Annotated in this window: 47 protein-coding genes and 1 tRNA gene (2 of these 48 running past the window's edge); 26 read left to right on the forward strand and 22 right to left on the reverse strand. The window is 71.2% G+C overall.

From position 1 onward, the window contains the following. On the forward strand, positions 1-547 hold the 3' portion of the coding sequence (locus tag OHA17_RS31360) for a cytochrome b/b6 domain-containing protein (protein WP_406509322.1). 119 nt of this gene lie to the left of the window's left edge; only the last 547 of its 666 coding nucleotides appear in the window; its start codon lies off the left edge, out of view; the stop codon is at positions 545-547. Here the strand turns inward: OHA17_RS31360 and OHA17_RS31365 are convergent. Continuing rightward, entirely contained in the window at positions 533-1,939 is a 1,407-nt protein-coding gene (locus OHA17_RS31365; protein WP_053723453.1) for a gluconate:H+ symporter, read from the reverse strand. The genes OHA17_RS31360 and OHA17_RS31365 overlap by 15 nt on opposite strands. A 12-nt stretch (positions 1,940-1,951) precedes the next feature. Continuing rightward, positions 1,952-2,461 carry a gluconokinase gene (locus tag OHA17_RS31370; protein ID WP_406509323.1) on the reverse strand — a complete coding sequence of 170 codons (510 nt, stop codon included), beginning with the start codon at positions 2,459-2,461 and terminating at the stop codon, positions 1,952-1,954. Between the two features lie 160 nt (positions 2,462-2,621). Here OHA17_RS31370 and OHA17_RS31375 point away from each other — a divergent pair, with 160 nt between their 5' ends. Continuing rightward, a complete protein-coding gene (locus OHA17_RS31375; RefSeq protein ID WP_406509324.1) occupies positions 2,622-3,323 on the forward strand; it encodes a FadR/GntR family transcriptional regulator in 702 nt (233 codons plus the stop codon). A gap of 230 nt (positions 3,324-3,553) precedes the next feature. Continuing rightward, entirely contained in the window at positions 3,554-5,011 is a 1,458-nt protein-coding gene (locus OHA17_RS31380) for an amino acid permease (RefSeq protein ID WP_406509325.1), read from the forward strand. Between the two features lie 58 nt (positions 5,012-5,069). On the opposite strand, the gene OHA17_RS31385 is transcribed toward OHA17_RS31380, so the two are convergent. Next, positions 5,070-5,777 carry a TetR/AcrR family transcriptional regulator gene (locus OHA17_RS31385; protein ID WP_406509326.1) on the reverse strand — a complete coding sequence of 236 codons (708 nt, stop codon included), beginning with the start codon at positions 5,775-5,777 and terminating at the stop codon, positions 5,070-5,072. A gap of 117 nt (positions 5,778-5,894) precedes the next feature. Here OHA17_RS31385 and OHA17_RS31390 point away from each other — a divergent pair, with 117 nt between their 5' ends. From OHA17_RS31390 to OHA17_RS31405, 4 genes are all read left to right on the forward strand, one after another. Further along, on the forward strand, positions 5,895-7,388 hold the full coding sequence (locus OHA17_RS31390) for an APC family permease (RefSeq protein ID WP_406509327.1): 1,494 nt from the start codon (positions 5,895-5,897) through the stop codon (positions 7,386-7,388). A 61-nt stretch (positions 7,389-7,449) separates the two neighbouring features. After that, positions 7,450-9,093: an amidohydrolase gene (locus tag OHA17_RS31395; RefSeq protein ID WP_406509328.1), complete on the forward strand. Its 1,644-nt coding sequence runs from the start codon at positions 7,450-7,452 to the stop codon at positions 9,091-9,093. Positions 9,094-9,159: 66 nt separating this feature from the next. Beyond that, positions 9,160-10,245 carry an S-(hydroxymethyl)mycothiol dehydrogenase gene (locus tag OHA17_RS31400; protein WP_406509329.1) on the forward strand — a complete coding sequence of 362 codons (1,086 nt, stop codon included), beginning with the start codon at positions 9,160-9,162 and terminating at the stop codon, positions 10,243-10,245. Further along, complete coding sequence (locus OHA17_RS31405) at positions 10,245-10,880, forward strand: MBL fold metallo-hydrolase (protein ID WP_406509330.1); 636 nt, start codon at positions 10,245-10,247, stop codon at positions 10,878-10,880. Before OHA17_RS31400 ends, OHA17_RS31405 begins: the two co-directional genes overlap by 1 nt. Positions 10,881-11,285: 405 nt before the next feature. On the opposite strand, the gene OHA17_RS31410 is transcribed toward OHA17_RS31405, so the two are convergent. From OHA17_RS31410 to OHA17_RS31425, 4 genes are all read right to left on the reverse strand, one after another. Beyond that, entirely contained in the window at positions 11,286-12,155 is an 870-nt protein-coding gene (locus OHA17_RS31410) for an amidohydrolase family protein (RefSeq protein WP_406509331.1), read from the reverse strand. After that, the gene (locus OHA17_RS31415) at positions 12,152-12,466 is read right to left on the reverse strand and encodes an L-rhamnose mutarotase (protein ID WP_406509332.1); all 315 of its coding nucleotides are present in this window, start codon (positions 12,464-12,466) and stop codon (positions 12,152-12,154) included. Before OHA17_RS31415 ends, OHA17_RS31410 begins: the two co-directional genes overlap by 4 nt. Continuing rightward, positions 12,463-13,407: an aldo/keto reductase gene (locus OHA17_RS31420; protein WP_406509333.1), complete on the reverse strand. Its 945-nt coding sequence runs from the start codon at positions 13,405-13,407 to the stop codon at positions 12,463-12,465. Before OHA17_RS31420 ends, OHA17_RS31415 begins: the two co-directional genes overlap by 4 nt. A gap of 91 nt (positions 13,408-13,498) precedes the next feature. Continuing rightward, complete coding sequence (locus OHA17_RS31425; protein WP_406509334.1) at positions 13,499-14,449, reverse strand: pseudouridine synthase; 951 nt, start codon at positions 14,447-14,449, stop codon at positions 13,499-13,501. Between the two features lie 194 nt (positions 14,450-14,643). Between OHA17_RS31425 and OHA17_RS31430 the strand changes: the two genes are divergently transcribed. Then, entirely contained in the window at positions 14,644-16,170 is a 1,527-nt protein-coding gene (locus OHA17_RS31430; protein WP_406509335.1) for a beta-ketoacyl-[acyl-carrier-protein] synthase family protein, read from the forward strand. A gap of 80 nt (positions 16,171-16,250) precedes the next feature. On the opposite strand, the gene OHA17_RS31435 is transcribed toward OHA17_RS31430, so the two are convergent. Beyond that, a tRNA-Leu gene (locus OHA17_RS31435) sits at positions 16,251-16,338 on the reverse strand. 187 nt (positions 16,339-16,525) lie between these two features. Here OHA17_RS31435 and OHA17_RS31440 point away from each other — a divergent pair. The 3 genes from OHA17_RS31440 (at position 16,526) to OHA17_RS31450 (ending at position 19,215) form a co-directional block, all read left to right on the forward strand. Then, a complete protein-coding gene (locus tag OHA17_RS31440) occupies positions 16,526-17,857 on the forward strand; it encodes a M20/M25/M40 family metallo-hydrolase (RefSeq protein ID WP_398879543.1) in 1,332 nt (443 codons plus the stop codon). Positions 17,858-18,040: 183 nt separating this feature from the next. Next, complete coding sequence (gene chpH / locus OHA17_RS31445) at positions 18,041-18,274, forward strand: chaplin ChpH (RefSeq protein WP_398879541.1); 234 nt, start codon at positions 18,041-18,043, stop codon at positions 18,272-18,274. A gap of 137 nt (positions 18,275-18,411) precedes the next feature. Beyond that, positions 18,412-19,215 carry a chaplin gene (locus OHA17_RS31450; protein WP_406509336.1) on the forward strand — a complete coding sequence of 268 codons (804 nt, stop codon included), beginning with the start codon at positions 18,412-18,414 and terminating at the stop codon, positions 19,213-19,215. 78 nt (positions 19,216-19,293) lie between these two features. On the opposite strand, the gene OHA17_RS31455 is transcribed toward OHA17_RS31450, so the two are convergent. Next, a complete protein-coding gene (locus tag OHA17_RS31455; RefSeq protein ID WP_018535088.1) occupies positions 19,294-19,482 on the reverse strand; it encodes a DUF5703 family protein in 189 nt (62 codons plus the stop codon). A 47-nt stretch (positions 19,483-19,529) separates the two neighbouring features. Between OHA17_RS31455 and OHA17_RS31460 the strand changes: the two genes are divergently transcribed. Continuing rightward, positions 19,530-20,204, forward strand: a complete 675-nt coding sequence (locus OHA17_RS31460; RefSeq protein ID WP_406509337.1) for a hypothetical protein — start codon at positions 19,530-19,532, stop codon at positions 20,202-20,204. 69 nt (positions 20,205-20,273) lie between these two features. Here the strand turns inward: OHA17_RS31460 and OHA17_RS31465 are convergent, their stop codons facing one another. Together OHA17_RS31465 and OHA17_RS31470 are read right to left on the reverse strand one after the other, a co-directional pair. Beyond that, positions 20,274-22,586 (reverse strand): helix-hairpin-helix domain-containing protein, encoded by a 2,313-nt coding sequence (locus OHA17_RS31465; RefSeq protein ID WP_406509338.1) that lies wholly within the window; start codon positions 22,584-22,586, stop codon positions 20,274-20,276. Beyond that, positions 22,583-23,566: an aldo/keto reductase gene (locus OHA17_RS31470; protein ID WP_406509339.1), complete on the reverse strand. Its 984-nt coding sequence runs from the start codon at positions 23,564-23,566 to the stop codon at positions 22,583-22,585. The genes OHA17_RS31465 and OHA17_RS31470 overlap by 4 nt, the downstream gene beginning before the upstream one ends. 171 nt (positions 23,567-23,737) lie before the next feature. Between OHA17_RS31470 and OHA17_RS31475 the strand changes: the two genes are divergently transcribed. Then, positions 23,738-24,793: an LLM class F420-dependent oxidoreductase gene (locus OHA17_RS31475; protein WP_406509340.1), complete on the forward strand. Its 1,056-nt coding sequence runs from the start codon at positions 23,738-23,740 to the stop codon at positions 24,791-24,793. A 230-nt stretch (positions 24,794-25,023) separates the two neighbouring features. Next, a complete protein-coding gene (locus OHA17_RS31480; RefSeq protein ID WP_406509341.1) occupies positions 25,024-25,812 on the forward strand; it encodes a ferritin-like domain-containing protein in 789 nt (262 codons plus the stop codon). Here OHA17_RS31480 and corA read toward each other — a convergent pair whose 3' ends face one another. Beyond that, the gene (gene corA, locus OHA17_RS31485; protein WP_406509342.1) at positions 25,813-26,808 is read right to left on the reverse strand and encodes a magnesium/cobalt transporter CorA; all 996 of its coding nucleotides are present in this window, start codon (positions 26,806-26,808) and stop codon (positions 25,813-25,815) included. A 59-nt stretch (positions 26,809-26,867) separates the two neighbouring features. Between corA and OHA17_RS31490 the strand changes: the two genes are divergently transcribed. The 5 genes from OHA17_RS31490 to OHA17_RS31510 all read left to right on the forward strand — a co-directional run bounded on the left by OHA17_RS31490 (position 26,868) and on the right by OHA17_RS31510 (position 33,838). Continuing rightward, a complete protein-coding gene (locus OHA17_RS31490; protein ID WP_406509343.1) occupies positions 26,868-27,554 on the forward strand; it encodes a histidine phosphatase family protein in 687 nt (228 codons plus the stop codon). Between the two features lie 68 nt (positions 27,555-27,622). Next, positions 27,623-28,213: a DUF3090 domain-containing protein gene (locus tag OHA17_RS31495; protein WP_406509344.1), complete on the forward strand. Its 591-nt coding sequence runs from the start codon at positions 27,623-27,625 to the stop codon at positions 28,211-28,213. Beyond that, complete coding sequence (locus tag OHA17_RS31500; RefSeq protein ID WP_406509345.1) at positions 28,177-28,998, forward strand: SCO1664 family protein; 822 nt, start codon at positions 28,177-28,179, stop codon at positions 28,996-28,998. Before OHA17_RS31495 ends, OHA17_RS31500 begins: the two co-directional genes overlap by 37 nt. Before the next feature lie 437 nt (positions 28,999-29,435). Further along, positions 29,436-30,665, forward strand: coding sequence for a cysteine--1-D-myo-inosityl 2-amino-2-deoxy-alpha-D-glucopyranoside ligase (mshC, locus tag OHA17_RS31505; protein ID WP_406509346.1), 1,230 nt, complete (start codon positions 29,436-29,438; stop codon positions 30,663-30,665). Positions 30,666-30,790: 125 nt separating this feature from the next. Continuing rightward, a complete protein-coding gene (locus OHA17_RS31510) occupies positions 30,791-33,838 on the forward strand; it encodes an NPCBM/NEW2 domain-containing protein (protein WP_406509347.1) in 3,048 nt (1,015 codons plus the stop codon). Positions 33,839-33,902: 64 nt separating this feature from the next. Here OHA17_RS31510 and OHA17_RS31515 read toward each other — a convergent pair whose 3' ends face one another. The 4 genes from OHA17_RS31515 to OHA17_RS31530 all read right to left on the reverse strand — a co-directional run bounded on the left by OHA17_RS31515 (position 33,903) and on the right by OHA17_RS31530 (position 39,106). Then, positions 33,903-34,460, reverse strand: a complete 558-nt coding sequence (locus tag OHA17_RS31515) for a hypothetical protein (protein ID WP_406509348.1) — start codon at positions 34,458-34,460, stop codon at positions 33,903-33,905. 55 nt (positions 34,461-34,515) lie between these two features. Continuing rightward, positions 34,516-36,252 carry a S8 family peptidase gene (locus OHA17_RS31520; RefSeq protein ID WP_406509349.1) on the reverse strand — a complete coding sequence of 579 codons (1,737 nt, stop codon included), beginning with the start codon at positions 36,250-36,252 and terminating at the stop codon, positions 34,516-34,518. 374 nt (positions 36,253-36,626) lie between these two features. Next, positions 36,627-38,033 carry an NADP-dependent succinic semialdehyde dehydrogenase gene (locus tag OHA17_RS31525; RefSeq protein ID WP_406509350.1) on the reverse strand — a complete coding sequence of 469 codons (1,407 nt, stop codon included), beginning with the start codon at positions 38,031-38,033 and terminating at the stop codon, positions 36,627-36,629. Between the two features lie 89 nt (positions 38,034-38,122). Next, complete coding sequence (locus OHA17_RS31530) at positions 38,123-39,106, reverse strand: PAC2 family protein (RefSeq protein ID WP_406509351.1); 984 nt, start codon at positions 39,104-39,106, stop codon at positions 38,123-38,125. A 367-nt stretch (positions 39,107-39,473) separates the two neighbouring features. Between OHA17_RS31530 and OHA17_RS31535 the strand changes: the two genes are divergently transcribed. The 6 genes from OHA17_RS31535 (at position 39,474) to OHA17_RS31560 (ending at position 47,263) form a co-directional block, all read left to right on the forward strand. Further along, the gene (locus OHA17_RS31535; protein WP_406509352.1) at positions 39,474-40,793 is read left to right on the forward strand and encodes an enolase C-terminal domain-like protein; all 1,320 of its coding nucleotides are present in this window, start codon (positions 39,474-39,476) and stop codon (positions 40,791-40,793) included. Beyond that, on the forward strand, positions 40,790-41,566 hold the full coding sequence (locus OHA17_RS31540) for an SDR family NAD(P)-dependent oxidoreductase (RefSeq protein ID WP_406509353.1): 777 nt from the start codon (positions 40,790-40,792) through the stop codon (positions 41,564-41,566). The genes OHA17_RS31535 and OHA17_RS31540 overlap by 4 nt, the downstream gene beginning before the upstream one ends. A 24-nt stretch (positions 41,567-41,590) precedes the next feature. Next, the gene (locus OHA17_RS31545) at positions 41,591-42,628 is read left to right on the forward strand and encodes a sugar ABC transporter substrate-binding protein (RefSeq protein WP_406509354.1); all 1,038 of its coding nucleotides are present in this window, start codon (positions 41,591-41,593) and stop codon (positions 42,626-42,628) included. Between the two features lie 2 nt (positions 42,629-42,630). Beyond that, positions 42,631-44,199, forward strand: coding sequence for a sugar ABC transporter ATP-binding protein (locus tag OHA17_RS31550; protein ID WP_406509355.1), 1,569 nt, complete (start codon positions 42,631-42,633; stop codon positions 44,197-44,199). Beyond that, on the forward strand, positions 44,196-45,227 hold the full coding sequence (locus tag OHA17_RS31555; protein ID WP_053723487.1) for an ABC transporter permease: 1,032 nt from the start codon (positions 44,196-44,198) through the stop codon (positions 45,225-45,227). Before OHA17_RS31550 ends, OHA17_RS31555 begins: the two co-directional genes overlap by 4 nt. Before the next feature lie 176 nt (positions 45,228-45,403). Next, entirely contained in the window at positions 45,404-47,263 is a 1,860-nt protein-coding gene (locus tag OHA17_RS31560; protein WP_406509356.1) for a serine/threonine-protein kinase, read from the forward strand. Between the two features lie 61 nt (positions 47,264-47,324). Here the strand turns inward: OHA17_RS31560 and OHA17_RS31565 are convergent, their stop codons facing one another. From OHA17_RS31565 to OHA17_RS31590, 6 genes are all read right to left on the reverse strand, one after another. Next, positions 47,325-47,996 (reverse strand): FadR/GntR family transcriptional regulator, encoded by a 672-nt coding sequence (locus OHA17_RS31565; RefSeq protein WP_406509357.1) that lies wholly within the window; start codon positions 47,994-47,996, stop codon positions 47,325-47,327. Positions 47,997-48,060: 64 nt separating this feature from the next. Then, positions 48,061-49,137: an LLM class flavin-dependent oxidoreductase gene (locus OHA17_RS31570; RefSeq protein ID WP_406509358.1), complete on the reverse strand. Its 1,077-nt coding sequence runs from the start codon at positions 49,135-49,137 to the stop codon at positions 48,061-48,063. Between the two features lie 126 nt (positions 49,138-49,263). Continuing rightward, positions 49,264-50,874, reverse strand: coding sequence for an FAD-dependent oxidoreductase (locus OHA17_RS31575; protein WP_406509359.1), 1,611 nt, complete (start codon positions 50,872-50,874; stop codon positions 49,264-49,266). Between the two features lie 5 nt (positions 50,875-50,879). Next, positions 50,880-52,406: a glycerol kinase GlpK gene (gene glpK, locus OHA17_RS31580; protein ID WP_406509360.1), complete on the reverse strand. Its 1,527-nt coding sequence runs from the start codon at positions 52,404-52,406 to the stop codon at positions 50,880-50,882. Between the two features lie 40 nt (positions 52,407-52,446). Further along, positions 52,447-53,223: an MIP/aquaporin family protein gene (locus OHA17_RS31585; RefSeq protein ID WP_398879493.1), complete on the reverse strand. Its 777-nt coding sequence runs from the start codon at positions 53,221-53,223 to the stop codon at positions 52,447-52,449. A 353-nt stretch (positions 53,224-53,576) separates the two neighbouring features. Then, positions 53,577-54,341: an IclR family transcriptional regulator gene (locus OHA17_RS31590; RefSeq protein WP_189962076.1), complete on the reverse strand. Its 765-nt coding sequence runs from the start codon at positions 54,339-54,341 to the stop codon at positions 53,577-53,579. Positions 54,342-54,632: 291 nt separating this feature from the next. Between OHA17_RS31590 and metH the strand changes: the two genes are divergently transcribed. Next, on the forward strand, positions 54,633-57,146 hold the 5' portion of the coding sequence (gene metH, locus OHA17_RS31595; protein ID WP_406509361.1) for a methionine synthase. It continues 996 nt past the right edge of the window; only the first 2,514 of its 3,510 coding nucleotides appear in the window; its start codon is at positions 54,633-54,635; its stop codon lies off the right edge, out of view.

Here is a 57,146-nt window from a genome sequence, read left to right on the forward strand (position 1 = left end):
CGCTCTGATGGGCGCCTGTGTGGTCACCGCGGCGATTCTCTACGTCCCGCAGTTCGCCGAGGCCGTCGGCCGCCGGGAGCTGGTGGTGCGGGTGCACGAGATCTGCGGGGTGCTGCTGCCCGCGCCGGTCCTGCTCGGCCTCGCCTCGCGGGCCTTGCGGGCGGACCTCGGTCGCCTCAACCGTTTCCTGCCGTACGACAGGACCTGGCTGCGCACCGTGCTGCGCCGGGAGCGGGAGCCGCGGCCGGCCGGGAAGTTCAACGCGGGGCAGAAGGTGTACGCGGGCTGGATCGCGGGGGCCGCCCTGGTGATGCTGGGCACGGGGCTGCTGATGTGGTTCACGCACCTGGCGCCGATCGAGGTGCGGATCGGGTCCACGTTCGTGCACGACTGGCTGTCGCTCGCCGTCGGCATCGTCGTCATCGGGCATGTGTGGATGGCGATCGGCGACCCGGAGGCACGCCGTGGCATGCGCACCGGGTCGGTCGAGCGGCCCTGGGCGAAACGCGAACACCCGTTGTGGGAGCCGGAACTAGACGACGAGTGACAGGAGCAGCACGAAGCCGAGCGACACCACGGAGATGATCGTCTCCATCACCGACCAGGTCTTGACCGTCTGGCCGACGTTCATCCCGAAGTACTCCTTGACCAGCCAGAACCCGGCGTCGTTGACGTGGCTGAAGAAGAGCGAACCGGCGCCGACGGCGAGCACGAGCAGGGCGGCGTGCGCGGTCGACATGTCGGCTGCGAGCGGTGCCACCAGGCCCGCCGCGGAGATCGTCGCCACAGTCGCGGACCCCGTCGCGAGCCGGATCGCCACCGCGATCAGCCAGGCGAGCAGCAGCGAGGGAATCGCCCAGTCCTTGGAGAAGTCCAGGATCATCCGGCCGACACCCACGTCGATCAGCGTCTGCTTGAAGCCGCCGCCCGCGCCCACGATGAGCAGGATGCCCGCGATCGGCGCGAGGGACTTCTCGACGGTCGTCGAGATCCGCTCCTTGGTGAACCCGGCCGCCCGCCCCAGCGTGAAGATGCCGACCAGGACGGCCGCGAGCAGCGCGATCAGCGGCGAGCCGACGACGTCGGTGACCCGCTGGACGTGGTTCTTCGGGTCGTCGACCACGATGTCGACCAGCGCCTTGGCCAGCATCAGGACGACCGGCAGAAGCACGGTCGTGATGGTCGCGCCGAAGCTCGGCCGCTTCTCCAGGTCCTCGGAGGGCCGGGTCGGCACCATCTTGTCCGGGGCCGGGATGTCGACCCAGCGGGCGGCGTACTTCGAGAACAGCGGGCCCGCGATGATCACCGTCGGCACGGCGACGACCACGCCGAGCGCCAGCGTCACGCCCAGGTTGGCGCCGATCGCGTCGATGGCGACGAGCGGCCCCGGGTGCGGCGGGATCAGGCCGTGCATCACGGAGAGACCCGCGAGCGCCGGGATGCCGATCCGCATGAGCGAGTAGTTGCCGCGCTTGGCGACCAGCAGCACCACGGGGATCAGCAGCACGATGCCGACCTCGAAGAACAGCGGAAGCCCGATGATCGAGGCGATGGCCACCATCGCCCAGGGCATCGCCCGCCCGCCGGACTTCCCGGCCCTGGCCAGGATGGTGTCGACGATCTGGTCCGCGCCGCCGGAGTCGGCGAGCAGCTTGCCGAGGATGGCGCCGAGCGCGATCAGCACCCCGACGCCCGCGACCGTGCTGCCGAGGCCGCCGCTGAAGCTGGCGATGGCCTTGTCGAGCGGGGCGCCCGCGAAGGCGCCGAGCGCCAGCGAGCCGATGGTCAGGGCCAGGAAGGCGTGCAGCTTGAACCTGGTGATGAGCAGGACGATGACGGCGATGCCCGCGAGTACGGCAATGCCCAGCTGGGTGTTGCCGGCCGAGGTGATCGGCTGCGTGGCGTCCGCTGCCAGGAACTCGACGCTGAGTCTGGTCACGGTGGGGATTCCTTAGTCGGTGAGCGGTCGCAGCGCGGCGGCGGCCCGCTCCGCGATGTCCTCGGGGGTGCCGGACACGTCGACGGCGACGCCCGCCTCGTCCGGGCCGAGCGGCTGGAGGGTGGCGAACTGCGAGTCGAGCAGCGCGGCCGGCATGAAGTGCCCCGTGCGCTCGGCCATCCGCCGCTCGATGAGCGCACGGTCGCCGGTCAGGTGCAGGAAGACGAGGCCGGGGGCGGCCGCCCGCAGCCGGTCGCGGTAGCAGCGCTTGAGCGCCGAGCTGGAGACGACCCCGCCGAGCCCGGCCCGGCCGTGCGCCCACGCGCCGATCGCGTCGAGCCAGGGCCGGCGGTCGTCGTCGTCGAGCGGGATGCCCGCGGACATCTTGGCGACGTTGGCCGCGGGGTGGAAGTCGTCGCCCTCGGCATAGGGGACGCCGAGCCGTGCCGCGACCAGCGGCCCGATGGTCGTCTTGCCGGTCCCGGCAACGCCCATCACGACGATGGTCAGGGGGGAGTTCATGCGGGTGGTGCCTCGCTGTCTTCGTCGACATCGATGTCCGTCGCGCACACTCAAACCCATTAGGTACGACATATTCAAGAGGTCGTGATTTAAAAGTCATACTTTTGTGGCCTCAGTGCTGAGGCTCCAGAGCCTCGACGGGGGCCCGTACGCTTGGCCCATGACGACTCAGGCCCGGGGGCTCCACACGCATGTGCTCGACAGCCTGGGTCTGGCGATCACCGCGGGCGAGTACCCGCCGGGCAGCGTGCTGCGCACCGACGAGCTGGCCCGGCGCTTCGACGTCTCGCGCACCGTGATCCGCGAAGTGGTCCGCGTCCTCGAATCCATGTATCTGGTCGAGTCCCGGCGCCGGGTCGGCGTGACCGTGCGGCCGGCCGAGCAGTGGAACGTCTACGACCCGCAGGTCATCCGGTGGCGGCTCGCGGGCGCCGACCGGCCGCGCCAGCTGCGCTCGCTCACGGTGCTGCGCTCCGCCGTGGAGCCCGTCGCCGCCGGGCTCGCCGCGCTCAGGGCCACCCCCGCCCAGTGCGCCGACCTCACCGAGCAGGCCCTAGGCATGGTCGCCACCTCGCGCGGGCGGCAGCTGGAGGCGTACCTCGTGCACGACGTCGCCTTCCACCGGATCGTGCTCAACGCGTCCGGCAACGAGATGTTCGCCCGGCTCGGCGACGTGGTGGCCGAGGTCCTCACGGGCCGCACCCACCACCAGGTGATGTTCCCCGATCCGGACCCGGCGGCCGTCACTTTGCATGTGCGGGTGGCCGAGGCGGTCCGTGAACGCGACGCCGCGGAGGCCGAGCGGCTGACCCGGGAGATCGCGGTCGGCGCCCTTGAGGAACTGGACGTTCTCGCTCCATAGGTACCCTAGGCAACAAAAAACGCTCAGCGGATACCTTTTAGTTACCTCTGAAACACCTCAAATCTGTCTCTACGTGACATTGGACACTGCCAAACTGTGCCGACAGCCGGGACTATGGGCCGCTGGTCCGTGCCAAGGTGACGACTAGTCCCTGCCAAGGTGACGACCTGGATCACCGGTACGGCCGGTCCCGCACGACCGCATGACCCCTCACAAAGGCGAACTACTCCATGAGTGACCGCACCATGCCTGCGGCCGAGACCCAGGATGCCCCCGCGGGGGCATCGACGGGCACCCCCCACATCGACGCCGGTGACGCCGGTTACAGCAAGGACCTCAAGTCCCGCCACATCAACATGATCGCCATCGGCGGCGCGATAGGCACCGGCCTCTTCCTCGGTGCCGGCGGCCGGATGGCGGGCGCGGGCCCCTCGCTCGCGATCGCCTACGCGGTCTGCGGCGTCTTCGCCTTCTTCGTCGTACGGGCCCTCGGCGAGCTCGTGCTCTACCGCCCCTCCTCGGGCGCCTTCGTCTCCTACGCCCGTGAGTTCATGGGCGAGAAGGGCGCCTACACGGCGGGCTGGCTCTACTTCCTGAACTGGTCGACCACGGCCGTCGCCGACATCACCGCGGCCGCGACCTACGCCCACTTCTGGGCCATGTTCAGCAGCGTCCCGCAGTGGGTCTGCGCGCTCGTCGCACTCGCCGTCGTCCTCACCGCCAACCTCATCTCGGTGAAGTACTTCGGCGAGATGGAGTTCTGGTTCGCGATCATCAAGGTCGTGGCCCTCGTCGCCTTCATGCTGGTCGGCATCTACCTCGTGGTCACCCAGCACGACGTGGACGGCTCCACGCCGGGCTTCGCCAACATCACCAGCCACGGCGGCATCTTCCCGATGGGCATGCTGCCCATGCTGCTCGTCATCCAGGGCGTCGTCTTCGCGTACGCCTCGGTCGAGCTGTGCGGCGTCGCCGCCGGCGAGACGGAGAACCCGGCGAAGGTCCTGCCCAAGGCGATCAACTCGATCATGTGGCGCGTCGGCATCTTCTACGTCGGCTCGGTCGTGCTGCTCGCGCTGCTGCTGCCGTACACCGAGTACTCCGAGAACCAGAGCCCGTTCGTCACCGTCCTCGACAAGATCGGGGTGCCGGGTGCGGCCGGCGTGATGAACCTGGTGGTCCTCACCGCGGCCCTCTCCAGCCTCAACTCCGGTCTGTACTCCACCGGCCGCATCCTGCGCTCGATGTCGCTCGCCGGCTCCGCGCCCAAGTTCGTCGGCGTCATGAACAAGGGCAAGGTCCCCTACGGCGGCGTGCTGCTCACCGCCGGATTCGGCGTCCTCGGCGTCGCCCTGAACGGCATCGTCCCCGGCGACGCCTTCGAGATCGTGCTGAACTTCGCCTCCATCGGCATCCTCGGCACCTGGGCGATGATCATGATCTGCTCGCTGCTGTTCTGGCGCCGCGCGCAGCAGGGCCGCCTGCAGCGCCCCTCCTACCAGCTGCCCTGGGCCCCGTACACGCAGCTCGTGACGCTCGCCTTCCTCGCGACCGTGGCGTTCTTGATGTGGTACGGCGGGGGCGTCGGCCGCACCACGATCTACTGCCTCCCGATCATCGCGGCACTGCTCGTCGGCGGCTGGTACCTGGTCCGCAAGCGCGTCGGCACGATCGCCTCGGGCGAGTAGACCGGCACATCAAAGAGGGCGGCACCCCTGGTCACGGGGGTGCCGCCCGCTTTCGTGCTCACGTGCGTACGTGCTGCAAGCGGGACGCGGCCGCCGCGAGCATCATCTCCAGGGCCGCCGGATAGGCACTGCGGCCCATCTCCGCCACCAGCGTCGGCGCGGTCGCGGCCACATGCGGATGAGTGTCCGCCGGGAGCCGCGCGTACCGCTCCCGCCAGGCCCGCTCCTCAAGGACCCGGGACTCCTTCGGCAGCGTGAACACGGCCGCGTCGAGCGCCGCGAACGACAGAGCCTGGTCGACGAACACGTGGTAGATCCGCACCGCCTCGGCGTCCGGGAACCCGGCTCCGCGCAGGATCCCGAGGATCGTCTCCACCGACCGCATCTCGTGCACCCGCCCGGTCACCCGCGTGCAGGTGAGCAGCGCCGCCTGCGGATGGGCCTGGTAGTCGGCGTGGATGCGCAGCCCGAGGGAGCGCAGATCGGCCCGCCACTCGCCGGTCGGCCGCCAGACCTTCAGGGTGCGGCCGATGAGCTCGTCGGCCACCGCGAGCAGGAGGTCGTCGGTGTCGTGAAAGTAGCGGTAGAGCGCGCTCGGATCGGCGCCGAGCGCCGTGCCCAGCCGGCGCACGGTCAGCGCCGCCGCGCCGTGCTCGCCGATCAGCCGCAGCGCCGTCTCGACGATCAGCTCCTCGGACAGGACCGTGCCCCGCTTGGTGGGCCGGCGCCGCCGCCGCTCCCCGTCCGGTACGACTCGCTCGCTCATGCGCCGCACCCTACGAAGCGGCGCCCGTTATGACAACAGCGTTGACGCACCGACTTCACCCGGAGTTCGATGTGCCGCCATCGGGGCCGAAAAGCGCCCCTCGGCGAAGGAGCGACCGTGCGCACTCCCTACGGCAGTGACCCACCCGTTCTGCGCAAGAGCCTCGGCGTCCTGGACGGCGTCGCCATCGCGGCCTCCTCCACGGCCGCCACCACCAGCATCGGCATTGGACTCGGCGTCACGGCCGGCGCCGTGGGCCTGCACCTCCCGATCGTCATGCTGCTCGCGTTCGTGCCGATCCTGGGCATCGCGAGCGCGTACACGCGGCTTAACAAGGTCGAGCCCAACATGGGCAGCGGCTATGTGTGGGTGGGCCGTTCACTCAGCCCCTGGCTGGGCTTCCTCACCGGCTGGATCGGCATCGTCTCGACCGTCGTCTTCCTCTCCTACACGACCGCCGTCACCGGCTCCGCCCTCATCCAACTGGCGGGCGAGACAGGCCTGCACACGCTCGGCGGGCTGCGCCTGAACCCCGACTCCACGGCCCAGTCCACCGCGATCGGCATCGTGATCCTGGTCGCCGTCACCTTCACCGCGGTCGTCGGCACCCGCTCGGCCGCCGCCCTCCAGAAGTGGCTCCTGGTCTTCGAGTACGCGGTACTGCTCGGCTTCTGCGGCTACGGACTGTTCAAGGGCCCGCACCCCTTCAGCCTCGACTGGCTGAACCCGTTCACCATCCCCTCGGGCCAGGCCCTCGCCCAAGGGCTGCTGCTCTCCGTCTTCTGCTACTGGGGCTTCGAGTCGACGTTCAGCGTGAACGAGGAGATCAAGGACCCCGAGGACGCCTCCAAGGCCGGACTGATCACCCTGTTCACCATGCTCGGCCTGTTCCTGCTCGGCTCGTTCGCGTTCCAACGCGTGCTCTCCGAGGACGAGTTGGTGGGCCACGGCGCCCAGGGACTCACCTTCTTCGGTGACCGGCTCGCCGCCCAGCCGCTCGCGGCCCTGCCCCTGGTCGCGCTCACGTTCTCGGCGGTCGCCTCGCTCCAGTCCGGCGTCATCCCCACCGTGCGCGGCATGTTCGCGATGAGCCGGGACCGCACCCTCGGCCCGCTCTGGCTCAAGGTCAGCCCCAAGTACGGGACTCCGGCGGCGGGCACGGTCGCGATCGGCTGCGTCGCGGCGGCCATCGCCGTCCTCTCGCTGCTCATCCCCAAGATCGGCGACCTGATCCTGGCCTCCGTCAACGCCATCGGGATCGTCGTGTCCCTCTACTACGCGCTGACCGCCCTGGCCGCGGCGAGCCGCTTCCGCGGCGCGCTCAAGGAGAGCGTGGGCGAGGCCGTACGCGCCGTGGTGATCCCGGTCCTGAGCGCCCTCTTCCTGCTCGGCCTCGGCGGCTACCTCGGCTGGACCTTCTACACCTCCGCCGACCACTTCGAAGTCAGCCCCGACAACGGCTGGTTCATGCTCCTGTGCCCCGCGGTGATGCTGCTCAGCGGGTTCGTCGCCGCGGCCTGGGCCAAGTGGGTAAGGAAATCCCCGTACTTCGTCACGGGCCTCTCGACGATGGAAGGCGATCCGGCGCCGCTGGGCGCGGAAGCCGCCTGAATCACCCGTACCACTCCCCGACATCCCTTCCCTGGCATCCCCGACAGAAATGGATCCGCACATGCGCCACACCCCCGCCGACCTGGTCTTCACCGGCGGCCCGGTCCTCACCCTGGACGCCGCCCGCTCCCGCGCCACCACCGTGGCCGTCACCGGGGACCGCATCACCGCCGTCGGCCACGACGAGGTGCGCGAGCTGATCGGCCCGAAGACCCGAGTCGTCGACCTGGCGGGGAAGCTGCTGATCCCCGGCTTCCAGGACGCCCACGTCCACCCGGTGTCGGCGGGCATCGAGCTGGCGCGCTGCGACCTCACGGGCCTCATTACGGCGACCGACACCCTGGCGGCCGTGCGGGCCTACGCCGACGCCCACCCCGAGCAGGAGTGGATCACCGGCGGCGGCTGGTCCATGGAGGCCTTCGAGGGCGGCAGCCCCACCCGCGACCTCCTCGACCGCGTCGTGCCCGACCGGCCCGTCTACCTCCCCAACCGGGACCACCACGGAGCCTGGGTCAACACCCGCGCCCTGACCCTCGCCGGGATCACCCGGGACACCCCCGACCCCGCCGACGGCCGCATCGAGCGCGACGCGACCGGCGAACCCACCGGGCTGCTCCAGGAGGGCGCCATGGACCTGGTCGGCCGGCTCACCCCCCGCTCCACCCCCGCCGAACGGCTCGCCGCCCTGCTGCGCGCCCAGGACCACCTCCACTCGTACGGGATCACCGCCTGGCAGGACGCGATCGTCGGCAACTTCGGCTCGATGGACGACCCCGCCGACGCCTATGTCGCCGCTGCCCGCGACGGCTCGCTGACCGCGCGGGTCGTCGGCGCGCTGTGGTGGGACCGCGAGCGCGGCGCCGAGCAGATCCCCGAACTGGTCGATCGGCGCCGTGAGTTGAGCCACGGCCGGTTCAACGCCGGATCGGTGAAGATCATGCAGGACGGGGTCGCCGAGACCGGCACCGCGGCTCTGCTCGGCCCCTACCTCGACGCCTGCGGCTGCGCCACCGCCAACACCGGCACCAGCTTCGTCGACCCCGCCGAACTGCGCTCGTACGTCACGCAGTTGGACGCGCTCGGCTTCCAGGCCCACTTCCACGCGCTCGGGGACCGGGCCGTGCGCGAGGCGCTCGACGCGGTGCAGGCGGCCCGCGAGGCCAACGGCTGGACCGACACCCGGCCCCACCTCGCCCACCTCCAGATCGTCCACCCCGACGACATCGACCGCTTCCGCGCACTCGGCGCCACCGCCAACATCCAGCCCCTGTGGGCCTCGCACGAACCCCAGATGGACGAGCTGACCATCCCCTTCCTCGGCGAGGAGCGGGCGGCCTGGCAGTACCCGTTCGCGGCGCTGCTCCACGCCGGGGCGACCGTGGCGGCGGGCTCCGACTGGCCGGTCAGCAGCCCCGACCCGATGGAGGGCATCCACACTGCGGTGAACCGGATCGCCCCCGGCGAGAAGGGCCCGGCCTTCCTCCCCGCGCAGCGGATCACCCTGACGGCGGCGTTCGCCGCGTACACGGCAGGAACGGCCCATGTGAACCACCTCGACGACACGGGCTCGATCCGCGCGGGCGCCCTCGCGGACCTCGCGGTGCTCGACCGGGACCCGTACGCGGCCCCGCCGGAGGAGATCGGCGCGACCCGGGTCCTCGCGACCTATGTCGGAGGCCGACAGGTGCACGACGCCACCTCGTAGCCACCTCATAAGGTGTATTCCAGGTACACCCGAATACGCCCGACGGCACGAACAGGGAGTGGCGGCATGTCGCAGCAGGTCCAAGGAGTCATCGCACCGGGGAAGAACCAGCCCGTACGGGTGGAGACCATCGTGGTGCCCGACCCGGGGCCCGGCGAGGCGGTGGTGAGGATCCAGGCCTGCGGCGTCTGCCACACCGACCTGCACTACAAGCAGGGCGGCATCAACGACGACTTCCCGTTCCTGCTCGGCCACGAGGCGTCCGGGATCGTGGAGTCGGTGGGTGAGGGCGTCACCGACGTCACGCCCGGCGACTTCGTGATCCTCAACTGGCGTGCGGTGTGCGGCAGTTGCCGGTCCTGTCTGCGCGGCCGCCCGCAGTACTGCTTCAACACGCACAACGCGCGGCAGAAGATGACGCTGCTCGACGGGACGGAGCTGTCGCCCGCCCTCGGCATCGGCGCGTTCGCCGAGAAGACGCTGGTCGCGGCGGGCCAGTGCACCAAGGTCGACCCGGCGGTGTCCCCGGCTGTGGCGGGCCTGCTGGGCTGCGGCGTGATGGCCGGCATCGGCGCGGCCATCAACACCGGCAACGTCGGCCGGGGCGACTCGGTCGCGGTCATCGGCTGCGGAGGCGTCGGCGACGCTGCGGTCGTGGGCGCGAAGCTCGCGGGCGCGGCCCGGATCATCGCCGTCGACATCGACGACCGCAAGCTGGCGACGGCCAAGGCGATGGGCGCCACGCACACGGTCAACTCCCGCACGCAGGACGCCGTCGAGACGATCCGCGAGCTGACCGGCGGCAACGGGGCGGACGTCGTCATCGAGGCGGTGGGCCACCCGGAGACGTACAAGCAGGCGTTCTACGCCCGCGACCTGGCGGGCACGGTGGTCCTGGTGGGCGTGCCGACCCCCGAAATGACCCTGGAACTCCCGTTGTTGGACGTCTTCGGCCGGGGCGGCGCCCTGAAGTCCTCCTGGTACGGCGACTGCCTGCCGTCCCGCGACTTCCCGATGCTGATCGACCTGCACCAGCAGGGCCGGATCGACCTCGGGGCGTTCGTCACCGAGACGATCGCGCTGGACGAGGTCGAAAAAGCCTTTGAGCGGATGCACGAAGGTGACGTTCTGCGCTCGGTGGTGGAGTTCTGATGACCGTTCGCGCACGAATCGATCATCTGGTCACGTCCGGCACGTTCGCTCTCGACGGCGGTACGTGGGATGTCGACAACAACGTGTGGATCGTCGGGGACGACGAGGAGGCGGTCGTCATCGACGCGGCGCACGATGCCGAGGCGATCCTGGCGGCGCTGGGCAGCCGCAGGCTGAAGGCGATCGTCTGCACCCACGCCCACAACGACCACATCGACGCGGCGCCGGCGCTTTCGAAGGCGACAGGAGCACCGGTTCTGCTGCACCCGGCCGACCTCCCCCTCTGGAAGCAGACCCACCCGAACCGCCCGCCGGACGGCGAACTGGCAGACGGCGAGCGGCTGTCGATCGCGGACGTGGAGCTGGAGGTGCTCCACACTCCCGGCCACGCCCCGGGCGCGGTCTGCCTGTACGCCCCGGCGCTGGGCACGGTCTTCACGGGCGACACGCTGTTCGCGGGCGGCCCCGGCGCGACGGGCCGCTCCTTCTCGGACTTCCCGACGATCATCGACTCGATCAGGGAGCGATTGCTGACGCTGCCGCCGGAGACGGCTGTCCGCACGGGCCATGGTGACACCACGATGGTGGGCGCGGAGGCGCCGTGCGTTGGGGAGTGGGTGGCGCGGGGGCATTGACTCCGGGGCTCGCCGACTGCGGCGGCGCGGGCGGCTGTTTGCGCAGTTCCCCGCGCCCCTAAACCCTGTTCGTCCTCGGGCCGTGCGTGGTCGCTCGCGCAGTTCCCCGCGCCCCTGGCGGGGTCGGTGCTGGCCAGCACCGGGGCGTTTCAGCCCGTCCGGCGTTTGAGGACGAGCGCCCTTAAGGCGCGAACGGGGTCTGGGGCGGAGCCCCAGGCAGTGACCACCAGGCCGCGCCCGAATGACATCCCCCGGCGGGTATCGGGAAGGGGTGGGGTGGGGCCTCCGGGGTCTGGGGCGGAGCCCCAGCGCACTCCGCCCGAGCCGCACCCCCGCCCCCGCCCCCGGAGGCCACGCGGCGGAGCCGCAGAGTGTCACAGCGGGAAGGGGCGGGGTGGGGGAAAGCTAAGCCGGCGGACGCAAGCCGTACGCCCCCCGAGCCGTCCCCCCGAACACCGCCCCCCACTCACCCGCACTCAACCCCAACCCGGCCAGAACCCCGCGAGCGGCCCCCACCACACCCCCGTACGGCGCAGCCAGCACGCACACCGGCCAGTCCGACCCCCACATGACCCGCCCCGCCCCGAACGCGTCGAGCACCGTCTCGGCGTACGGTCGAAGGTCCGCCACGGTCCAGGACGCCCACGCCGCCTCCGTCACCATCCCCGACAGCTTGCACACCGTGTTGGGCAGCGAAGCCAGCGCCCGAACGTCCGAGGCCCAGGGCTCAAGGGCCCCGGAGGCGATGGGCGGCTTCCCCAAGTGGTCCAGTACGAAGGTGAGTCCGGGGTGCAGCGCGGCGACCCGGGCGCAGGCGGGCAACTGGTCCGCGCGCACCACCAAGTCGTACGCGAGCCCAGCCGATGCCACGGCCTCCAGCCCGCGCCGCACATCGGCGCGCGACAGCCACCCGGGATCCCTCTCGCCCTGCACCTGGTGCCGGATCCCCACAAGGCGCCCACCGCCGGGCAGTCCGCGCAGCCGGGCCAGCTCATGGGCGATGCCCGGCGAGGTGAGGTCGGTCCAGCCGACCACCCCGGCGACGAGATCACTGCCGTCCGCGAGCGCGAGCAGCTCCGGGGTTTCCTCGGCCACGGTCACGGTCTGGACGACCACCGTCGCCGTAACCCCGGCTGACGAGGCCTCGGGGCGCAGGTCGTCCAGCGTGAAGTTCCGCCGCAGCGGCGCGAGTTGGGGCCCAGAGAACCAGTCCTGGTCGCGGACGCCCAGATCCCACACGTGATGATGGGAGTCGACGAGACCGGGCCCGCTCACAGCTCCCACACCACCGGCAGCCCCGCCTGCGACGCATCTTCGCTCGAATAATCGTGCACGACATCGAGCAGTTCGCCCATCCGAACCTGCCACGCCACATTCACCGGCAATTCCGCCAACTCGCTCAGCAAACGGCCGTAATCCGCGCATTCGATCAAATGGAACAGCTCGGTGCCGCTGCGCCAGATCGTCCAGGACGTGGCGCCGGCGGCGGAGATCGCGGCCCTGAGTTCCGGCGACACCTCGCGGTGCGCGGCCTCGTACTCCTCGATCCGGTCGGCCCGGACCCGCGTGTGCAGCGCGACCCTCATATGCCCAGCTCCTCCCAGAGCGCGTCCGGCACCGGCGTTGCGAACATGGCCGCGGTGTCGGCGACTTCGGCCGCCGAACGCGCCCCGACCAGCACGCTCGCCACCGCCGGATGCCGCAGCGGAAACGCCAGCGCGGCGGCCCGCAGAGCGACCCCGTGCCCCGCGCAGACCGCCTTGATCTTCAGCGCCCGCTCCACGAGCTCCGGGGGCGCGGCCGCGTAGTCGTACGTCGCGCCGGGCCGGGGATCGGCGAGCAACCCCGAGTTGAAGACCCCGCCGACCACCACGCTCCTGCCGCGCGCGGCGGCCTCCGGCAGCAATTCCTCGGCCGCGCCCTGGTCGAGCAGCGAGTAGCGTCCGGCGCAGAGCACGGCGTCCACGTCCGACTCGCGCAGGAAGCGCGCCAGTAGCGAGGTCTGGTTCATGCCGACGCCTATGGCCCGTACGACACCTTCCGCACGCAGCCGTTCCAGCGCCGGGTACGCCTGACTGAGTGCCTGCTCGCCGTGGTCGTCCGGGTCGTGCAGATAGGCGATGTCGATCCGGTCGAGCCCGAGTCGCTCCAGGCTGGCCTCGATGCTGCGGCGCACCCCGTCCGCGCTGAAGTCCCAGCGGCGCCGGTGCGAGGCCGGCACGGCGAAACCCTGAGCGAGATCGTCCCCGCCGCCCTCCCAGGGCTCCAGGATCCGGCCGACCTTCGTGGAGAGCGTGTACGCGTCGCGGGGGCGGTCACGCAGCGCGGCCCCCATCCGGCGCTCGGAGAGCCCGAGTCCGTAGTGCGGGGCGGTGTCGAAGTAGCGGATGCCCGCGTCCCAGGCGGCGTCGACCGCACCCCGGGCCGTCCCGTCGGACAGCGGACTGAAAAGGTTGCCGAGGGCGGCACCGCCCAAGGACAGAGAGGTCACCGGACAGCGGCCCGCACCTAGCGAGGTAGCACGCATGCCCGCATATTTATCAGACCTTTGCGGGGTTCAGGCACCCCTGAGGCCCCAATTTCCTTACGGGGAGCCCGTATTGATCCGATGTCTGACCTCATCCTTCCGGTCTCCGGACGCTCGGCCATCCCGCCAGCCGAAGCCCGCTCTCAAACCGGTGGACTCGCCCATCCACCGGATCGGTGAACTCCAGGACCTTGGCAAGGAGTTGCAGCGGCGCCCCGAAGTCGTCCGGCGCGGACTCCGGCAGGACCACCGGATACACCGGATCGTTGAGGATCGGCAGCCCGAGCCCGTGCATGTGGACCCGCAGTTGATGGGTGCGGCCGGTCGCGGGGAGCAGGCGGTAGCGGCCCAGCCCGTCGCGCTGCTCGGCCAGTTCGATCCGGCTCTCGGCGTTGGGCTCGCCCGCCTCCTCGCGGGCGGCGATGACCCCGCGTTCCTTCACGATCCGGCTGCGTACGGTCACCGGCAGCGCCACCCCGGGGTCGTACGCCGCCACCGCCTCGTACTCCTTGCGCACCCGGCGCCCGCTGAACAGGTTCTGGTACGCGCCCCGGTCCTCGGGGCGTACGACGAACAGGGCGAGGCCCGCGGTGAGCCGGTCGAGGCGGTGGGCGGGCTGGAGCGCGGGCAGCGCCAGATCCCGCCGCAGCCGGGCCACCGCCGTCTCGGTGATGTGCCGGCCCCGCGGCGTGGTGGCGAGGAAATGCGGCTTGTCGGCGATCACGATCCGCTCGTCCCGGTACGCGATCCCGATCTCGAACGGCACCGCCACCTCCGGCGCGAAGTCCCGGTGGAACCACACGTGCATTCCGGCCCGGTACGCCTCCGCCCCGCTCAGCGCCCCCTCGGCCCCGACGAACCGCCCCTCGCGCAGCATCGCGCTCACCCGCTCCGCGCCGACCGCACCCTCGAACCGGCCCAGCAGGTGATCACCGACCGTCGTCCAGAGCCCCTCCGGATCGGCGGGCAGCCGCACACGTACCGGATCGATGCCGTCGCGCTGCGCGAGCGGGGCGGACGGCGTCCTGGATCTGCGTCTCACGGAACCAGAGAACCCCACCGGCCCCGCAGAAGCAAGAGAATCCCAGGTCAGCGCCTTCCCGGGGGAACAGAGGCCGAAGCAAGGCAGGTGAGGCAGCCCTTCCGGGCCTGCTTTCTTCGCGATCGGGAGGCATGCTGCCTGGGGGGATTGAAGGCGAAATATCCATACCTGCCACAAATGAGGCAAAGGCAAAGATGAACGAAGAGTCGGTTATGGGCGGCAAGTGCGTCCTGCTCACCACGAGCGAACTGGTGCCCGGGGACGTCATCGCGACGGATCCGGACGGCCCCTGGCTCGTGGTGGTGCGCACCGCGCCCGCGACCGAGACGAAGACCCGGCTGCAACTGCGCCCCCTGACCGGCGGCCCCGACCTGGAGCGCGTGCTGCCGCGCTACGAACGCCAGGTCGTCCGCACGACGCGGGTGGACCCCGCCGATCTGCCGGACCCGTCGCAGTGGGCCGTGCCACGGGGGCGCCGGGTCGTGGTGACGGGCCTCGGCGCCGTCAGCCCGCTCGGCGGCGACGTGCCGGGTCTTTGGCAGGGCCTGCTCGAAGGGCGCTCCGGGGTCTCGGTGATGGAGGGCCCGGACTTCGACGGGCTTCCGGTCCGCCTTGCCGCCCGGGCCGCCGTCGACCCCGCCCAACTGCTGCCGAGGCCCGTGGCGCGGCGGATGAACCGGTCCGCCCAGTTCGCGCTGCTCGCCGCCCGCGAGGCCTGGCGGGACGCCGGCCTCGACCTCTCGGGAACCGCGGCCAGCGGCCTGCGCCCGGCCCGTACCGGGGTGTCGATGGGCACGATCATCGGCGGCGCGCCCGTCATGGTCGAGAGCCGGCTCACGCTCATCGCGCGCGGCCCGAGAGCGGTCTCCCCGTACACCACGCCCATGACCGTGCCGTCCGCCTCGGCCGCCCAGATATCCAAGGACCTCGACATCCGCGGCGAGGCCCGCACCTTCGTCTCCGCCTGCGCGTCCGGTACGGAGGCGATCGGGCAGGCCATCGACGCCATCCGCGCCGGCCGGGTCAACCTCGTCGTCGCGGGCGGCACGGAAGCCGTGATCACCCCGGAGATCCTCGCCGCCTTCGCCGCGATGCGGGCGGTTTCGACCCGCAACGACCAACCGGCCGGGGCGTCAAGGCCGTTCGACGAGGCGCGCGACGGGTTCGTGCTGGGCGAGGGCGCGGGCGTACTGATCCTGGAGGACGAGGAGCACGCCCGGGAGCGCGGCGCCCGCATCTACTGCGAGGCGGCCGGCTGGGGCCTGTCCGCGGACGCCTTCCACATGGCGGCCCCCGAACCCGAAGGCCGCGGCGTCGAGGCCGCGCTGCGCTCCGCCCTCGCGGACGCCGGGGCCACGCCCGCCGACGTCGCCCACGTCAACGCGCACGCCACGGCGACCGTCGACGGCGACCGCACCGAGGCCCGAGCGCTGGGCCGCCTCTTCGGCAGCCACACCCGCGACATCCCCGTCACCGCGAACAAGGGCGCCCTGGGCCACCTCCAGGGCGGCGCGGGCGGGGTGGAGGCCATCGCCGCCATCCTGACCCTGCGCGACGGCCTGATCCCCCCGACCGTCGGCTGCGACCACCCCGAGGAGGGCCTGGGCCTGGACGTGGTCCGCGACACCCCCCGCCCCCTGCCGCCGTGCGGCGACATAGTCCTGAGCAACTCCTTCGGCTTCGGCGGCCACAACGCGGTCGTGGCCTTCCGACGGGTGTGAACCGCGCGGGACTTCGGCGCCGCCCCGGCGGCCCACCGCCCCGGAAACGCGAAAGAACCCCACCGAAGTGGGGTTCCTGCTGGTGTCCGAGGGGGGACTTGAACCCCCACGCCCGATAAAGGGCACTAGCACCTCAAGCTAGCGCGTCTGCCATTCCGCCACCCGGACAAGGTGTCTGTCTCGCGGGCCGTGCCCGTTCCGACGTGGAAAACAATAGCAAACATCCGGGGGTGCTCGATCACCCCCGTGGCCTGCGTGAACACGGGATGTCGGCGGGAAGCCGCCCTTGGGCGGCGAGGGGGCGCGGGGGCAGGATGGGGGCGGACCACACGGAGCGACAGCGGGAGGAAGCAGCGTGAGCGAGTCGAGCACGACCCGGACCGGCGGCGTGACCGGTCAGGACGAGGTCGTCGACCTCTGTCGCGATCTGATCAGGATCGACACCAGCAACTACGGCGACCACTCCGGACCCGGTGAGCGTGCGGCCGCGGAGTACGTCGCGGAGAAGCTCGCCGAGGTCGGCCTGGAGCCGAAGATCTTCGAGTCGCACAAGGGCCGCGCCTCCACCGTGGCCCGGATCGCGGGCGAGGACCCGTCGCGGCCCGCGCTGCTCATCCACGGCCACACCGACGTCGTACCGGCCAACGCCGACGACTGGACCCACGACCCCTTCGCCGGCGAGATCGCGGACGGCTGCGTGTGGGGCCGCGGCGCCGTCGACATGAAGGACATGGACGCGATGACCCTCGCGGTCGTGCGCGACCGGCTCAGGAGCGGCCGCAAGCCCCCGCGCGACATCGTCCTCGCCTTCCTCGCCGACGAGGAGGCCGGCGGCACGTACGGGGCGCGCTTCCTCGTGGACAAGCACCCCGAGCTCTTCGAGGGCGTCACCGAGGCGATCAGCGAGGTCGGCGGGTTCTCCTTCACCGTCAACGAGAAGCTGCGGCTCTACCTCGTGGAGACGGCCCAGAAGGGCATGCACTGGATGAAGCTGACCGTGGACGGCACCGCCGGGCACGGCTCGATGATCCACAAGGACAACGCCATCACCGAGCTGTCCGAGGCGGTGGCGCGGCTCGGCCGGCACAAGTTCCCGGTGCGGGTGACCAAGACGCTGCGGCACTTCCTCGACGAGCTCTCGGACGCGCTCGGCACCGAGCTCGACCCCGAGAACATGGACGAGACGCTCGCCAAGCTCGGCGGCATCGCCAAGCTCATCGGCGCCTCCCTCCAGAACACCGCCAACCCGACCCAGCTGGGCGCCGGTTACAAGGTCAACGTCATTCCGGGGCAGGCGACCGCCCATGTCGACGGGCGCTTCCTGCCGGGGTACGAGGAGGAGTTCCTCGCCGATCTGGACCGGATCCTGGGGCCGCGCGTGAAGCGCGAGGACGTCCACGCGGACAAGGCTCTGGAGACCACCTTCGACGGCGCCCTGGTCGACGCCATGCAGATCGCGCTGCAGGCCGAGGACCCCATCGCGCGCGCCGTGCCGTACATGCTCTCGGCCGGCACCGACGCCAAGTCCTTCGACGACCTCGGCATCCGGGGCTTCGGCTTCGCGCCGCTGAAGCTGCCGCCGGAGCTCGACTTCGCCGGGATGTTCCACGGCGTGGACGAGCGGGTCCCGGTCGACGGCCTGAAGTTCGGCGTGCGCGTCCTCGACCGGTTCATCGACGCGTCCTGAGGTCAGCCACGGCCTCCGGGCGCCGGGTGGGCGCCGAAACGACGCCGCACTAATCGTTTGAACGTACGCATCCGACTGAAAAGAGTGAATGCACTCATATGCTCGTAGCCCAATAACTTCCACCTCGTTACAGGGTGTGCGGTCCGCGGCTGGGATCGCACATTTGCCAACAAGGAGGAAGTAATGATCAAGAAGGTCGTCGCTGCTGCGGCTATCACTGGTGGTCTGGTTCTCGCGGGTGCGGGCCTGGCTGTCGCCGACGCGGGTGCTCAGGGTGCGGCTGTGAAGTCCCCGGGTGTCCTGTCGGGCAACGTCGTTCAGGCGCCCATCCACATCCCGGTGAACGTCTGCGGCAACACGGTCTCCGTGATCGGGCTGCTGAACCCCGCCTTCGGCAACACCTGCGTCAACAAGTGACGTTGTGCCTCAACCCGTGAGGGTCTGAGCCGGGCGGCCCCGGAGTGCGCGCCATGCACTCCGGGGCCGCCCGGCATCTCAGCCCGGGCGCAACGGCATCCGGGCTTTCCGGAAGGCAGAAGGCAGGGAACGAATCTATGCGACAGGTCACCCGCAAGGGACTGATCACCATGGCGGCCGCGACCGGCGTCATCGCCATGGGCAGCGGTGCCGCGCACGCCGACTCGGCGGCGCAGGGCAGTGCCACGAACTCGCCGGGCGTACTGTCCGGCAACGCCGTCCAGGTGCCGGTGCACGTGCCGGTCAACGCCTGCGGCAACACCGTCGATGTGATCGGCGCGCTCAACCCGGCGTTCGGCAACAGCTGTGCCAACAAGGGCGGCGCCGGGCATCAGGGTGGTGGCTCCATGGCGACCGGCCACACCAGCAACTCGCCCGGTGTGGGCTCCGGCAACACCATCCAGGCTCCCGTCGACGTCCCCGTGAACCTCTGCGGGAACAGCGTGAACGTGGTGGGTGTCGGCAACCCGGTGTTCGGCAACGACTGCGTCAACGACGAGGGCGGCCGGCCCGGCCGGCCCCACCACCCGGGCTACCCGCAGCACCCCGGCCAGCCCCACCACCCGGGCCAGCCCCACCACCCGGGCCAGCACAAGCCCTGTCCGCCCGAGCAGCCGGGCCACCCCCAGCAGCCCGGGCACCCCGGGGTTCCGCAGAACCCGGTCAGCCCGATCGCGCACCAGCCGGCCAAGCCCGCGCAGCCCGCCGCGCCCGCCAAGCCCGCTGCCCCGGTCACCCAGACCGTGACCGCGCCGAAGGCCCCGGCCGCCGCGCTGGCGCACACCGGCTCCGAGGGCATGGGCTTCGCCGTCCCGGCCGCCGCCGGTCTCGTGCTCGGCGGAGCGGTGCTCTACCGCCGCGGACGCGCCGCGCAGCAGTAGTCGAAGCCGTCGCGCACGGCTGTCATGACGGAGCGGGCCCCGCACATGTGCGGGGCCCGCTCCGTCATGACAGCGGGCTCACCATGTGGCCCGCACCTGGCGGATGATCCGCCTGCGCAGCCGCACTCTGCGGCTGCCGTCCCGGCGCAGACTCAGTCGGTCCAACTCCCAGTGTCCGTACTCGGCATGGTCGGTCAGCAGGCGTGTCGCCTCCTTGCGGGATACCCCGCGCGGGACGTACACGTCGACAAATTCGTATTCCGGCATCGCATCTATTGTGCGGGCAGAGGCCCGGTACGGATAGCGTCTGCACTATGTCTGATGCTGCGCAGCCCACCGCTGCCGAGGTACGTGCCGCCGCCGAGGCGGTCAAAGCCGCGCTGGACCGTCACCTCGATGCGGTGGAACGCCGCACGGGGGACGACGATCCCGACGTGTACGAGGCGTTCAACGCGCTCGCTGCGGCCGCCGAGGCGTACGACGAGCGGCTCTACGACCGCTACGACGAGGTGACCCCCTTCGAGATCCCCGGCGCCGACGACTCCCTGCCGCCCTACGCGGGCCCCGAGGAACCCAACGCCCTGAGCGTGCTCATCCGGCGCGACTACGCCGTGGCCGAGCCCCAGCGACTGCTCGCCCAGGCGCAGCGGATCACCGATCTCGACCCCGAGGCGGAGGAGCCGGACGAGGGCGAGCGCACGGCCCCGGTCGTCGGCAGCAGCGTCCACGCCGCGCTCGGTGTGCTCTTCGGCGAGTACGAACCGGACGAAATCGCCTCCCGGCACAAGGAGTTCGGCCTGGAGGAGGGCGACTCCACCCTGTGGGTGTCGGCCGCCGACGAGCTCCCGGAGCCGGGCGAGTGGCTGAGCACGCCGTTCGACCACGCCGACCCCCAGCGCGTGGTGTGCCGCTTCGATGTGAGCGCCGTGTTCGACGAGGAGGACCTGGTGGACGACCTCGACGAGGAGGACCTCCGGCCGGCTCCCTGACCCCGCCTTCACGGCAGAGGCCGCGCACCCCGCCCATGGGGGTGCGCGGCCTCCGCCGTGTGCGACGTCCTACTCGGCGGTCTTCAGGAGGCCGTGAAGCAGTGGCGTCAGGCGGGTCGTGCGCGGCGCCGGGAGGATCTCCGCGACGGCCCGGGGGAGCGCCTGGTCCACGCCGTGGACGACGGACAGATGCCGCTCCGCGCGGCCGAACGCCGTATAGACCCAGGCCCGGCTGAGCCCCTGCGCCGCGTCGCCGGGCAGCACCGCGACCACCGCGGGCCACCGCATCCCGACCGCCTGGTGCGCGGTCAGCGCCCAGCCGTGCCGCAGCGTGGACTCGACCCGTTCCTTGGGCACGAGGACGGGGGCGCCTGCGCAGTCGAGCCGCAGGCCCTCCGCGTCCGCCCCGACGACCGTGCCGATCACCGTACGGCCCGGAGCCTCGGCGTACGCCACCTTGTCGGCCGGGTCGAAGCCGCCGAAGCGGCCGGGGCCGGGGTTGAGGCGCTGCTTCAGCGCCGCGTTCAGCGCGCGGGTGCCCGCCGAGCCGCCGTGGCCGACCGTGATCACCTGGGTCTGCTCCGGCGGGATGCCGATCGCCCGGGGGATCGAGTCGGCGAGGAGTTGCACGCAGCGGTGCACGGCCTCGCCCGCGTCCCGCACCGGGACGATCACGACTTCCTTGCCGGGGGCCTCGACCTGGTTCAGCTCGCCGATGCCGATGCCCGAGACCAGCTCACCGACGGGCCCGGGGTCGGGCAGCCGCGACGCCACCACGGGGCAGACCCGGGCAGCCAGCAGGTCGTTGAAGACCAGGCCGGCACCCGCCGGGCCGAGCACCCCGGGGTCCCCGCTCAGTACGAGCCGGCAGCCGTCGGGCAGCGACTCCACCAGCACGGCCGCGGTCTCCACGTCGAGCTGTGTCGCGTCCTGCACCACCAGGACGTCGAGGGCGAGCGCCCCGTCCGCGTCCCGGCCGGGGCCCTCGCCGGACAGCAGGCCGGCGACGGTGAACGCGGCCAGCGGGCCGGTCAGTTGGGCCAGGCGGCGCCGGCCGTCCGCGGTGTGCGCGGCGCCCGCGGCGCGCAGTCCGGCCGCCGCGGCCGCCGTCACCACCGCCGCCGACTCGGCGCGCGCGGCCTCGCCGCCGGTGTGCGCCACCAGGCCGCTGCCCGCGACCGCGCGGACCAGCTCGCCGCCCTCCGGCCACACCGAACCGTCGTCCCGCACCGGCGAGTTGAGCAGCCGGGCGAGCCCGTCGGCCAGGCTCTCCTCGGCCAGGGCGTACCGGTCGAGCCCGAGCAGGACCTCGACCGGCTCCGCGGGCTCGGCCGCCTCTTCGGCGTCCTCGGCGTCTTCGGAGGGCTCCGGCTCGCCCGCCAGGCCGTCCTGGAAGACCAGCACCACGCCCTCGGCGACGGCCTGCTGCACCGCCTCGTCCGGGTCGGGAACGGAGCGCGCGGCCAGGGCCTTGCGCACGTCGTCGGCCGTCAGCGCGGTGTGCCCCCGCACGGCGGCCTGCTCCAGGATCCAGCCGACCAGCGCGGCCGCCCTGCGTTCGTCATCCGGCCGGCACTCGGCGCCGAGCAGCGCCCGGGCGAAGCCGTCGGCCTGCTCGGGCCGCACCCCGGGCACCGCGAGGAGCTGCCAGGGGTCCGCGCCGAGCCGCTCGGCCGCCTGCTCGCCGAGGGCGCCGGTGACCTGGGCGGCCAGTGCCTCGGGCGCGCCGCCCCGGGTCAGCACGTCACGTACGGAGGCGAGGGCCTCGGCCGAAGTGGTGGGCGCCTGGGCGGGCTCGGGCGACCTGGGACGTACCGGAGCGGCCTGCTGGGCGGGGGCGGGCCTGCGCGGGGCGGGGGTCGGGCCGCCGAAGTACGCGGCGCCCGACTTCTCGCCGCTCTCCACGGCCCGTACGGCGGCGAGCAGGTCGGCGGCCTGCCCGCTCAGCTTGGTGCCGGCCGGGATCGGCGCCTCCTTCTCCGCCTTGCGCTGCTCGATCCTGGCCCGCAGCTCCCGCTGGGCCGCGAGCTCGGCCGCGGCTTCGGAGACCTCGGGGGCCTTGGCGTCGGTGGCCTCGGAACCGGCGGACTCGGACTCCTCGGCGGTCGCGCCGGCGGTCCCGGCCCCGCTGCCGGGCTCGGCGTCCTCAGCGGCTGGCTCGGTCTCCTGGGCGCTCGCGTCGGGCGTCTTGGAGTCGCCGGGGGATTCCGGCTCGGGCTCATCGGCGGTCGCCGTCCCGGGGCCGTCCGTGGCCGCGGCCTCCGCGCCATCCACCGCGAGGTCGCCGGCGGCGGTGCCCTCCGCGGGCTCGGGCGCCACCTCCGCCTCGGCGGATTCGTCGGCCGTGGATCCAGGGGCCGAGCCCTGGGGAAGCGCAGTCACAGCGTGCTCCAGTCCTGATCGGGATAGCGGTGCACGGGCGCCGACACATCGTCGAGCGCCTGGCAGATCTCGTCAGGAAGACTAAGGGCCTCCACTGACAATGCCGCCGCGAGCTGCTGCGCGTTGCGCGCGCCGACGATCGGCGCCACCACTCCCGGACGGTCCCTCACCCAGGCCAGCGCCACCTGAAGCGGTGTCGCGGCGAGTCCGTCGGCCGCTATGGAGACGGCGTCGACGATCCGGCTCGCCGCGTCGTCGAGGTAGGGCGCGACGAACCCCGAGAGGGCCTCCGACGCGCCGCGCGAGTCCGCCGGCGTTCCGTGCCGGTACTTCCCGGTCAGCACGCCCCGGCCGAGCGGCGACGAGGGCAGCAGACCGACCCCCAGGTCCAGAGCGGCCGGAAGGACCTCGCGCTCCACCCCGCGCTGGAGCAGCGAGTACTCCATCTGGGTGCTGGCGAGCCGGGTGCGTACCCCGGGCGCGGCGAGCTGCCAGGTCGCGGCCTTGGCGAGCTGCCAGCCGCTGAAGTTGGAGATGCCCGCATAGCGCGCCCGCCCGCTGCTGACCGCGATGTCGAGGGCCTGGAGGGTCTCCTCCAAGGGGGTCCCGCAGTCGAAGGCATGCACCTGCCAGAGGTCGACGTAGTCGGTTGCGAGGCGCTCAAGGGAGGCGTCGAGGGCGCTCAGGAGATGGCCGCGCGAGCCGTCGAAGCGGCGGTCGGGGTCGGGCACGCTGCCCGCCTTGGTCGCGATCACCAGGTCCCTGCGCGGCGCGAGCCGCTCCGTCAACTGCCCGAGCAGATACTCCGCGTCCCCGCCGCCGTACACGTCCGCCGTGTCGATCAGCGTGCCGCCCGCCTCCCAGAACGCCTTCAGGAGTTCGGCGGCATCCTGCTCGCCGACGTCCCGGCCCCATGTCAGGGTGCCGAGCCCGATCCGGGATACGCGCAGGCCCGTGCGGCCGAGATGCCTCTGCTCCATGGGCGCTGAGATTACTGGCCAAGGGCCCACGGGGAGAGAGCCTGTGGACAACTCGGCCCTGCCGCATCGCGCCCACGCGCGCTAGAGTCCCCGGCACAGGAACGTTACTCATGAGTAAGACGCGAGTGCGGGCGCGTACCCACGCGTCCCGACGAGTAAGGGGATTCGGCCATGCGGCTCGGCATCAACCTCGGCTACTGGGGCGCGGGAATGGACGGCGACAACCTCGCCGTCGCCAAAGAGGCGGACAAGCTCGGCTACGACGTCTGCTGGGCGGCCGAGGCCTACGGCTCGGACGCGCCGACCGTCCTCGCCTGGGTCGCCGCGCAGACCGAGCGCATCGACGTCGGCTCCGCGATCCTCCAGATCCCGGCCCGCCAGCCCGCCATGACCGCGATGACGGCCGCCACCCTCGACTCGCTCTCCGGCGGCCGCTTCCGCCTCGGCCTCGGCGTCTCGGGGCCGCAGGTCTCCGAGGGCTGGTACGGCGTCAAGTTCGACAAGCCGCTCGCCCGCACCCGGGAGTACGTCGAGATCGTCCGCAAGGCGATGACGCGGGAGCGGCTCTCCTACGAGGGCGAGCACTGGACGCTGCCGCTGCCCGGCGGCCCCGGCAAGCCCATCAAGCTCACCGTGCACCCCGAGCGCGAGCACATCCCGCTCTACATCGCCGCGATCGGCCCCAAGAACCTGGAGCAGACCGGCGAGATCGCCGACGGCGCGCTGCTGATCTTCCCGGCCGCCGAGCACATCGAGGCCACCGCGATCTCCCACATCCGGGCGGGCCGCGAGAAGGCCGGCCTGACCATGGACGGCTTCGACGTCTGCCCGACGCTGCCGATCTCGCTCGGCGCCGACGCGGACGTGCCCGCCCTCGCCGACATGTTCCGCCCGTACACCGCGCTGTACGTCGGCGGCATGGGCAGCCGCAAGCAGAACTTCTACAACCAGCTCGCCCAGCGCATGGGGTACGAGAAGGAGGCCGCCGAGATCCAGGACAAGTACCTGTCCGGCGACAAGGCGGGCGCGGGCGCCGCGGTGCCGCAGCAGCTCATCGACTCGACCACGCTGCTCGGCTCGGTCGAGCGGATCGCCGACCGCATGCAGGCCTACGCCACCGCCGGCGTCACCACGCTGACCCTGGCCCCGGCCGGCTTCACGCTCGACGAGCGGCTCGCCTCGCTGCGCGCGGGCACCGAGGCGCTGGAGCGCGCGGGCCTCGCCTGAGGGGGATCGTCCAAGGAGATCGTCTCTGCGGCCGTGGTGGGGGCTCGGGGGTCTTCCCCGCCACGGCCGTCATGTCTGACAACGCCCCGACACGCCGCCCGGTTACGGCGGTGTGGGCACCGCACATTCCTTCGTTCGGCCCAGTGGTGCCGGACCCCTGTTGCCGCCGATGGTATGCCGCATTTGACTCGGTTTCGCATGGTCACTGTGCGCACCCCGGAGGTACGGCGATGCTCTCGGCCAAGAGTCTGTTCCAGGAGATCCTCGACCACGACGAGTCGTTCCGGCTCTTCTGCTCCATCGCGGCCAGCGGCGAGTCCCAGGGCGGCTGGGAGAACGGCCGGATCGCCGCCCTCCTGCCCGAGGGCTGCCGTGCGCTCGCCCCCAAGGTGGCCCGGCACGGCGCCGACGAGGACAAGCACGGGCGGATCTTCAACGCGCTGCTGAAGAGGCGCTGCCTGAGCCCCGTCGACGTACCGCCCGACACCGACTACACGATGCTGCTCGAACAGCACGGCATCGGACTCGGCCACGAACAGCTACGGGGCGAGGTGCCCCTCACCGAACGGGACGTCGTCGTCTACCTCGCCCACAGCCGGGTCACCGAGCAGCGCGCCTCCGAACAGATGGAGCTGCTGCGCAGACACTTCGGCGTGGACCCCGACATCGGCCGGGCGGTGCGGATGATCTCCGACGACGAGGACAACCATCTGGCGTACTGCCACGAGGAGTTGCTGCGCCTGGCCGGCGCCGGACACGGCCCCACGATCCAGCGCGTACTGCGCGAGTGCGCGCTCGCCGAGATCCGGGTGTACCGCGACGTCAACCTCGCCGTGATGACCCACATGGGGCGGATCCTCGCCTGGCCGCGCGCCAAGACGGCGGTCCTCGCGGCAGGCATCCACGCGGTGTACGCCTACGAACGGCTCGGCGGATGGCGGCGGATGGTCAACCTCACCATGCCCGAGCGGCGCGACGCACTGGGCGGGCCCGCCGTGCCCGCGCCCGGATACGCCTGACTACAGCCAGCCCCGCCGCTTGAACAGGCGGTACAGGGAGATTTCGAGAACCACCATCAGCAGGATCACCGCCGGGTAGCCCCACCACCAGTGGAGTTCCGGCATGTGGTCGAAGTTCATGCCGTAGACGCCGGCCACCATCGTGGGTACCGCCGCCATCGCCGCCCACGCCGAGATCTTCCGCATGTCGTCGTTCTGGCGGACGCTCACCTGGGCGAGATGGGCCGAGAGGATGTCGGAGAGTAGCCGGTCCAGGCCCTCCACCGCCTCGTTGGTCTTCATCAGGTGGTCGTCCACATCGCGGAAGAACGGCTGCGACTTGGCGTTCACGAACGGCACGCCCGCGCTCGCGAGGCGCTGCACGGGCTGCGCGAGCGGGCCGGTCGCCCGGCGGAACTCCAGGAGCTGCCGCTTGAAGGTGTAGATCCGCGAGGCGGTGTTCTTCGTGTCGCCGCCGCCGGTCGGCGAGAAGATCTGCGCCTCCAGCTCCTCCAGGTCGGTCTGGAGCTCCGCCGCCACGTCCGTGTAGTGGTCGACGACCGCGTCGCTCACCGCGTACAGGACCGTCGTCGGTCCGTGCTTGAGGAGCTCCGGCTCGGCCTCCAGCCTGCGCCGCACCGCCTTGAGCGGCGCGCCCTCGCCGTGCCGGACGCTCACCACGAAGCAGTCGCCCACGAAGAGCATCAGCTCGCCGGAGGTCACGGTGTCGCTGTTCGGCTCGTACACGACGGGCTTCAACACCATGAACAGCGAGTCGTCGTACACCTCCAGCTTCGGCCGCTGATGCGCCTTCAAGGCATCCTCCACGGCCAGCCTGTGCAGCCCGAACTCGCTGCTGACCAGCTCGAATTCCTCTTCCGTCGGCTCGTAGAGCCCCAGCCAGAGGAAGCTGTCGCCGATGGCGCGCGCCTGGTCGAGGGCGTCCGAGAAGTCCCTCGGGCCCTCGGTGCGGCGCCCCTCGCGGTAGATGGCACAGTCGACGATCATTGCGGGCATTGTCCCTTGATCGGGAGCCGACCGCACCCGAGGGCGGCCGGGCGCCTAGGCTGGCGCACATGGCCACGTTGATCCTCGTACGCCACGGACGCTCCACCGCCAACACGGCGGGGGTGCTGGCCGGCTGGACGCCGGGTGTCGCCCTCGATGAGCGCGGCCGCGCCCAGGCCGCCGCCCTGCCCGCCCGGCTCGCCTCCCTGCCGCTCGCCGCCGTCGTCACCAGCCCGCTTCAGCGCTGCCGCGAGACCGTGCAGCCGCTCCTGGACGCCCGCCCCGGCCTGCCGCTGCACCCCGAGGACCTGATCGGCGAGTGCCACTACGGCGACTGGTCGGGCCGCAAACTCTCCGAGCTCTCCGCCGAACCGCTGATGGAGGTCGTGCAGCAGCACCCCTCCAACGCGGCCTTCCCCGGCGGCGAGTCGATGCGAGCCATGCAGGCCCGGGCCGTCGAGGCCGTGCGGGACTGGAACACCCGGATCGAGACCGAGCACGGCCCCGACGCGATGTACGCCATGTGCTCGCACGGCGACATCATCAAGTCGATCGTGGCGGACGCCCTCGGTATGCATCTCGACCTCTTCCAGCGGATCTCGGTGGAACCGTGTTCCCTCACCGTCATCCGCTACACCCGTCTGCGGCCCTTCCTCGTACGCCTCGGGGACACCGGCGACCTCGCCTCGCTCGCCCCGCGCGAGAAAGCACCGGACGAACAGGCCGAGGTCGGTGGCGGTGCGGGAGCACCGTGATCGCCGCGCGCAGTAGGGTGGACGCGCCGAAAACCGCTGCTCCAACTCCGAACTAGGGAGACCAGAACGTGTCCCGTCAGGTGTTCTTCTACGACCCGCCGGACCGTTTCGTGGCCGGCACGGTCGGGCTGCCCGGGCGCCGTACGTTCTTCCTCCAGGCGTCCGCGGGCAGCCGCACCACCAGCGTCGCCCTGGAGAAGACCCAGGTCGCAGCCCTTGCCGAGCGGATCGACGAGCTGCTCGACGAGGTCGTGCGCAGGACCGGAGGAAACGCTCCTGTGCCTGCCGTCGCCCCGCCCGACGTCACGGACTCCGCGCCGCTCGACTCGCCCGTCGAGGAGGAGTTCCGGGTCGGCACCATGGCGCTGGCCTGGGACGGCGACGAACAGCGCATGATCATCGAGGCGCAGGCCCTCGTCGAGCTCGACGCGGACACCGAGGACGACCTCGCCGAGGCCGAGGAGCGGATGCTCCAGGACGAGGAGAACGGCCCGCCGATGCTGCGGGTGCGCCTGACCGGAGGCCAGGCCCGGGCGTTCGCCAAGCGCGCGCTGGACGTCGTGAACGCGGGCCGGCCGCCGTGCCCGCTGTGCAGCCTGCCGCTCGACCCGGAAGGACACGTATGCCCGCGCCAGAACGGATACCGCCGCGGAGCCTGACCTCCGCCGAGCTCCTCGCCAAGGGTGAGCTCACCGTCCTCGGGCGGATCCGCGAGGCGTCCAACGCGGTCCTGTACTGCTCCGTCGCGTACGGGGACGACAGCGCGGAGTGCGTCTACAAGCCCGTCGCGGGCGAGCGGCCGCTGTGGGACTTCCCCGACGGCACGCTCGCCCAGCGCGAGGTCGCGGCGTACGAGGTGTCGCGGGCGACCGGCTGGGACCTCGTGCCGCCCACCGTGCTGCGCGACGGGCCCTACGGCGAGGGCATGGTCCAGCTGTGGATCGAGCCGGTCGAGGGGGACTCCGGGCTGCTCGCGCTCGTCGACGACGAGGAGCCGGCCGAGGGCTGGAAGGCGGTCGCGCTCGCGGAGGTCGGCGAGGGCCGCACGGCGCTCCTCGTGCACGCGGACGATGCCCGGCTGCGGCGGCTCGCGGTGCTCGACGCCGTGATCAACAACGGGGATCGCAAGGGCGGGCATCTGCTGCCCGCGCCCGACGGGCGGCTGTACGGGATCGATCACGGGGTCACGTTCAACGTGGACGACAAGTTGCGGACGCTGCTGTGGGGGTGGGCGGGCGAGCCGCTCACCTCGGAGGCGGTGGGCGCCTTGAAGGGCCTGGCCGAGGCCCTTCGACCCCTGGAGCCGCTTGCGGTGCGGTTGGCGGAGCTGATCACCCCGGCGGAGGTGGATGCTGTGCGGGAGCGGGTTGCCGCGCTGCTGGAAGCGGGGGTCCACCCCGCCCCCTCCGGGGAGTGGCCCGCCATTCCGTGGCCGCCGGTCTGAGTTGTTCCCCACCCCGCCCCTTCCCGCTGTGACACTCTGCGGCTCCGCCGCGTGGCCTCCGGGGGGTGTGCGAGGCTGCGGGCGGTCGGTGGCTGGCCGCGCCCACGCGGCGGAGCCGCACAATGTCACAGCCCCGCGCCCCTGGCGGGACTGGTGCTGACCAGTACTGGCATCTTCAGCCCGTCCGGCGTTTGAGGACGAGCGCCCTTTAGGCGCGATCGGGGGTCTGGGGGCGGAGCCCCCAGGAGCCACTGTCACCCCACCTCACCCCCGGAGGGTTTCGGGAAGGGGTGGGGTGGGGCTCCCGGGGTCTGGGGCGGAGCCCCAGCAGGGGGAGGCCGGGTAGCACCTCCCGGCGCTGGGGCGCAAGAGGGTCGATTCGGCCAAGCGCGGGATCCGGTTCGTATCCGGAAGCCGCGTCCGGTTACGCTCAAGACATGCATGCCTGGCCCGCTTCTGAGGTCCCCGCCCTGCCCGGCAAGGGCCGCGACCTCCGGATCCACGACACCGCGACCGGCGGTCGAGTCACCCTCGACCCCGGTCCCGTCGCCCGTATCTACGTCTGCGGGATCACCCCGTACGACGCGACCCACATGGGTCACGCGGCGACCTACAACGCGTTCGACCTCGTTCAGCGCGTGTGGCTCGACACCAAGCGGCAGGTTCACTACGTCCAGAACGTGACGGACGTGGACGACCCCTTGCTGGAGCGAGCCATCCGCGACGGCAAGGACTGGGTGGAACTCGCCGAGGGCGAGACCGCGCTGTTCCGCGAGGACATGACCGCCCTGCGACTCCTCCCCCCGAAGCACTACATCGGCGCGGTCGAGGCGATACCGGGGATCGTCCCGCTCGTCGAACGGCTGAGGGACGCCGGAGCCGCGTACGAGCTCGAAGGGGACGTCTACTTCTCCGTCGAGAGCGACCCGCACTTCGGCGAGGTGTCGCACTACGACGCCGCCGCCATGAAGGCGCTGTCCGCCGAGCGCGGCGGCGACCCCGAGCGGCCCGGCAAGAAGAACCCGCTCGACCCGATGCTGTGGATGGCCGCCCGCGAGGGCGAGCCGAGCTGGGACGGCGCCTCCCTCGGGCGTGGCCGCCCCGGCTGGCACATCGAGTGCGTCGCCATCGCCCTCGACCACCTCGGCATGGGCTTCGACGTGCAGGGCGGCGGCTCCGACCTGATCTTCCCGCACCACGAGATGGGTGCCTCCCACGCCCAGGCGCTGACCGGCGAGTACCCCTTCGCCAAGGCGTACGTGCACGCCGGCATGGTCGCCCTGGACGGCCAGAAGATGTCCAAGTCCAAGGGCAACCTGGTCTTCGTCTCGAAGCTGCGGCGCGACGGCGTCGACCCGGCCGCCATACGCCTCACCCTGCTCGCCCACCACTACCGGGCCGACTGGGAGTGGACCGACCAGGTGCTCCAGGACGCCGTCGAGCGTCTCGGGCGCTGGCGGGCTGCCGTGTCGCGGCCCGATGGGCCGTCCGCGGACGCGCTGGTCGAGGAGGTCCGCGAGGCCCTCGCCAACGACCTCGACGCGCCCGCCGCCCTCGCCGCGGTGGACCGCTGGGCCGAGCGCCAGGACGCCGACGGCGGCACGGACGAGGCCGCCCCCGGTCTCGTCTCCCGTACGGTCGACGCCCTCCTCGGTGTCGCCCTCTAGTCACAGGACAGCACCAACCGGCTCTGTCCGAACCGCCCTTGGACTCCTCGTGAGTCCGGGGGCGGTTTCGTTTTTCCTGGGCCCACCCCATGGTCCAATGCTCGTTTGTGCGCTAAACACGCTCTATGCAATCACCAATACGCACGAGAGTGGCGCTCGCGGGAGCAGCCGTGCTCGGTCTGCTCGCGGTGTTCGGCGGGCCCGGCAGCGCGCAGGCGGCCGCGCCCGCCGACACCCCCGCCGATACCTCCGTGGGAAACGTGACCGGCTTCGAAGCCGCCGCGGGCTCCGTCTTCAAGCTGCACGCGGGCGCGGCCGAGGCCCGCGTCAGCTTCGTCACCGCGGACACCTTCCGCATCGAGCTCGCCCCGGACGGCGAGTTCACCGACCCGGCCGGCTCCGACATCGTCCTGCCGCAGGGCAAGCCGCCCGCCGCCCGCTGGAAGGACAAGGGCGACCGTTACGAGCTGAGCACCGACAAGGTCACCCTGCGCGCCTTCAAGTCCCCGCTCCGCTTCGCCCTCCACAAGGCGGACGGCACCCAGCTCTGGGCCGAGACCAAGCCGCTGAGCTGGACCAAGGACACCACCACCCAGACCCTGTCGCGCGGCGCCACCGAGCAGTTCTACGGCGGCGGCATGCAGAACGGCCGGGGCAACACCTCGCACCGTGACCAGACCGTCCAGGTCGGCGTCGACGACAACTGGAACGACGGCGGCCACCCCAACTCCGTGCCGTTCTACCTCTCGACGGCCGGCTACGGCGTCTTCCGCAACACGTACGCCCCCAATACGTACGTCTTCGGCCAGCCGGTCACCGCGAGCGCCAAGGAGCAGCGCTTCGACGCCTACTACTTCGCGGGCGATGCCAAGCAAGTCATCGGCGACTACACCCAGTTGACCGGAAAGCCGTTCCTGCCGCCGGTCTACGGGCTCGAACCCGGCGACTCCGACTGCTATCTGCACAACGCCAACCGAGGCGAGCGCCACACCCTCGACGCCCTCAAGATCGCAGACGCGTACAGGACCAACGACATGCCGAACGGCTGGATGCTGGTCAACGACGGCTACGGCTGCGGCTACGAGAACCTGCCCGAGACCGCCAAGGGCCTGCAGAACGACTCCATGCAGATGGGCCTGTGGACCGAGGACGGCCTCGACAAGCTCGCCGACCAGGTCAAGGCGGGCCAGCGCGTCGCCAAGCTCGACGTCGCCTGGGTCGGCGACGGATACAAGCACGCGCTGGACGGCTGCAAGGCCGCCTACCAGGGCATCGAGGCCAACAGCGACGCGCGCGGCTTCACCTGGGCCCCGGAGAGCTGGTCCGGCGCACAGCGCTGCGGCGTCCAATGGTCCGGTGACCAGTCGGGGGGCTGGGAGAACATCCGCTGGCAGATCCCGACGTACGCGGGCGCGACCCTCTCGGGCCTCGCCTACACCAGCGGCGACATCGACGGCATCTTCGGCGGCAGCCCCAAGACGTACACGCGCGACCTCCAGTGGAAGTCGTTCCTGCCCGCCGTGATGACCATGGACGGCTGGGCCGCGAGCGACAAGCAGCCCTACCAGTACGGCGAGCCCTACACCTCGATCAACCGCAGCTACCTCAAGCTCAAGGAGTCGCTGCTGCCCTACATGTACTCCTACGCCCACGAGGCGACCAAGACCGGCATCGGGCCCGTCCGGCCACTGGCTCTGGAATACCCGAACGACCCGAAGGCCGCCACCGACGCCGCCAAGTACGAGTTCCTGTCCGGCGAGGACTTCCTGGTCGCGCCGGTCTACCAGGACACGACCGTGCGCAACGGGATCTATCTGCCCCAGGGCACCTGGATCGACTACTGGAGCGGGCGCACCTACCAGGGCCCGACCACCGTCGACAACTACAGCGCGCCGCTCGACACGCTGCCCCTGTTCGTGAAGGCGGGCGCCGCCGTCCCGATGTGGCCCGGCATCCGCTCCTACCAGGACCGCACCGCGAACTCGCCGCTGGCCTGGGACATCTACCCGCAGGGCCGCTCCTCCTTCCAGCTGTACGAGGACGACGGCGTGACCCGCGCCAACCGGACCGGCGCCTACGCGACCCAGCGCGCCGACGTCTCGGCCCCGCAGCGCGGCTCCGGCGACGTGACCGTCCAAGTGGGCGCCGGCAAGGGCGAGTTCAAGGGCAAGCAGACCGCCCGCCCCTACGAGCTGACGCTGCACACCGGCAGCGCGCCCGCCAAGGTCGAGGTCCAGGGGAGCCGGCTCGCGCGGCTCGGCTCGAAGGCCGCGTACGACAAGGCCGCCACCGGCTGGTTCTACGACCCGAGCGACCGGGGCGGCGTGGTCCTGGTGAAGACCGCGACCCTGCGCACGGACAAGGCCTTCGAGGTGAAGCTCAAGGACACCAGCGCCGTGGGCGGCCGCACCCCGGGCGACCGGGTCGCGCTGGCCGCGCCCGCCGGGCAGGAGCTCGGCGCGGGTGCGCCCGGCAAGGTGGCCGTGGACGTCACCGCCGGCGCCAAGGACGCGACCGGCGTCCGGGTGTCCGTCGCCGCACCGGCCGGGTGGGCCGTAACCCCGGCCGCCGCGCTCGACCGGATCCCGGCCGGCGCGACCCGGCGCGTCGAGGTGGGCGTCACTCCCGCCAAGGACGCCAAGCCCGGCGAGGTCACGCTGGACGTCAACTCGGCGTCGAATCAAGGGAGTTCGCAGCAGCGGATCGCGGTCTCCGTGATGCCGGCGCCGCCCGCGGCCGACACCTGGGCCAGTGACATGGTCTGGCTGACGTCGGCCAACGGGTACGGGCCGCCCGAACGCGACCGCTCCAACGGCGAGTCGGGGGCGGCCGACGGCCACACCCTCACGCTCGCCGGGAAGACGTACGCCAAGGGGATCGGCGCCCATGCCGACTCCGACATCGAGGTCTACACCGGCGGCCGGTGCACCGCCTTCACCGCCGACGTCGGCATCGACGACGAGATCAACGGCTACGGGGAGGTCGCCTTCTCCGTCGAGGCGGACGGCAAGGTCCTGTGGACCTCGCCGAAGGTGACCGGAGCCTCGGCGACCGTGCCGGTCGACGTGCCGCTCGGCGGCGCCCGGCACGTCCACCTGAAGATCACCGACACCAACAACTCGAAGTCCGGTGACCACGGGGACTGGGCCGCCGCCAAGTTCACTTGCGCCTAGACAGCACACGGCGGGCGCCGGGCGGGAACGTGCCCACCCGGCGCCCTCTGTGCGGGAGTTGGCGCTACTGCTTGTTCACCACGATCGCCTGGATGACGCTGTTGGTGGTGTCGTAGAACCCGATGACCTGCTGCCCGAACGCGAAGGCCTCCTGGACCTCGTCATGGGTGACGGGGTTGGGGTTCGCGAGCTGGCGCCAGTTGCCGTCGATGAACAAGTACAGGATCGACGGCTGGCCGGGCAGCGGGGTCACGACGTCCCAGAACTTCGTGGCGATGCCGCTGACCAGGGCGGCGCTGTTGACCGCGGCCGGCAGCACGAGCGGCTGGCCGATGCCCTGCTGCTGACCCTGCTGGCCGCCCATCTGCTGGAGCAGCTGCTGGTAGGGCTGCTGCTGGCCGAGCTGCTGGAGCTGCTGCTGGATCTGCGGCGGCTGCTGCTGGCCGATGCCCTGCTGGCCGTACTGCGGGGTGAAGCCCTGCTGGCCGTAGCCCTGCTGCTGGCCAAAGCCCTGCGGCGGGGACGTGCTGGGGCCCTGCTGGCCCATCTGCTGGCCGTACTGCTGCTGTTGGTGCATCTGGTGCTGCTGGTGCTGCTGGCTCATCTGCGGGGTGGTGCTCATGCGGGTGTCACCTTCCCTTTTGTGAGTTCCGCTAGCTGTCCGGTGTCCGTGACGCTCAGCCGGCGACCACCAGGCCGACGACCTCGTCGTCCGAGAACCAGACCCGTATGTCCGGCCGTCCGGCCGCGAAGGCGGAGTGCACCGCCTGGCGGAGTTCGGGCGCGGGGTCGTTCAGATTGCGCCATGCGCCGGCCACGAACAGCCGGAGCCTCGGGGGCAGTTCATGGGGGTACGGGATCAGCTCGTCCCAGTACCGTTCGGCCTGGCCGGTGCCGACCGTCGAGGGCATCAGACGGGTCACCGCGGCCTTGATGTCGGGCCGGTTGCCGATGCGCTGGGAGGCGGGCCGCTCCGGCGCGTCCTGCTGCGGGGAACCGGTCGACCGCAGGATCGTACGGGCCCGCTCCGGCGTCATCGGGTCCTGCCCGGTGGCCTTCAGCATGCCCTGGAGCGAGGCGAGGGCGCCGACCACGATGGGCGAGGCCGACGACGTCCCGGAGAACGTGTCCGTGTACCAGGCGATCTCCTCGGCACCGCCCTGGAGGTCGCCCGCCCGGTCCCAGAACCCGCCGGTCGTGGTGGTCTCGCGGCCCCAGCCCTGGGCGTCCACGCGGGCGCCGTAGTTGGAGAACGCGAGTCGTGAGCGGTCCGGGCCGTGGTCGCGGCCGTGCGTGCCGGGCGGCGGGGCGCCCGCGCCGACCAGGACCGCGCCCGAGGACTGGTTGGACGGGTTGAAGGGGTTGCGCCAGTCCTGCGGGAAGCCCTCGGGGCGCCGCTCGTACAGCGCGTCGTCCAGGCTCTCGCCGCCGTTGCCGCCGGCCGCCACCACCAGGACGTCCTTCGCGGTCGCCCAGCGGATCGCCGCGAAGTCGTCCGGCCACCACTCGATCGGGATGTAGCCCTCCTGGTCGTCCCGGGCCTGGAAGTCGAACCTCGGCCCCGGACGGTGCAGTTCGACCAGGACGATGTCACCGGGCGAGAGCCGCTCGGCCGCGGCATGGATCGCCGCCGCCGTGCCGATGCCCTGGAACGAGGCGGCCGCCGTGACCGCCTCCGGGGCGATCCCGGTGATGCCCTTCTCGTCCCGGTCGCCGCCGATGACCCCGAGCACGGCCGTGCCGTGGTTGCGCCACGCCAGGTCCTGCACCGGGTTGCCGACCACGATCCCGGCGAGCTTGTCCACCAGGTCCTCGTGGCCCAGCTGCCAGGCGCCCTCGACGTCGATGACGGTGACGCCCTCGCCGGAGCCGCCCGGGCGCAGCCACGCCCAGTAGGCGTCGACGCCCTCGGGCGCGGGGTTCAAGTAGCCCTGCCGGCCGGTGTAGTCGGGCGTCGCCGGGGCGCCCTCCTTCAGCCGCTTGATGGTCTCCTCGTCGCGTCCCGTCATCGAGGCGGGCACGGCGCCCGGCTTCACGTACGCCGTCTCGACCTCGGGCAGCGCGGCGAGCCGCGCGCTCAGCTCCGTGGCCCGCTCGCCGCCACCGCGTACCCGGTAGTAGAGGGACAGGTCCGGGAGCGCCTCGCGGGAGGTGCCCTGCGGGACCTGGGCCAGCCGCTCCTCGCGGCCGAACAGCGGTTCCAGGGCGATCTGTTCGTCGGTGAGGAACATCGAGAGAGCCGAGGTGTCGGCTCCGGAAGCCGACCGGACGCCCTCAGCGCCGACACGCAGCCGGGCCTCGGCCCGTGCGACGACGATCAGTTCCGGCTCGGCTCCGTGATAGGTGAATCCAGCTCCATCGGGTCCTGGCCCCGCCGTTCCGGGGTCCTGACCCGGGTGAATCCGATCGGTCATCGCTTCCGCCGCTCCCCTCGGGTGCTGTGCTTGGCGTGCCTACGGGGACACACCTTGCTACCTCAGCGCCGGAACGTAAACCCCGCTGGCGCGAACAAAGTTTGAAATCAAGCTGAATGGGCACCCCGTGCATTTGGACCGGAAACCGATGTCACGCCGCAATTAGGCCAAACACGGCGGGGGTTGGGGGTGCCCGGTGGGGTGCGAGCGGTCCCTGTGACAGGGAAGTTGACGTGTCTGTGCGGGGTGGCCGGATACGCATCCGGGCCACCGGCGTGACGGCCCCGGCCCGCTTTCCGGTTTGCGACGACGGCGGGGCCGGGGCGCGACCCGTTCCAACTGCCGGTGGGGCGTGGTCGGTTGTGGGGGAGGGGTCAAGAACCCGAAGGCTCCGCGCCGTGCCACACCGTGGTCACGTTGCAGAACTCCCGGATGCCGTGCCCGGACAACTCGCGCCCGTACCCGGACCGCTTGATCCCCCCGAAGGGGAAAGCAGGATGAGACGCGGTCATCCCGTTGAAGAACACCCCGCCCGCCTGGAGGTCCCGCACGCAGCGCTCGACTTCGGCGCTGTCGCGGGTCCAGACGTTCGAACTGAGGCCGAACGGGGAGTCGTTGGCGACCGAAACCGCCTCGTCGAGGTCCCGCACCCGGTACAGCGTGGCGACCGGACCGAACGTCTCCTCCTGGTGGATCCGCATGTCCGCGGTGATGCCGGCGAGGACGGTGGGCAGGTAGAACCAGCCCCGGTCGCTCCCCTCGGGGCGGCCCCCGCCGCACAGGGCCCTCGCTCCCTTGCGTACGGCGTCGTCGACGAGCTCCTCCAGGTCGGTCCGGCCCTGCTCGCTCGCCAGCGGGCCGACGTCCGTGTCCTCCAGGAGCGGGTCGCCGACCCTCAACTCCCGCATTCCCGCGGTGAATTGCTCGGCGAACGCGTCGTAGACGTCCGTGTGGACGATGAAGCGCTTCGCGGCGATGCAGGACTGCCCGTTGTTCTGCACCCGGGCGGTCACCGCGGTCCGCGCGGCCCGCTCCACATCGGCGGAGGGGAGCACGAGATAGGGGTCGCTGCCGCCGAGTTCGAGCACCGTCTTCTTGATCTCGTCGCCGCAGATCGCCGCGACGGAGCGGCCCGCCGGCTCGCTGCCGGTCAGCGTCGCGGCCGCCACCCGACGGTCCCGCAGCACCTTCTCGACGCCGTCGGAGCCGATGAGCAGGGTCTGGAAGCAGCCGTCGGGGAAGCCCGCCCGGCGGAACAGGTCCTCCAGGTACAGCGCGGTCCCCGGCACGTTCGACGCGTGCTTGAGCAGGCCCACGTTGCCCGCCATCAGCGCGGGCGCGGCGAACCGTACGACCTGCCAGAGCGGGAAGTTCCACGGCATCACCGCGAGGACCACGCCGAGCGGCCGGTAGTGGACCCGGGCCCGCTCGGCGCCGGAGTCGTGGACGTCGTCCTGGGCGGGCTCCTCGTCGGCGAGCAGCGCCGCCGCGTGCTCGGCGTACCAGCGCATCGCCTTCGCGCACTTCGCCGCCTCGGCCCGCGCCGCCGCGATGGGCTTGCCCATCTCCAGGGTCATGGTGCGCGCGATGTCGTCCCGGTCGCCGTCGAGCAGGTCGGCGGCCCGCAGCACCAGCCGCGTCCGCTCGTCGAAGCCGGTCGTTCGGTATCCGGCGAAGGCGGTCTCGGCCGTGGCGAGGCGGCGCTCCACCTCCTCGGGCCCCATGGCGCCGAAGCTCTTGAGCGTCTCACCGGTAGCCGGATTCACCGTGGCGATGGCCATGACGTACGACACCTCCCGAAGGCACTGGTCCTTCGACCTTCCCGCGCGAGGGGAGGCGCCGCAACGCGAACCGGGGCCGGCCCCGGGGGCTACTCCTCGGGGGACTCCTCGCCGGGGTCCTCCTTCTTCGGCGGCTTCGGCGGCCGGGTGCGCCCGCTGGAGGTGTCCCGCAGATAGGACCCGTCGGCCTCGGTGGCGGGGCCGCCCGCCGTGGCCTGGCCGAGTCCTGGGCCGCCGTCCCGGCGGCGCAGGTACCGCTCGAATTCGCGGGCGATGGCCTCGCCGGACGCCTCGGGCAGATCCGCGGTGTCCCGCGCCTCCTCAAGGGTCTGGACGTACTCGGCCACCTCGCTGTCCTCGGCGGCCAGTTGGTCGACGCCGAGCTGCCAGGCCCGGGCGTCCTCCGCGAGCTCGCCGAGCGGAATCCTGAGGTCGATCAGGTCTTCCAGGCGGTTGAGCAGGGCCAGCGTGGCCTTGGGGTTCGGCGGCTGGGACACGTAGTGCGGCACCGCGGCCCAGAGGCTGACCGCGGGAACTCCCGCGTGCGTACAGGCCTCCTGAAGGATGCCGACGATGCCCGTGGGGCCCTCGTACCGGGTCTCCTCCAGATCCATGGTCCGCGCCAGGTCCGGGTCGGAGGTCACGCCGCTGACCGGCACCGGCCGGGTGTGCGGGGTGTCGCCGAGCAGCGCGCCCAGGATCACCACCATCTCGACGCCCAGCTCATGCGCGAAGCCCAGGATCTCGTTGCAGAACGAGCGCCAGCGCATCGACGGCTCGATGCCGCGCACGAGCACCAGGTCGCGCGGCTTGTCGCCGCCGACCCGCACCACGGAGAGCCGGGTCGTCGGCCATGTGATCTTGCGGACTCCGCCGTCCAGCCACACGGTGGGCCGGTTGACCTGGAAGTCGTAGTAGTCCTCCGCGTCCAGCGCCGCGAAGACCTCGCCCTTCCATGCCCCGTCCAGGTGCGCGACAGCGGAGGAGGCGGCGTCGCCCGCGTCGTTCCAGCCCTCGAACGCGGCGATCATGACCGGGTCGACCAGCTCGGGAACGCCCTCCAGCTCGATCACCCAGTGCCTCCCTCAGAAGTTCCCTTGCGTACGTCCCAACCTTACGGCTTCAGACCTACCCAGCCGCAGCCCCCGTGCACGGCCCTCCGGCGTCGGGAGTGGCAGGGGAATGAAGGGGGCCCGGGTGGGGCAGCAGCACATTCGGGCGCCGATTCATCCGAGCTGTGTGGCGTGAATTCGTGCAAGACCCTGGACGGTGGCGCTCGGCCGGGGATATACATCGGATGACCGGAAGAGATCCGATGTTCACCCGGACGTTCCCGCAAAGGTTCCTGCGGACGTTCGTTCAGCGATTCATCGGTTCATCGCGGCGCAGATCCACGGGTAGTGCCACCGATAGATCCACGTGTTCATCCAGGGGGCGTGCATGAGGCCGAGCGTCACGGGGTTCGAGGTACACGACATCCGCTTTCCCACCTCGGAACAGCTCGACGGCTCGGACGCCATGAATCCGGACCCCGACTACTCGGCCGCCTATGTGGTGCTGCGCACCGACGACGGCCACGAGGGCCACGGCTTCGTCTTCACCATCGGCCGCGGCAACGAAGTGACCGCCGCCGCCATCGAGGCGCTGCGGCCCTACGTCGTCGGCCGCCCGGCACCGGCCGCCGCGGCCGACCTCGCCGCCCTGCACCACGACCTGACCCACGACTCCCAACTCCGCTGGCTGGGGCCCGAGAAGGGGGTCATACACATGGCGGCGGGCGCCGTCGTCAACGCGGCCTGGGACCTGGCGGCCACCACGGCGGGCCTGCCCGTGTGGGAGTTCCTCGCCTCGATGTCGCCCGAGGACCTCGTCTCGCTCGTCGACTTCCGCTACCTCACGGACGTACTGACCCGCACCGAGGCGCTCGCCATCCTGCGCGCCGCCGAACCCGGCCGCGCCGAGCGGGCCCGGCTCCTGCGCGCCGAGGGCTACCCCGCCTACACCACCTCGCCCGGCTGGCTCGGCTACGACGACGCCAAGCTGGTCCGGCTCGCCAAGGAGGCCGTCGCCGACGGCTTCGTCCAGATCAAGCTGAAGGTCGGCGCCGACCTCGACGACGACGTCCGCAGACTGGGCCTGGCCCGCGCCGCCGTCGGCCCCGGCATCCGCATCGCCGTCGACGCCAACCAGCGCTGGGACGTCTCCGAAGCGATCCGCTGGATGGCCGCGCTCGCCCCGTACGAGCCGCACTGGATCGAGGAGCCGACCAGCCCCGACGACATCCTCGGCCACGCCGCCGTGCGGGCCGGGCAGCCGGTCAAGGTCGCCACCGGCGAACACGTCGCCAACCGGGTCGTGTTCAAACAGCTCCTCCAGGCGGGCGCGGTCGACTTCGTGCAGATCGACGCGGCCCGGGTGGCCGGGGTGAATGAGAACCTGGCGATCCTGCTGCTCGCCGCCAAGTACGGCGTGCCCGTCTGCCCGCACGCGGGCGGGGTCGGCCTGTGCGAACTCGTCCAGCACCTCGCCATGTTCGACTTCGTCGCCGTCTCCGGCAGCCGCGAGGACCGGGTCATCGAGTACGTCGACCACCTCCACGAGCACTTCGCCGCGCCCGCCGTCGTCGAGGCCGGCCGCTACCGCGCCCCGACCGCCCCTGGCTTCTCCGCCCGCATGCACCCCGCCACCATCGCCGCCTACCGCTACCCGGACGGCCCGCAGTGGCTGGCCCGTCGACCGGCACAGGAGGTCAACTCATGAGCAGCGCAAGGGACTTCGAGGACATGGCTGCCCTTGTCACGGGCGGCGCATCGGGCATCGGCGCCGCCGTCGCCGAACTCCTGATGGAGCGCGGCGCCCGTGTCGCCGTACTCGACCGGGACGTGAAGGGCGCCCCGCCCGGCACCCTCGCCCTGGAGGCCGACGTCACCGACGACGCGGGCGTACGCGACGCGGTCGAGCGGGCCGTGGGCGAACTCGGCGCCCTGCACACCGTCGTCTCCAACGCGGGCATCGGCGCCGTCGGCACCGTCGAGGACAACGACGACGCCGAATGGCACCGGGTCCTCGACGTCAACGTCCTCGGCATGGTCAGGGTCGCCCGGCACGTGCTGCCCCATCTGCGGCGCGCGGCCGGGGAGCGGCCCGGCCGCGCGTCCCTCACCCAGACCTGCTCGATCGCCGCCACCGCGGGCCTGCCGCAGCGCGCCCTCTACAGCGCGGCCAAGGGCGCCGTCCTCTCCCTCACCCTGGCGATGGCCGCCGACCACGTCCGCGAGGGGGTGCGGGTCAACTGCGTCAACCCCGGCACGGCGGACACCCCCTGGGTCGCCAGGCTGCTCGACCGGGCGGACGACCCGGAGGCCGAGCGGGCCGCCCTCCGGGCCCGCCAGCCGATGGGACGCCTCGTTACGGCGGCCGAGGTCGCCGCCGCCATCGCCTACCTCGCAAGCCCGGCGGCGGCCGCCGTCACCGGCACGGCCCTCGCGGTCGACGGCGGCATGCAGGGCCTGCGCCTGCGACCGAGCAGCTAGAGCCACTTCACGAAGGACGGGATCATGAGAGTGCGTACGACAACCGCCGCCGCCTGCACCGCACTTGTCGCGGTCGCGCTGCTCACCGGCTGCAACCGCGAGTCCGGCGGCGGCACCGGATCCCAGAAGGTCGGCATCGACCTGCCGCGCAGTGACAGCGACTTCTGGAACTCCTACCAGCAGTACATCGAGAAGGGCGTCAAGTCCGGCGAGGTCTCCGCGCTGCCGCTCACCAACTCCCAGAACGACGTGGGCAAGCTGGTCGCCGACGTCACCGCCTTCACCGACCAGGGTGCCAAGGCGGTCGTCATGGCCCCGCAGGACACCGGCGCGATCGCCTCCACCCTGCAGAGCCTGAACCAGCGGGGGATCCCGGTCATCAGCGTCGACACCCGCCCCGACAAGGGCGACGTCTACATGGTCGTACGGGCCGACAACAAGGCGTACGGCGAGAAGGCCTGCAAATACCTGGGTGAGCAGCTCAAGGGCAAGGGTGAAGTCGCCGAATTCCAGGGCGACTTGAGCTCCATCAACGGACGCGACCGCTCCGAGGCGTTCAAGTCCTGCATGGCCAAGAGCTACCCCGGCATCAAGGTCTACGAGCTGGCCACCGACTGGAAGGGCGACGTGGCCTCCGCCAAGCTCCAGTCCACGCTCGCCGCCCACCCCAATCTGAACGGCATCTACATGCAGGCCGGCGGCGTCTTCCTCCAGCCGACGCTGGCCCTGCTCCAGCAGAAAGGCCTGCTCAAGCCGCCGGGCACCGCGGGTCACATCACGATCGTCTCCAACGACGGCATCCCCGAGGAGTTCGACGCGATCAAGGCCGGAAAGATCGACGCGACCGTCTCCCAGCCCGCCGACCTCTATGCCAAGTACGCGCTGTACTACGCGAAGGCGGCCCTGGACGGCAAGACGTTCAAGGTGGGCCCGACCGACCACGGCTCGAACATCATCAAGATCGCGAACGGGTACGAGGACCAGCTGCCGGCGCCCCTGGTGACCCGGGCCAACGTCGGCGACGCCTCGCTGTGGGCGAACCAGCTGCAGAAGAAGAGCTAGCCATGGCACACGGACCAGTGGACGGGCGGGCCATGGAGTCCGAACCCGCCCTGCACGCCCACGGCATCGTCAAACGCTTCGGGCCCACGCTCGCCCTCGACGGCGTCGGCCTGACCGTGCGGCCCGGCGAATCGCACGCGCTGGTAGGCCGCAACGGCGCCGGGAAGTCCACCCTGGTCGGCGTGGTCACGGGGCTGCACCGGCCGGACGCGGGAACCGTCACGTTCGGCGGCGCGCCCGCCCCGGCCTTCGGGGACCGGGCCGGCTGGCAGTCCAAGGTCGCCTGCGTCTACCAGAAGTCCATGGTCGTGCCGGACCTGACCGTCGCCGAGAACCTCTTCCTGAACCGCTTCGAGGGCGAGCGCATCCGCTGGAGCCGGCTGCGCCGCCGCGCCCGTGACCTCCTCGCGGAGTACGGGGTGAACGTCGACCCGGACGCCAGAGCGGGCCAACTGCCGGTGGAACAACGGCAGTTCGTCGAGATCGCCCGCGCCCTCTCGTTCGGCGCCCGCCTCATCGTCCTGGACGAGCCGACCGCCCAGCTCGACGCCCGCGGCATCCAGCGCCTGTTCACCAAGCTCCGCGAACTCCAGGCACAGGGCGTGGCCTTCCTGTTCATCTCGCACCACCTCCAGGAGGTGTACGACCTGTGCACCGCGGTCACCGTCTACCGCGACGCCCGCCAAGTCCTGACGGCCTCCGTCGCCGACTTCCCCAAGGGCGAACTGGTCGCGGCGATGACGGGGGAGCGGCCGAGTGCGAACGGGTCGTCCTGGCGGGCGGGCGCCGGTCCGGCCCGTACGTCGGAGCCGGTCCTGCGGACCGAAGGGCTGGCCCTTGACGGGGAGTTCACGGCGCTCGACCTCGTGGTCCACCCGGGCGAGGTGCTCGGGATCGCGGGGGCCGCGGCCAGCGGGAACACCGCGCTCGGCGAGACCCTGGCCGGGATGCGCCGGGCGAGCGCGGGCCGGGTCACCGTGCACGGCCGGGCGGTGAAGCCGGGCAGCGTGCCGCACGCCCTCGACGCGGGCATCGGCTACATCCCGGAGGACCGGCACCGCCAGGGCCTCGTCCCGAACCGCTCCGTCGCCGAGAACGCGACGCTCACGGTGACCGACCAGCTCGGGCCGTGCGGGACCGTACTCCCTTCCAGGACAAGGGAGTTCGCGCTCTCGATGATCGGCTCGCTGGACATCAGGACGCGGGGGCCCGAGCAGCCGGTGTCGGGCCTGTCGGGCGGCAACCAGCAGAAGGTCGTGGTGGCCCGCGCGCTGGCCCGAAAGCCGGTGGCCCTGGTCGCGGTACGCCCCACGGCGGGCGTGGACGTGAAGTCCAAGGACGCGCTGCTCGGCGTGGTGCGGCAGGTGGCCGACGAGGGCAGCGCGGCGGTGATCATCTCCGACGAGCTCGACGACCTCAGGGTGTGCGACCGAGTGCTCGCGCTGTTCCACGGGCGGGTCGTCGCGGAGTACGACAGCGGCTGGAGCGACTCGGAGCTGGTCGCGGCGATGGAAGGTGTGCGGGGCATGGACGGCACGGCAGGTGTGGACAGGACGGGGGAGCGGCCATGACCGGTACGGCGACCGAGGCACCGGCGGGCGTACGGGACACGAGCCCTCTGGGACGCCTTTCCCACATCCGCTGGAGCGACTTCTCCCTCGTGCCCGTGATCCTCGTCCTGATGGTCATCGGCTTCATCGTCTCGCCGGTGTTCCTCACCTCGGGCAACCTGATCAGCGTCATCCAGCAGTCCTCCGAGCTGAGCCTGCTGGTCCTCGGCCAGGCGCTGATCCTGATCTGCGGACGCATGGACCTCTCCCTGGAGTCGACGATCGGCATCGCGCCGGTCGTCGCGATGTGGCTGGTCCTGCCGTCCTCGGCCCCGGCCGGCCGGTTCACGGGCGTCGGCCTGCTGCCCGGCTGGACGGCGATCCCGGTGTGCCTCCTGGTCGGCCTGGCGATCGGCGCGTTCAACGGCTTCCTGATGCTGAAGCTCAACGTCAACGGGTTCATCGCGACGCTCGGGATGCTGACGATGCTGCGGGGTCTGCACGTCGGCATCACCGGCGGCCGCTCGATCATCGACATGCCGCAGTCCTTCCGCTACCTCGGCATGACGGACTGGCTCGGCGTACCCGCCGCCGTCTGGATCTGCCTCGCGCTCTTCGCGATCGGCGGGGCGGCGCTTGCATGGCTGCGGCACGGGCGGGCGCTGTACGCGATCGGGGGGAACGCGGAGGCCGCGCGGGCGGCGGGGATCCGGGTGGACCGGGTGACGTGGATCGTGCTGGCGGTGGGCGGGCTGCTCGCCGCGTTCGCGGGGATCCTCTACACGGGACACTACGGTTCGGTCGCGGCGAACCAGGGGAACGGGTGGATCTTCCAGGTGTTCGCGGCGGCGGTGATCGGGGGGATCTCCCTGAAGGGCGGCCGGGGGACGTTGTTCGGAGCGCTGACCGGTGTGCTGACCCTCCAACTGGTGGTGAACGTCATGACGTTGGGAGGGGTGCCGGCGCTCTGGAACCAGTTCCTGAACGGGGCGATCATCATCGTGGCGCTGGTGATCAGCCGATTCGCGAGCGGCGAAAAACAGGACTAGGGCCCACCCCGCCCCGGGGCCGACCGAGCTGGGACGTGGCCGAAAACGGGGTGTAAGGGGCGAGGAGAACCGCGTGAGTGGGCGGAGATGGGGGTGGGCCGGGAAGTTGGATACCCTCTCGCGGTTGGCTTCGGGGCATCGGCGGGCCGAACTGCCGTGACAGGGGATGGATTTTCATGAGTGCACCTTCCACCGACCTTTTCCAGCCGCTGAGGCCGGACGACCCGGCCACGGTGGGCGGATACCGTCTGACCGCCGTGCTGGGCGCGGGCGGCATGGGCAAGGTGTACCTGTCCTACACCCCGGGCGGCCGCCCCATCGCCCTCAAGGTGATCCGGCCCGAGTTCAGCGAGGACCCCGAGTTCCGGCGCCGCTTCCAGCAGGAAGTGAAGGCGGCGCAGCGGGTCCAGGGCCTCTACACCGCGCCCGTCATCGACTTCGACACCGAGGGCACCCAGCCCTGGCTGGCCACGGCCTACGTACCCGGCCCCTCGCTCGCGCACGCCGTGGGCCGGCACGGACGGCTGCCGCTGCGCAGCGTGCTGCTGCTCGCCGTCGGGGTCGCCGAGGCCCTGCACGTCATCCACGGCGCGGGCATCGTCCACCGCGACCTGAAGCCCGCGAACGTACTCCTCGCCGCCGACGGCCCCCGCGTGATCGACTTCGGTATCGCCCGCGCGGCCGATGCCACCTCCCTGACCGGCCACGGCGTCAGCGTCGGCACGCCCGCGTTCATGGCGCCCGAGCAGGCCGCCGCCGGTACGGTCACCGCGGGCACCGACATCTTCGCCCTCGGCCAGATCGTGGCGTTCGCGGCGATCGGCGCGCCCGCGTACGGCGAGGGCTCCTCGCACGCCGTGCTGTACCGCATCGTGCACGAGGACCCCGACCTCAGCGCGCTGCCGGCGGAGCTGCTGCCCCTGGTGACGCGGTGCCTCAGCCGTGACCCGGCCGACCGGCCCAGCCTGACCGAGGTCATCCAGCTGTGCCACGACCTCTCGCCGGTCCCGCTCCGCCAGGGCGAGGACTGGCTGCCCCAGGAGGTCGCCGGCTCCATCACCGAGCGCCTCCAACTGCCCGAACCGGCGAAGACCCCGCCGCCGCAGCCCGCCGTGGCCCCGACGCCGACCGAAGTCTCGGCGCAGCCCCCGACGCAGGGCGCGAACCCGTACGCCCCCACCGGTCTCGGCATGGCCGCCGCCCCGACGCAGAGCGCGCCCGCCGCTCCGATGCACGCACCGACCGCTCCCGCGGCTCCGGGTGCGGTGCCGCCCGGCTACCAGACGCCCCCGCCCGGCTACCAGACCCAGCCGGGTTACCCGACCCAGGCCGGCTACCAGACGCCTCCGCCCGGGTACGGGCCCGGCTACCCCACCCCGGCGCCTTCCCACCACCCCGGGTACCCGCCCGCCGCGCCCAAGCGCAAGCGGACCGGGCTGATCATCGCCGGGTCCGTCGTCGCGGCGGTCATCGGGATCGCGGTCGTCGTCTCCCTGCTGCCGACCGGTTCCGGCAACAAGGCCAAGGGCAGCTCCAGTTCGGCAGGCGGAAGCAAAGCCGCCGACGGCGGAACCCAGGGCAGCGGCTCGACCGGCAAGAACGAGAAGCCCGCCGACCCCACTCCGGCCTCGTACAAGGGCATCAACCTGACGGCCAACTACCAGCTCATGCTGGCCGACAACCCGCCGCGCCCCGGCACCGGCGGCAGCGCCGGCGTGTCCTATAACCACGGAGACCTGTACTTCTACATGGACACCCTCTTCGGGGACACGAAGCTCGGGACCGACAACGGCAAGCTGGTCGTCCTGAACAACTCGGAGAAGGGCTCGCTGGAGACCTGCCGCGCCGAAACCCGTTACACCGAGACGATCGGTCTCGACCAGCTCACGGACGGGTCGGAGATCTGCGTGCTCAGCGACGCGGGCCACATCGCGGTGGCGACGTACCGCGGCAAGTCCGGCACGAACGACCCGAGCAAATACATCACCCTCGACCTCAAGATCTGGCGCAACGCCGAGGAGCCGAGGAAGCACTGAGGAGGGCGCGGGACGGCCGCGTTCCGCCAGGGGGCGCGGAGCTGGGAAGGGGCGGGGAGGTCTACAGGGTTGACCTCAACCACTGCTCCACGCTGGCGATGTGCACAGTCGCCCAGGACCGCGCCGCCTCCGCGTCCCGGTCCCGCAGGGCCGAGAGGATCGCCCGGTGCTCGTGCAGGGTGCGGCTCACCGCGTCCTCCTGGGTGAGGCCCCGCCAGATACGGGCCCGGGTCGTGGGCCCGGACAACCCGTCGAGGAGCGAGCACAGCACCGAGTTCCCCGACCCCGCCACGATCCCCCGATGGAATTCGAGGTCGGCCGCGACCAGCTCCTCCACCGAGGGCTCGGCCCCCAGCGCGTCCAACTGGGCCGACAGCGCGTCGAGTTCGGCATCGCTGATCCGGGTCACCGCCATCGCCGTCGCGGCCGGCTCCAGAATGCGCCGTACCGCGAGGAACTCCAGGACCGTGTCGTCCCGGTGGAAGTCGACGACGAAGCTCATCGCCTCAAGCAGCAACTGGGGGTCCAGGCTGGTGACGTACGTGCCGTCGCCCTGGCGGACGTCCAGGATGCGGATCAGGGACAGCGCCCGCACCGCCTCGCGCAGGGAGTTGCGGGACAGGCCGAGCTCCGCCGCCAGTTCGCTCTCCTTGGGGAGCCGGTCGCCCGGCCGCAGCGCACCGGAGACGATCATTTCCTTGATCTTCTCGATGGCCTCGTCGGTGACAGCCATGGGCGACCTCCATACATCCGATGTATCGGCCCCCATTATGCGCGTTCCGCGCTCCCCGCGGTCCTCACTCCCCGAGAGAGCCGGACTCCCACAGAGTGCTCGGCGCCTCTTTCCGTACGACCGGAGCGATCTCCTCGGCGAACCGTGCCAGCGTCTCGACCTGCTCGGCCGTGGAGAGCCCGAACCCGTCGACGGTGACGGACTGGAGGTCGTGCCGGTATGCCTCGTGGAAGCCGAGGATCTTGTCGATGATCTGCTGCGGGGAGCCGATGAGCTGGGGCCCGTCGGTGATGGCGTCCTCGATGGTGCGGAACGGGGTGTTGTAGCCCGCCCTGCCCTCCAGATGCGGCTTGAAGGTCTGCCGTACCTTCGCCTCGTACACCTCCCGGTAGCGCGAGACCGCCTGCTCGGCCGTGTCGGCGATCAGCAGCCCGCCCGAGCCCGCCGCGACATGTGCCCGCGCCGGGTCGTGCCCGTACTCCTCGAACTTCTCCCGGTAGTGCGCGATGAGCTTCGCGTATGCCGCGCGCGGCTGGATCGCGTTGGCCGTGAACAGCGGATCGCCGTGCCGGGCCGCGAGTTCGGGGGAGTTGAGGGAGGTCGCCGAGCCGTGCCAGATCCGCGGCACCCCGTCGTACGGCCTCGGTACGGTCGTGACCTTGGTCAGGGGCGGACGGAATTCGCCCTGCCAGTCCACGCCCTCCTCGCTCCACAGCCGCCGCAGCAGTTCGTACTTCTCCCGCTGGAGGTCCCACTGGCGGGACTCGTCGAGCCCGAACAGGTCGAAGTGGCCGGCCTCCGCGCCCTTTCCGATCACCAGCTCGACGCGGCCGCGCGAGATCTGGTCGAGCGTCGCGTAGTCCTCGGCCACCCGCACCGGGTCGAGGATCGCGACGACGGTCACCCCGGTGAGGAGCCGGATGCGGGTGGTCCGCGCGGCGAGTGCGCCGAGCAGCACGGTCGGGCTGGAGGAGAGGAAGGCCCCGGCGTGCCGCTCGCCGATGGCGTACGCGTCGTAGCCGAGCCGCTCGGCCTCCTCGCCGACTTCGAGGACTTGCGCCAACCGGTCGGCGGGCGAGGGGAGTTCACCGGTCAGCGGGTGCGGGGCGTGGCCGACGATGGAGAGTACTTGAAACTTCATGTCCCAACTCTCGCCCCGCCCTGTTGCAGCCGCGTGTACGCGATGTGGCAGCGGACCCGGCGCGCACGCCGAAGGGGCGGCTCCCGTGCGGGGGAGCCGCCCCTTCTTCACATCACTGACGCTGCGTCAGTTCTTCTTCTGCAGCAGGACGTCGACCTTGTCGCGGATCTCGTCCGTCGCCAGACCCCGGATCGTCAGGGTCGTGCGGCGACGCAGCACGTCGTCCGCGGTCTCGGCCCACTCGTGGTCGCGGGCGTACACGACCTGCGCCCAGATCTCCGGCGCGTCCGGGTGGATGCGCTCGGCCAGCGCCGCGTCGTCGTTGGCCAGGCGCGCGATGTCGAAGGACAGCGAACCGTAGTGCGTTGCCAGGTGCTTGGCGGTGTCGGCCGCCATGCGCGGGCCGGGCGCCGGGCCGTCCACCATCAGGCGGTGGGCGACGGCGCGCGGGTTGGCGATGCCGGGCAGCGGCATCTTGCCGGGGAGCTCGGAGATGGGCTCGAAGTCGTCACCGAGCGGGTGGCCCGGCAGCTGCTCCAGCTTCTTCATCACCGTACGGCCGATGTGGCGGAAGGTCGTCCACTTGCCGCCGGCCACCGACAGCATGCCGCCGCGGCCCTCGGTGACGACCGTCTCGCGCTTGGCCTTGGAGGTGTCGCCCGGACCGCCGGGCAGCACCCGCAGACCGGCGAAGGAGTACGTGATCAGGTCGCGCGACAGCTGCTGGTCGCGGATCGAGAAGGCGGCCTCGTCGAGGATCTGCGCGGTGTCGGCCTCGGTGACGCGGACGTCCGCCGGGTCGCCCTCGAACTCCTCGTCGGTGGTGCCGAGCAGGAGCATGTCCTCCCAGGGCAGGGCGAAGGTGATGCGGTACTTGTCGATCGGGGTCGCCAGCGCGGCCTTCCAGGGGGCGGTGCGCTTGAGGACCAGGTGCGCGCCCTTCGAAAGACGTATGGAGGGAGCCGAGCCCGGGTCCTCCATCTTGCGCAGGTGGTCGACCCAGGGGCCGGTCGCGTTCAGGACGAGGCGCGCGTTGACGCCGAACTCCTCGCCGTCCATGCGGTCCTTGAGGTCGGCGCCCGTGACCCGGCCCTTGGTGAAGCGCAGGCCGGTGACCTCGGCGTGGTTGAGGACGACCGCACCGGCCTCGACGGCCGCGCGGACCGTCATCAGCGCCATGCGGGCGTCGTTCATCTGGTCGTCGCCGTACACGGCCACGGCCTTCAGGTTGTCCGTACGCAGCTCGGGTACGTCCGCCGCGGCCTTCGCGGGGGAGAGCAGGTGGCCGACGCCGTCGCCGAAGGCGGACAGCGCCGAGTAGGCGAAGACGCCGGCACCCAGCTTGGCGGCGCCGTGCGGGCCGCCCTTGTACACGGGCAGGTAGAACGTGAGCGGGTTGGCGAGGTGCGGGGCCACCTGACGGGACACCGCACGCCGCTCGAAGTGGTTCTCCGCGACCAGCTTCACCGCGCCGGTCTGCAGGTAGCGCAGACCGCCGTGGAGCAGCTTGGAGGAGGCGGAGGAGGTGGCGCCGGCGAAGTCACCGGCGTCCACCAGGGCCACCCGCAGACCGGACTGCGCGGCGTGCCAGGCGGTGGAGATGCCCAGGATGCCGCCGCCGATGACCAGGAGGTCGTACGTCGCCTTGGACAGTTGCTCCCGAGTCTCGGCGCGGCTCGGGTGAGAGCCGGAGGCCGGGTGCGTCCCGAGGGCAGGGACGCTCTGCAGGGTGGTCATGTCGATTACTCCTCGTCCTCGATCCAGCCCATGGTCCGCTCGACGGCCTTGAGCCAGCTCTTGTACTCGCTGTCACGCCTGTCGGCGTCCATGCGAGGGGTCCATTCCGCCGCCCGGCGCCAGTTGGCGCGCAGCGCGTCGGTGTCCGGCCAGAAGCCGACGGCCAGACCGGCGGCGTAGGCGGCGCCGAGGCAGGTCGTCTCGGCGACCATCGGACGCACGACCGGCGCGTCCAGGAAGTCCGAGAGGGTCTGCATCAGCAGGTTGTTGGAGGTCATGCCGCCGTCGACCTTCAGCGCGGTCAGCTCGACGCCCGAGTCCTTCGTCATGGCGTCGGTGATCTCGCGGGTCTGCCAGGCGGTGGCCTCAAGCACGGCGCGCGCGATGTGCGCCTTGGTGACGTACCGGGTGAGGCCGGCGATCACACCGCGGGCGTCGGAGCGCCAGTACGGGGCGAACAGGCCGGAGAAGGCCGGCACGAAGTAGGCGCCGCCGTTGTCCTCGACCGAGGAGGCCAGGGTCTCGATCTCCGCGGCGGTCTTGATCATGCCCATCTGGTCGCGCATCCACTGGACGAGCGATCCGGTGACGGCGATGGAGCCTTCGAGGGCGTAGACCGGCTTCTGGTCGCCGATCTGGTAGCCGACGGTCGTCAGCAGGCCGTTGTAGGAGTTGACGGGCTTGTCACCGGTGTTCATCAGCATGAAGGTGCCGGTGCCGTAGGTCGACTTGGCCTCGCCCTCGGAGAAGCAGGTCTGGCCGAACAGGGCCGCCTGCTGGTCGCCGAGCGCGGAGGCGACGGGGATGCCGTCCAGGACGCCGCCCTTGGCGTGTCCGTACACCTCGGCGGAGGAGCGGATCTCGGGCAGCACGGCCGCCGGGATGCCGATGGAGGAGAGGATCTTCTCGTCCCACGCCATGTCGTGCAGGTTCATCAGGAGGGTGCGCGAGGCGTTGGTGACGTCCGTGACGTGCACACCGCCGTCGGTGCCACCGGTCAGGTTCCAGATGACCCAGGAGTCCATGGTGCCGAAGAGGATGTCGCCGCGCTCGGCGCGCTCGCGCAGGCCCTCGACGTTGTCGAGCAGCCAGCGCACCTTCGGGCCGGCGAAGTACGACGCGAGCGGCAGGCCGGTCTCGCGGCGGAAGCGGTCCTGGCCGACGTTGCGGCCGAGTTCCCTGCAGAGCGCGTCGGTGCGGGTGTCCTGCCAGACCAGCGCGTTGTGCACGGGCTCGCCGGTGTTCTTGTCCCACATCAGCGTGGTCTCACGCTGGTTGGTGATGCCGATCGCCTTGACGTCGGCGGCGGTGATGCCCGCCTTCTCGATCGCGCCGGCCACGACTTCCTGGACGTTGGTCCAGATCTCGGCGGCGTCGTGCTCCACCCAGCCCGGCTTCGGGAAGATCTGCTCGTGCTCCTTCTGGTCGACCGAGACGATCCGGCCGTCCTTGTCGAAGACGATGCAGCGGCTGGAGGTGGTGCCCTGGTCGATGGCCGCGATGAACGGGCCGGTGCTGTGCGTGTCGCTCATGGGGTGCTCCCGGTAGGTCCGAAGGGGGTCGCGTCGTGTCTCAGGCGAAGGCGATGTTGTAGATGCCACCGGCGATCGCGCCGCCGATCAGCGGGCCGACGACCGGGATCCACGCGTAGCTCCAGTCCGAACCGCCCTTGTTGGGCAGCGGCAGCAGGGAGTGCACGATGCGCGGGCCGAGGTCGCGGACCGGGTTGATGGCGTAGCCGGTCGGACCGCCGATCGAGAGACCGATGCCCACCACGACGAGCGAGGTGATCAGGACACCGATGACGCCGAGCCCCTTGCCGTCGCCGTTGAGGCCCTGGGTCAGGATCGCAAGGACCAGAATGATGGTGGCGATGACCTCCGTGACCACGTTCTGGACCACGTTGCGGATCTCCGGGCCGGTCGAGAAGACGCCGAGCACGGGCCCCGCCTCGCGCTCGCGGGCCTCGATCGACTTGCCGTCGCCCACGATCTCGGGGTCGGTGAGGTGCGCGTGGAACTGGCCGTAGTAGGCGAGCCACACGAGGACCGCGCCGAGCATGGCGCCGAGGATCTGTCCGCCGAGGTACACGGGGACGTCGCTCCACTTGGTGCCGCCCTCGATCGCGAGACCCAGGGTCACCGCGGGGTTGAGGTGGGCGCCCGAGAGGGGGGCCGAGATGTAGGCGGCGGTCAGCACGGCGAAGCCCCACCCGAAGGTGATCGCGAGCCAGCCGGCGTTTCGCGCCTTGGAGCGCTTCAACGTGACGGCGGCGCACACGCCACCGCCCAGCAGGGTGAGAACGGCGGTACCAATGATCTCGCCGGTGAAGATGTCGTGGCTGGACACCCGCGACTCCTTTGTCCTTCGTCCAGGGGGAAATCCCAACAAGCGGATCACCGGGTCCCTCCGGTGGTCCGCACCCTCAATGGCTGAGGGCTGTCCGGCCCATGGCGTTGTCACACTCTAACTCGTATTGCCGGTAGGTGTTCGACAATGCCGACCGCTGAACGGCAGTTTTGCCCCCGGGTTAACTGGACGTCAATACTTCTGTGACTGGAATCCCTGATCGTTACCAGGTGGTACGAACCACCAAACATGGCCCCGGGTGCAGGATCAAGATCATGTACTGGTATGGCGCGGGTCGCTCCGGCAGCGTCCTGCCCTGCGGTGAGCGGGCTGGAGCGCCCGGCGCCGCACCGTTAGAAGCGGCCGGCGCCCAGGTCCCGCGAGACCGCGCGGGCGCAGTCGCGTACCGCGGCCACCAGCTCGGGCCGCACCTCGCCGTCCTTGCAGACCCGCTCCACGGCGCCCGTGACGCCCACCGCGCCGACCGGCATCCGGCGCCGGTCGTGGATCGGGGCGGCCACCGAGGCGACGCCCTCCCAGGTCTCCTCGATGTCCGAGCCCCAGCCGCGCGCCCGGGTGACATCGAGCAGCCCCTCGAAGCTCTCGGGCGCGGTGACCGTGTGGGCCGTGAACGCCTCGTGCATGTTGTCCACGGCCTCGGTGTGCGCGACCGGGTCGTACGCGGAGAGCACCTTGCCCAGGGCCGTGGAGTGCAGCGGCTGCATGGCGCCCACTTCGAGCACCTGGCGGCTGTCGTCGGGCCGGAAGACGTGGTGCATGATCAGCACGCCCTGCTGGTGGAGCACCCCCACGTACACGCTCTCGCCGCTGGACCGCGCCAGGTCGTCCGTCCACACCAGGGCGCGGGCCCGCAGCTCGTGGACGTCCAGGTAACTGTTGCCCAGGCGCAGCAGCTCGGCGCCCAGCTGGTAGCGGCCGGAAGCCGGGTCCTGCTCCACGAAGCCCTCGGCCTGCAGGGTGCGCAGGATGCCGTGCGCGGTGCCCTTGGCAAGGCCCAGTGCGGAGGCCACCTCGGACAGACCGAGCCGCCGCTCGCCTCCCGCGAGCAGCCGCAGCATGGCGGCCGCCCGTTCGAGCGACTGGATGTTGCGCGCCATCGCGCTCCCTCCCTCATCGGGCACTGCTGAACCGGCTGTCGCCGCTGAAGCGGCCGGCTCTGAAATCGACTGGTTCGACAATGCTGAACAGTATCGGCCGTTGTCGACCTTGTGTCACCGTGAGTGCGACCCCTCCCGACACTTCCGGACACCGGCATTCGGCCCCGCCTCCGCCGTCCGCCCCCTGATACACCCGCGCGCCGCCCGGGGCCGCCCGGTTACGCTGGCCGCGTGCGCCCTCCCGCCGGAAGGCGCAAAGCCGACAGCCGTCGCACTCCAGGGAGCACATCCATGGCCTCGTTGCCGACCCCTTCCGCTGACAGCCGGACCCGTATCGACGCTCTTCGTGAGGCGTTGGCCACTCGGGTGGTGGTGGCTGATGGTGCGATGGGCACGATGTTGCAGGCGCAGGATCCCACTCTGGAGGATTTCCAGGACCTTGAGGGGTGCAACGAGGTTCTGAATGTGACGCGGCCCGACATTGTGCGCTCGGTCCATGAGGCGTATTTCGCGGTCGGTGTGGACTGTGTGGAGACCAATACCTTCGGTGCGAACCACACGGCGATGAGTGAGTACGACATTGCGGAGCGGGTGTTCGAGCTGTCGGAGTCCGGGGCGCGTATCGCGCGTGAGGTGGCGGACGAGTTCACCGTCTCGACCGGGCAGCAGCGGTGGGTGCTGGGTTCGATCGGTCCGGGGACGAAGCTGCCGACGCTGGGCCACATCGGCTATCGCGCGCTGCGGGACGGTTTCCAGGCGAACGCCGAGGGACTGATCGCGGGCGGCGCGGACGCTTTGATCGTGGAGACCACCCAGGACCTGCTGCAGACCAAGTCCGCGATCCTGGGTGCCCGGCGGGCGATGGAGCAGGTCGGCGTCGACCTGCCGCTGGTGGTGTCGCTGGCGTTCGAGACGACCGGCACGATGCTGCTGGGCTCGGAGATCGGGGCGGCGCTGACCGCCCTGGAACCGCTCGGCGTGGACATGATCGGCTTGAACTGCTCGACCGGCCCGGCCGAGATGAGCGAGCACCTGCGTTATCTGGCCCGGCATGCGCGGATCCCGCTGCTGTGCATGCCCAACGCCGGGCTGCCGGTCCTGACCCGGGACGGTGCGCACTTCCCGCTCGGCCCCCAGGGTCTGGCGGATGCGCAGGAGACCTTCGTGCGCGACTACGGCCTGTCGCTGGTGGGCGGCTGCTGCGGCACGACGCCGGAGCATCTGCGCCAGGTCGTGGAGCGGGTGCGCGGGAGCGTGCCCGGTGAGCGTCACCCGCGCCCGGAGCCGGGCGCCGCATCGCTGTATCAGACGGTGCCGTTCCGCCAGGACACCTCCTATCTGGCGATCGGTGAGCGGACGAACGCGAACGGGTCGAAGAAGTTCCGCGAGGCCATGCTGGGGGGCCGGTGGGACGACTGTGTGGAGATGGCCCGCGACCAGATCCGTGAGGGCGCCCACATGCTCGACCTGTGTGTCGACTACGTGGGCCGCGACGGGGTGGCCGACATGGCCGAGCTGGCCGGGCGTTTCGCGACCGCCTCCACCCTGCCGATCGTGCTGGACTCCACCGAACTCCCGGTCCTGCAGGCCGGGTTGGAGAAGCTGGGCGGGCGGGCGGTCATCAACTCGGTCAACTACGAGGACGGTGACGGGCCCCAGTCGCGGTTCGCGAAGGTCACCGCTCTGGCGGTCGAGCACGGCGCGGCGCTGATCGCGCTGACCATCGACGAGGAGGGCCAGGCCCGCACCGTCGGGGCGAAGGTCGCGATCGCCGAGCGGCTCATCGCGGATCTGACCGGCACCTGGGGGGTGCACGAGTCGGACATCCTCATCGACGCGCTGACCTTCACCATCTGCACCGGCCAGGAGGAGTCCCGGGGCGACGGCATCGCCACCATCGAGGCGATCCGCGAGCTCAAGCGGCGCCACCCGCAGGTGCAGACCACGCTGGGCCTGTCCAACATCTCCTTCGGTCTGAACCCGGCCGCCCGCGTCGTGCTGAACTCCGTGTTCCTGGACGAGTGCGTGAAAGCCGGCCTGGACTCGGCGATCGTGCACGCCTCCAAGATCCTGCCGATCGCCCGTCTGGAGGAGGAGCAGGTCAAGGTCGCCCTCGATCTGATCTACGACCGGCGCGCCGAGGGCTACGACCCCCTCCAAAAGCTCATGGAGCTGTTCGAGGGCGCCACGATGAAGTCGATGAAGGCCGGCAAGGCCGAGGAACTCCTCGCGCTGCCGCTGGAGGAGCGCCTGCAGCGGCGCATCATCGACGGCGAGAAGAACGGCCTGGAAGCCGACCTCGACGAGGCCCTGCAGACCACACCCGCCCTCGACATCGTCAACAACACCCTGCTCGAAGGCATGAAGGTGGTCGGCGAGCTGTTCGGCTCCGGCCAGATGCAGCTGCCGTTCGTGCTCCAGTCCGCCGAGGTCATGAAGACCGCCGTCGCGCACCTGGAACCGCACATGGAGAAGTCCGATGCCCAGGGCAAGGGCACCATCGTGCTGGCCACGGTGCGCGGCGACGTCCACGACATCGGCAAGAACCTCGTCGACATCATCCTGTCCAACAACGGCTACAACGTGGTCAACCTCGGCATCAAGCAGCCGGTCTCCGCGATCCTGGAGGCCGCCCAGGAACACCGCGCCGACGTCATCGGCATGTCCGGCCTCCTCGTCAAATCCACCGTGATCATGAAGGAGAACCTGGAAGAGCTCAACCAGCGCAACCTCGCCGCCGAATACCCCGTCATCCTCGGCGGCGCCGCCCTCACCCGCGCCTACGTCGAACAGGACCTCCACGAA

The organism is Streptomyces sp. NBC_00212 (assembly GCF_045206365.1).
Taxonomy (GTDB): Bacteria; Actinomycetota; Actinomycetes; order Streptomycetales; family Streptomycetaceae; genus Streptomyces.

Excerpts from the sequence above, each read along its gene's own strand:
- OHA17_RS31370 (WP_406509323.1), bottom strand. The coding sequence starts at position 2,461 with ATGAACTCCCCCCTGACCATCGTCGTGATGGGCGTTGCCGGGACCGGC.
- OHA17_RS31375 (WP_406509324.1), top strand. The coding sequence starts at position 2,622 with ATGACGACTCAGGCCCGGGGGCTCCACACGCATGTGCTCGACAGCCTG.
- OHA17_RS31380 (WP_406509325.1), top strand. The coding sequence starts at position 3,554 with ATGAGTGACCGCACCATGCCTGCGGCCGAGACCCAGGATGCCCCCGCG.
- OHA17_RS31385 (WP_406509326.1), bottom strand. The coding sequence starts at position 5,777 with ATGAGCGAGCGAGTCGTACCGGACGGGGAGCGGCGGCGGCGCCGGCCC.
- OHA17_RS31395 (WP_406509328.1), top strand. The coding sequence starts at position 7,450 with ATGCGCCACACCCCCGCCGACCTGGTCTTCACCGGCGGCCCGGTCCTC.
- OHA17_RS31400 (WP_406509329.1), top strand. The coding sequence starts at position 9,160 with ATGTCGCAGCAGGTCCAAGGAGTCATCGCACCGGGGAAGAACCAGCCC.
- OHA17_RS31405 (WP_406509330.1), top strand. The coding sequence starts at position 10,245 with ATGACCGTTCGCGCACGAATCGATCATCTGGTCACGTCCGGCACGTTC.
- OHA17_RS31415 (WP_406509332.1), bottom strand. The coding sequence starts at position 12,466 with ATGAGGGTCGCGCTGCACACGCGGGTCCGGGCCGACCGGATCGAGGAG.
- OHA17_RS31420 (WP_406509333.1), bottom strand. The coding sequence starts at position 13,407 with ATGCGTGCTACCTCGCTAGGTGCGGGCCGCTGTCCGGTGACCTCTCTG.
- OHA17_RS31430 (WP_406509335.1), top strand. The coding sequence starts at position 14,644 with ATGAACGAAGAGTCGGTTATGGGCGGCAAGTGCGTCCTGCTCACCACG.
- chpH (WP_398879541.1), top strand. The coding sequence starts at position 18,041 with ATGATCAAGAAGGTCGTCGCTGCTGCGGCTATCACTGGTGGTCTGGTT.
- OHA17_RS31450 (WP_406509336.1), top strand. The coding sequence starts at position 18,412 with ATGCGACAGGTCACCCGCAAGGGACTGATCACCATGGCGGCCGCGACC.
- OHA17_RS31455 (WP_018535088.1), bottom strand. The coding sequence starts at position 19,482 with ATGCCGGAATACGAATTTGTCGACGTGTACGTCCCGCGCGGGGTATCC.
- OHA17_RS31460 (WP_406509337.1), top strand. The coding sequence starts at position 19,530 with ATGTCTGATGCTGCGCAGCCCACCGCTGCCGAGGTACGTGCCGCCGCC.
- OHA17_RS31470 (WP_406509339.1), bottom strand. The coding sequence starts at position 23,566 with ATGGAGCAGAGGCATCTCGGCCGCACGGGCCTGCGCGTATCCCGGATC.
- OHA17_RS31475 (WP_406509340.1), top strand. The coding sequence starts at position 23,738 with ATGCGGCTCGGCATCAACCTCGGCTACTGGGGCGCGGGAATGGACGGC.
- OHA17_RS31480 (WP_406509341.1), top strand. The coding sequence starts at position 25,024 with ATGCTCTCGGCCAAGAGTCTGTTCCAGGAGATCCTCGACCACGACGAG.
- corA (WP_406509342.1), bottom strand. The coding sequence starts at position 26,808 with ATGCCCGCAATGATCGTCGACTGTGCCATCTACCGCGAGGGGCGCCGC.
- OHA17_RS31490 (WP_406509343.1), top strand. The coding sequence starts at position 26,868 with ATGGCCACGTTGATCCTCGTACGCCACGGACGCTCCACCGCCAACACG.
- OHA17_RS31500 (WP_406509345.1), top strand. The coding sequence starts at position 28,177 with ATGCCCGCGCCAGAACGGATACCGCCGCGGAGCCTGACCTCCGCCGAG.
- mshC (WP_406509346.1), top strand. The coding sequence starts at position 29,436 with ATGCATGCCTGGCCCGCTTCTGAGGTCCCCGCCCTGCCCGGCAAGGGC.
- OHA17_RS31510 (WP_406509347.1), top strand. The coding sequence starts at position 30,791 with ATGCAATCACCAATACGCACGAGAGTGGCGCTCGCGGGAGCAGCCGTG.
- OHA17_RS31515 (WP_406509348.1), bottom strand. The coding sequence starts at position 34,460 with ATGAGCACCACCCCGCAGATGAGCCAGCAGCACCAGCAGCACCAGATG.
- OHA17_RS31520 (WP_406509349.1), bottom strand. The coding sequence starts at position 36,252 with ATGACCGATCGGATTCACCCGGGTCAGGACCCCGGAACGGCGGGGCCA.
- OHA17_RS31525 (WP_406509350.1), bottom strand. The coding sequence starts at position 38,033 with ATGGCCATCGCCACGGTGAATCCGGCTACCGGTGAGACGCTCAAGAGC.
- OHA17_RS31535 (WP_406509352.1), top strand. The coding sequence starts at position 39,474 with ATGAGGCCGAGCGTCACGGGGTTCGAGGTACACGACATCCGCTTTCCC.
- OHA17_RS31540 (WP_406509353.1), top strand. The coding sequence starts at position 40,790 with ATGAGCAGCGCAAGGGACTTCGAGGACATGGCTGCCCTTGTCACGGGC.
- OHA17_RS31545 (WP_406509354.1), top strand. The coding sequence starts at position 41,591 with ATGAGAGTGCGTACGACAACCGCCGCCGCCTGCACCGCACTTGTCGCG.
- OHA17_RS31550 (WP_406509355.1), top strand. The coding sequence starts at position 42,631 with ATGGCACACGGACCAGTGGACGGGCGGGCCATGGAGTCCGAACCCGCC.
- OHA17_RS31555 (WP_053723487.1), top strand. The coding sequence starts at position 44,196 with ATGACCGGTACGGCGACCGAGGCACCGGCGGGCGTACGGGACACGAGC.
- OHA17_RS31560 (WP_406509356.1), top strand. The coding sequence starts at position 45,404 with ATGAGTGCACCTTCCACCGACCTTTTCCAGCCGCTGAGGCCGGACGAC.
- OHA17_RS31565 (WP_406509357.1), bottom strand. The coding sequence starts at position 47,996 with ATGGCTGTCACCGACGAGGCCATCGAGAAGATCAAGGAAATGATCGTC.
- OHA17_RS31570 (WP_406509358.1), bottom strand. The coding sequence starts at position 49,137 with ATGAAGTTTCAAGTACTCTCCATCGTCGGCCACGCCCCGCACCCGCTG.
- OHA17_RS31575 (WP_406509359.1), bottom strand. The coding sequence starts at position 50,874 with ATGACCACCCTGCAGAGCGTCCCTGCCCTCGGGACGCACCCGGCCTCC.
- glpK (WP_406509360.1), bottom strand. The coding sequence starts at position 52,406 with ATGAGCGACACGCACAGCACCGGCCCGTTCATCGCGGCCATCGACCAG.
- OHA17_RS31590 (WP_189962076.1), bottom strand. The coding sequence starts at position 54,341 with ATGGCGCGCAACATCCAGTCGCTCGAACGGGCGGCCGCCATGCTGCGG.